Consider the following 56,347-nt stretch of genomic DNA (forward strand, 5'->3'; position numbering starts at 1 on the left):
TTTTTCTATAAATTGGTGCATTGCAAATGTCATGTTAAAAATAGAACTCAACCAACCCGTAGAACCCGCCTGTGTCGAAACGATGACTCCTGATGATGAATGCTCTTCGGTTTTGTCGGTATATGAGATTTTATAACGTGCCGAAACATGTGAGGATGCGCCAATAAATAAGTCATTAAATGCCAAGAGACGTTGTCCGTTATTCAACGCAGCTTCTGCAAGGGTAACTGTTTTGGCATTAAAATTATTGTCCATTACTTTTTCGACAGCGCCAATAAAATTAACAGGATTAAATGGCAACAAAAAACCGTCATAGCGTGCAATGTCGGGATTGACGGCTATTATGGGGATTTCATTGACATATTTTGCCGTGTTGGCAACAAGTCCATCCTGGCCAATCACAATAACGACCTGCTTATCGTTAAAGAGAAATGAGGGTAAGAAATTTCGTTCGACAATTTTATTTTTTATCACCGTAGAAAGTTGGCGTTGCATCATTGAAAGTGACTGATGGAAATTATCATGTTCGAGCTGATAATCGTCGAAACTTCCCCCTGAGCGGTCAATATAAAACTTTGCCTGCGCTTTGGTATTGAAGCGTTCAACCAAAAGTTCAAGACGGGTTTTGCTTTTAACGATAATGGCGTATTCAATGGTCATTTTCTATCATTTTTTGTTGCCTAGAATCGACTCCAACAATTCCGGACTGATATTTAAATTGCCAATTTTTTGGGCATTTTCAGCAAGCTCCCTAAACGCCAAGGCAATACTGAGCCTTGGGTCCGGATTGTTGTTAAGTGCGGTAATTAGCCGCCAATCCATCTCTTTGTAAGGTTTCAATGTGGTTTCCACAACATAGCCTTTAGCATCCGCTTCTTTCATTTCATTCGTGGTTTTTTGATCAATTAAAAGCTTACGCTGATGCTCAACGGCAATATCCGCCTGGACTTTCATTTCACGGAGCTTGCGGTCATTCTCGGCCTTTTGCATTTCGCTTTCCATTTTCTTCTCGTCGATTTGTTTTTTCTTTTCCTCGACGGCAATTTCCGTGTTCAATTCAGATTCTTTAATTTTGCGCTCTTGCTCAACGGCAAAATTTCTTCGCGCATAAATGGCCTGGTCGGCTTCTTGGGATAATTTTTCCCTGGTTTCCGTTTCAAGCGCCCTGGCCATTTCAGGCGTGGCTTTTACCGCAAGGATGTTGGCCGACAAAATTTCAATACCCAGGGCCAATATGGCTTGCGAGGATTGCAGGCCTGCCTTGATTTTTGTTTCAATGGCTTTGGCGGAACGGATTGAATCTTTAAGGCCTAATTCATGGATATAAGCGGAAGTCGTTGTTTGGGCTTCGTTGATGATGCGTTGGTTTAATTTTTCAAGCTCATTTTTTTTATAAATCCCACGACTATCCACGGTAAAGTCCAGCAATTCGGCCAAGGCCTCAGGGTTGCTAATTTTATAGGTGACCTGCCCCTGGATGGATATATTTTGGTAATCATTGGTTGATTCTTCAAATATAAATGGCAAATCATTACTGCCCATAGGAATGGCGACAATTGAACTATTGGGCGAGAAATAAAAAAATGCTAATCCCTGCCCCTTTTTTTCAACCTGTCCATTTTTAAAATGGATGACGTAAATCATTGAATCAAATTTAATATGGCGTATTCCAAACATATCGCGGCCCCCTAGAGTTAAAGTAATTAGAGATCAATATAGAAAACCTTTGTTGCAAAACAAGAGTTTACGCGCCGGTTTTTTTCAGGGGCCGATTCCCCGCTTCCCGTTGACGGTAGAATTCCCTAACAAACGCCTCCAACGTCTGCCGCTCAATCGCATCCCGCAAGCTCTGCATCAGGCTTAAGTAGTAATACAAATTGTGGATAGTGTTCAGCCGCGAGCCGAGCATTTCCTGGCATTTGTCCAAATGCCGCAAATAGGCGAGGGAATAGTTTTGGCAGGTGTAACAGCCGCATTCTTCATCCAGCGGGCGGTTGTCGAATTCATATTGGGCGTTGCGGATTTTCACCACGCCAAAACGGGTGAACAAATGTCCGTTGCGGGCGTTGCGGGTCGGCATGACGCAATCGAACATATCAATGCCACGGCACACGGCTTCCACTAAATCTTCGGGTGTGCCGACGCCCATCAAATAACGCGGTTTGGCTACGGGCATTTTGGTGTGCACCACGTCCAAGGTCGCCATCATTTCGTCTTTGGGTTCGCCGACCGATAGGCCGCCAATCGCATAGCCATCAAAGCCAATATCGACCAAACCTGCGATGGATTCCTGGCGCAGGTGTTCGTACATGCCGCCTTGGACGATGCCGAATAAAGCATTGGAATTGTCACTATGCGCGTCTTTGCTGCGTTGCGCCCAGCGCAGTGACAGGCGCATGGAGTCGGCGGCTTGATCGACGGTGGCTGGGTATGGCGTGCATTCGTCGAAAATCATGACGATGTCCGAGCCTAACCCGCGCTGCACCTGCATGGATTCTTCCGGCCCCATGAAAATTTTGCTGCCGTTGATCGGTGATTGGAAGGTCACGCCTTGTTCGGTGATTTTCCGCAATGCGCCTAGGCTGAACACTTGGAAGCCGCCGGAGTCGGTGAGGATGGGTTTTTGCCAGTGCATAAAATCGTGCAAATCGCCATGCGCCCGAATCACCGCCGTGGTCGGGCGCAACATCAGATGAAAGGTGTTGCCGAGGATGATTTGCGCGCCGATGCCGGTCAGGTCTTCCGGTGTTAAGGATTTCACCGCGCCGTAAGTGCCGACGGGCATGAAAATCGGCGTTTCCACTACGCCACGGGCAAAGGTCAGCCTGCCGCGCCGCGCGTAGCCGTCGGTGTTGAGTAAGTCAAATTCCATAGTGATGATAGGTTCCGAAGTTTTGCCGGGTAATGGCCTTAACCTTAAATTAAAAAGCGTGTATGCTCAAAGCCATCGCCTAGCGGCTAATGAAGGGATTTTGGTGATGAAGTATAACATTAAGCACTCAGGCTAGGATGGCGTAAGGGCTCGAAGCGTGCGACAGCGACTTGTAAAACACGAAGTGAATCCCGGCTTTTGTGGCTTCATTGCTGGGATTACGTTATCGCTTCATCTCTGCCCTGCGAGCTGCCATGATAAAATGACCCGGATTATCCTAACCGCATTTTATTGCCACAAAAAACCTCAACCTACTTGGAGCAAGGCCATGTCAGCCGTATTAAAACCTAGCGAATTCATCAGCGTGGAAGACTATTTAAGAGAAGAGCTAGCCAGGCAAATCAAACATGAGCTGATTGACGGCCATGTTTATGCTATGGCGGGCGTCAGTGCCAATCATGAACGGATTGCAGGGAATGTGTATAGAAAATTTGGCGACCATTTGGAAAACTCCCCGTGCGAACCGTTCGGTTCGGACATGAAACTGCGTGTCAAAGACAATTTCTTTTACCCGGATGTGATGGTCGATTGCCAGTTTGATGAGTCCGAGCCTTATTACACCGAAACGCCGGTGCTGATTGTCGAAGTCTTGTCCCGTTCAACCCGGAAAAAGGATGAGACGCTAAAATTCATGACCTACATCAACCTCCCTAGTGTGCAGGAATATGTCCTGATCGAACAAGACATTGCCGATGTCACGGTATTGAGAAGACGTGAGGGCTGGTTGCCAAACCATTATTTTTTAGGCGATGACATCACCTTTGAATCAATCAATTTGACCCTGCCAGTCGCAGACATTTATCGGCGTGTGCAAAATCAAGATGTGGCGGCATTTTTGAGCGGCGAGGCCGGACAGCCGTTATAAATGGCGGCTGCGCGTTCTGGGAGGACGGACAGCCGTGATGGACGATGCGGGCAACGGAGGCTTTGGCGCGGGGGATTACGCCATCGCTTCATTCCAGCCTACAAGCTACTGATTTTAAAATTCAAACTGAATACATTTTATGTTAAACATCGTCCAAATTCCGGTCTTAACCGACAACTACATTTATTTGCTCCACGATCCGGTTTCGCTAGCAACAGCGGTGGTGGACCCTGCCGTCGCCCAGCCTGTGCTGGATGAACTGGCAAAACGTGGCTGGCGGTTAAGCACCATTTTCAACACCCATCACCACCACGACCATGTCGGCGGCAATCTGGAATTAAAAGCCAAAACCGCTTGCCAAATCATCGGCCCGGCGGCGGACAAACACCGCATTCCGGGTATAGACCGTTGCGTTAGTGATCACGATGTTGTGACGCTAGGCAACTATACCGCGCAAGTGCTGGAGACCCACGGACACACCAGCGGTCATATCGTTTATTATTTCGCTAATGAAGACGCGTTATTTTGCGGTGACACCTTGTTTGTCATGGGTTGTGGGCGTTTGTTTGACGGGACGATAGCAGACCTTTGGCAATCTTTACAAAAACTGCAAACCTTGCCTCCAGCGACGCAGGTTTATTGCACCCATGAATACACGCAAAACAACGGACGCTTTGCCTTGACTTTAGAACCGAAAAATTCGGCCTTGCAGGAAAAAATGGCGCGGGTTAATCAGCTCAGGGCAAACGGACAGCCCACCGTGCCATCGACAATCGCCGAAGAACTGGCGACCAATCCGTTTTTACGCACCGACAGCGTGGAATTGCAAACATCGCTAGGCTTGGCAGGGAAAAGTTCGTTGGAGATATTTACCGCGATACGGGCGTTGAAAGATCGGTTTTGAGCAGATATAGATCTGGCAGGTTTTAAAAACCTGCCAGATCTTAGCATTTTTACTGTTTTGAATTATGGCAATTGAATAACCACTGTCGCAGGCAGGGTTGGTTTTTTCCGTTTAAGCTGATAATTGCCTTTGCTGTCGGTAGCAATCGTTTTATCGGCTTGACCTGCTTGTTTTAAGGTCACTGCCGCCCCTTTTACGCCTGCTTTTAGCAAACTGATTTGCCCGTAAACATCGGGTAAGGTGTTCCATTCGCATAGGGTGGAAACCGTGTGTGCAACATCGTCCCCCGCCCCTGCCGAGCTGTTGATTGATGAAAAATCTCCCCAAAATGAAATAGGCTCAGAAGATGGATAATTATTCGTGTACATAAACAGATAGTGTTGGCCATATTTGCCACCATTATCAGGTTGCCCACTGTACCAATTGGTGTAAATCGATTTTTCCCCAGTAACCCAAGCCCACAGGCCTTCTTGTTTCTCATCGGTCGCACCTAACCAAATGCCCTCGGTTTGGGTATTGGTGCTACCCAAGTTATCCCAAATAAAATTTTCTTCAATATACGAAGTGACGGTTGCCAAATAACCGCCGTTCGCGTTACAAAAAGCGTTGGCATCGGCCCAGCCGCGTGTTTTGTCAAAGCGTTGATAATAATGTTTGTTGTCTAGGTTTTGAACTCTGGCAGAATCGGCAAATGCCGTACCGCTGGCTAACACAGCGGCGATAATCGTCAGTTGGATGGGCTTCATTTTGATTTTTCCTGATTTAATAAGTCAATGGATGGGTTTTCTGGCTAAAGATGGAAATTCATTTTGCTTGATTAACAAGCACACTGATTATCAAGCCGCTAAGCCCATGCTACAATCAACCAATCGTTTAGATTTCCACACAGTTTGTTGGTAGCTTATGAAAATACAGGAAAAATTACGTTTTATGCGCGAAGCCCGCAACTGGTCGCAGGAAGAAATGGCGATGAAACTGAACATGTCCACTAACGGTTACGCGAAGATTGAACGCGGCGAAACCAAAGCCTCCATCCCCAAACTGGAACAAATTTCCGAAATTTTAGATATGGATTTGATGGAACTGCTGTCTTTTGGAGAGAAGCAAGTAGTGTGTTTGATCGGCGATAGCAATAACGGATTTAATGTCATGGGTTCATCGAAAGAACTGGCGGCTGAAATCCAAAACCTGCAATTGGTCATCAGCCATAAAGAGGAAGTGATCGGCTACCAAAAACGCGAGATTGCGTATTTGCAAGAGATGCTGGCAATGTTGAAAGCAGAAAAATAAGCCCGGCGCGGGATGGGATTTGAACCAACAGCGCGTAGGCTGGGATGGCGCAAGGAATCCCAGCACTTTGCAACACCTATTTGCTGGGATTACGCTATCGCTCCATCCCAGCCTACGTGCTAAAACGTTACGGAACGGGTTAGGATTTGGCTAAAAATAACTTCTCTGAACAGTTTCTGAAACCCTAGTACTCAGTCAATGTTGAATTGTCGGTATTATTTTCGTAGGGGCGAGCGGTTGCTCGCCTGATCGCGGCGGGTTTCGGTAGGCCCCTAAAAAAGGCGGATAACCATCCGCCCCTACGGGATTAGATTGCCCCATCAAAAAATCATTGACTGAGTACTAGACCTGACAGGTTTCAAAAACCTGTCAGGTCTTAATATCGGGGAATTATTAATGGCCAAATCCTGACAAACCCGTTCCAGCTTGAGTTTTTCAAATGTAATCACTATTTTTTAAGGTATCCAACATGCGTTTATTCATTTTGCCTCTATTTGTCCTTGCACTACTATCCGCCCGCCCCGCCTTTTCTGCACAGGCGTATTGCAATGGCGTGGACTCTTTTGAAACGGTGTTGTCGTTGCTGTCACAACGTTTAGATTTAGCGGCAGAGGTGGCGCGATATAAATGGAATCAAAAAGCGGCTATTGAAGATAGTGCGCGTGAGCAATTGATTATTAAAAAATTAATAGCCGATGCCACCGCTAAAGGCTTACCTGCCGAATGGTCGGAGCAATTTTTCCGGGCGCAAATCGAAGCGTCGAAAAATGTGCAGCGGCAATTGTTCGATGATTGGCAAAAAAATCATGCCGGGACATTCGCCGATGTGCCGGATTTAAACAGCCAAACCCGCCCCAAGTTGTACGCGCTGATGTCCGATTTGATTGATGCGTTGAGCAAAGCCTGGCAGCCCTTGCATCAAGCAGAATGCAAAAGTGTATTGGATAGGTTGGTCAGGGAAAAATTGCTTAAACCGGAATATAAGGCGGCTAGCAAGCCGTTGTTTGAGGTGCGTTGAACTGGTATTTTCGTTGCCCGTTCCCAAGCTGCTGCTTACCCTCTGGGGCATAAATGGGAACTCAGGATGGGAAGATAAGTAGGTCGGGTTAGCGACAGCGTAACCCGACGCAATTGGCATAAAAATGTCGGGTTACGCTGTCGCTAACCCGACCTACAGAATGTTATTGGTATTCAAAAACTCACCGAAGCCGTCACCCGCACCATACGCGGCTCGACCGGATGCTTGATTATCCCATCGGTACTACCGTCCGCATTCGGACCCGCCGCTTCGCCTTGTAAACGGTAGCCGTAAAAATAGGCGATATCGTTATGGGTCGATCCAAACAGATTGAACACATCTACTTCAATCTTGTAGGTTTTGTGCTGGTAACCCGTGCCGAAATTGACGATGCTAGTGTCGCCGCCCCAGGCACTGCCCGTCTCGTTCAATGGCACGTCGCCGAAATGGCGTAATCTGAGCGATCCGAAAAGCCCTGATGGCGTATTCACCACCGCGCCAACACTAATCACGCGGCCTACCGAATTGGGGATGCGATTTTCCGATGCGGGTACGCCAACAAACTGTGAGGCGGTGAAGGCAAAATCGGCATCCAAAGTCAGCCAATCGGTAGGCTTATAATAATTTGTCCATTCAACACCGTAACGTTCGGATTTGCCGGACGGCTCGGTCGTACCGCCATCGCCAACAAACACCAATTCCGATTGGCTTTCCAGCCACCAAACCGCCAACGTCGAATTCAAACCTTGCACCGCTTGGCTACGTACACCAACTTCCGCACCGCGTGAACGGACTAAGGGCGTGACCGAATTTGCCGTATCGCCCGTCGCCGGATCAATTTTTATCGTCGTGCCACGCGCATCGTTGGAATGGTAGCCGTAACCCAGATTGATGAAAAAATCGGTGTCCAACCACGGCCCGGCTATCAGGCTGAGTTTGGGGCTGGCAAGTGAGGCATCTTGGCTGCCGGAATTGGCCGCCAGCGTTTGGCTATGGACATCAAAGCTAAAAAAATCACCGCGCAAGCCCGCGATGGAGCGGAATTTTTCTAACCAATGGGTTTCGCTTTTGACATAGATACCGACGCTAGTTTCGGTAATGTCGTCTTGGCGCACAGTGTTTAACAACTGGCGTTTTTGGGTGTGGTTTAAGGCGACACCATTGATGCCGTCATGACGGATTTGGATGCCTAAGGTATTGTCCATTTCTAAACCAAACAACTTATCGTAACGGGTATGCTCACCCGTGCCGCCAACTTGGACACGGCGTTCTTTTTGCTGGATTTGGTCGCCGTGGACGGTGTCGATATAGCCTGTGAAATTGGAGTACAAGTCCAAATCACTGTACAGCGCGTAAATGCCCAGGTCATTTTTGGCGTGGGCGTTGCGGTTCCAAAAATTGCCGGATAGGCTGTAACGGCTGGTCACACCGCCGTCGCTGGCATCGCCCGTGCCGTATAAACCCATGATGCCCGCATTTATGGCTCGTTCCGGTATCTGGTTGGTGGCATTCCAGGTGTTGTGATACGCCTTACCGTTGATGGACATGCCCCAATTGTCTTGGTCTATGGTGTAACGCAACATGCCGTTGTATTTGTTGCTGGCTTCGGGTTGCTGCCAAACGCCATCATAGAAATTCACTTCCGAACCGAACAGTAAATCGCCATCACCCAGTTTGAGTGAATCCGCCAACACGCCACGGTAATAACCAAATTCACCGCCCGTAAATTTGAGCAAACCTTCGGATAGCTTGTGTATTGTGTGCATTTTGGCATAACCCGCCGCCGAAAAATCGCCCACTTCGGCGTAATACGGGCCTTTGCCGTATTCGATTTTATCCACCAGCTCAGGGATGACGCTGTTCAAATCCAAATAACCTTGCCCGTGGGTATGGCTGGGCATATTCATTGGGATACCATCAACATTGACAGAAAAATCCGTGCCGTGGTCGAGGTTAAAACCGCGTAAAAAATACTGGTTTGCCTTGCCGGAACCGCTGTGCTGGGTCGCCAAGGCACCCGGCACGACTTCCACCAATTCCCCGGTACGCGACAAAGGCCGGTGTTTGAATTCGGGCTGCCCGACCACGCCTTGCGATGCCGACGACGCAATGCCGATCAAATCGGTGGCGCGCCCTTCTATCTCGACCGTTTCCAATTGTACTGGCTCTTCTTTAGGTGCTGTATCCGGTTGCGGGTGTGCCTGAACGATGATGCAGTGCAGGCTAAGATAAACTCCGATACCAAAAACCAGTGAACAAGGTGTAATAGCCAAATCAAAGGTTATTTTTTGCATACGCGCATCTTTATAGAATTGAAATTAATAGATTATAGGAGTTGCAAAGGTTTTTTACCTTGTGGCTATCAACTCATTAACGATACGCACAAGAGGAATGTTTGGATGCAGTTTATAAGGGAATAAACATCAAAGATGCCAAAGAACCATAAAAATACCAAAAAAATCAGAATTTCTGAATTTTATCCCATACAAATAATATTCATTAATTGCCGCGTAATCAAAATACTACCAAGCCTAGTTACTAACATTTTTATTGATGTTATTTTTAATGATAACGCTATTACTTAGTCTTTTGTATATAAATCAACTTATTTTAGAAGTTGTCATAATTTTCTAACATACAAAACCATGCTAAAAAACTTGACCTAACATTATCGCTCATGATAAAAATCATCCCGTTGTTCTAGATTTATCGGACAACCGGCTCAGAAATTTTTATTTTTGAGTTGCACCCCTTAGAGGAAAGGGAAATACCAAATATTATTAACCTTAGAGAGGATTTAAAAATGACTGAAGTAAAAGAAGACAACAGCATGTGGTTTATCATTGGTGGCTGCATCATTGCGATGATAGTCGTCGTAATATTCCTGAAAGGGGAAAAATCTGAACACTTAAAAAGCGGTACTGTCGCTCAATTGCAATCAGAAACTTTTGCTAACTTAGAAAAAAGAAAAACCAGCAACAACGTTACTGAAGCCCAAAAAGCTGGAAAATAAATGACAAACCCACCGATGAGCTTAATCATCGGTGGGTTTTTTTGTGGTATTTTTGAACATTAGAACCAATCATTAAACGAACAAATTAAACAATCTTTAAATTTCATTAATGGCATATTATGGGATTGTCAAAAAATTTTAACTTTATTCCTTCATCGACTGAACATAAAAGCTATTTACTGATTAAAATATTATTAAGTTGATTATTAAAAGAAATAGCATGATATACAACTTAAATAATGCCGTACCAGGTTCTAATCGATACGACAAAAATATACTCCGAGCAATAAATTCGTCATACCCTCCATAATTTTTTTCTTCTACCTTCAGCCCGGTAGGGTGGACAAAGTTTTTTTGTCCACCATTTTTTTGCATTCAATCATTATCTTGAACTTCTGATGTAATCCTAGCAAGTTCGATTCTATACATTTACCCGTTGTTAATCAGCTTGATAAGTCAGTATCAATCTTTTGGCGGCACGTAACCAACCGGCATTTCATTATTGCCTTCAAACAAGAATTTTGTCCGCTCTTCAGCCAAAAATACCCTAGCTTTAGGATCGAAACTTGCCAATCTATTTTCATTAATCAGCATGGTTTGTTTGCTTAGCCATGCCTTCCAAGCTTCTTTAGAGATTCTTTCGTAAATTTCTTGACCCTTATCGCCGGGAAATGGCGGTGCGTCCAAACCTTCGGCTTCCATCCCCAATTTCACGCAATTTACTAATCTTGTCATGGTTATCCTCGGATATTTTGTGTGTTAAGTTGTTGCAGCAAGCTTTTTATGGGGGCTGCCAACCCTAGCCTGTCAATGTCCGCGCTGTTATACCAGAGTGATTGATTGGCTTCCATCACATTATTTGTAAGGTTTTCGATGTGGACGATGAGCGGCGTGTAATCCAGATGGTAATGCGAGAAAGTGTGGCGTTTGCTTGGCAAAATATATTGTTGGCTAATGGATAATTTACGGCTTAGGCACCAGTCTTCCGCTTCAGCAATGCTGGCAAATTCAGGCAAGCTCCATAAACCACCCCATATCCCTGTTGGAGGCCTTTTTTCCAACCAAATATGCCGGTTCGGATTGTGCAGAACTAACCAAATACTTTGTTTGACAGGTAAGGTTTTAGAGGGTTTTCGGCTGGGATAAGTCGAGGTTGTGCCGCTATTGTTAGCAATACAATAATCTGCAACCGGACAGGCCAGGCATAAAGGCTTGCTACGGGTACATAGGGTTGCCCCCAAATCCATAATCGCTTGAGTGTAGTCAGCGACGCGCTCTTTAGGTGTTAATTCCCTACTGAGAACCCATAAAGTTTTATTGAATTGTGCATATCCAGGCCAACCGGAAATGCCATAAAGACGCGTTAAAACCCGTTTGACGTTGCCATCAAGAATGGGATGGCTATCATTAAAGGCGATGCTCAAAATAGCCCCGGCTGTGGACTGGCCTATGCCCGGCAACGCCAGCAAGCCATCCAAGGTATCAGGAAAGTATCCCAATCCTGTTATTGCTTGTGCAGCTTTGTGCAAATTACGGGCACGGGCGTAATAACCCAGTCCCGCCCAGTGTTGTAGCACATCATCAATATCAGCCGCCGCCAGTTGTTCCAAATTTGGAAATTTTTTAGTGAACACTAAAAAATACGGTATTACCGTGGCTACTTGGGTTTGCTGCAACATGGTCTCCGATAACCAAACCCGATACGGATTAATGTCTTGTTGCCAAGGCAGGTTTTTACGCCCGTATTGGTCAAACCAAGTTAATAGGCGATGTTGGAATTGCGCTGGGGTCATTGGCTTTACAGGGTAATTCACATCGCTAAAAAAGGGTGCATTAATCGTTGGTTATCGAATATCATGGACTTTTGCATAACTTATTATAAACGAGGTGAAAAATGTTGTTTTTAGCTAAAGCGGGGGGGATTGCCATTCTTGTCTGGTTTTATATGACCGCCAAAAAGCATGGTCAATCACCTATAAAATGGGTGGTTATCGGTTTGATGGGTTATTGGATTGCTTGGTGGGCGGTCAAATTGACGGTACTTGCGCCTATTGTTGGAATGTTCAGTAAAAACTTTACTATGGTCTTTATCGTCACCCAGATCCCGGCTCTATGCGCTATCGCCGCCGCTTATTTTGTAAGAAAAAAACTGTTGGCAGATTTGCCGTCGAATGATGAACAAAATTGACCATAAGAGTTTAACTTATTCTAGCCCCATATAAAAAACGGCTAACATCTTTTCAAGGGATGTTAGCCGAATTTTAACAATGGCAGGTATCTTTTACGCTGGTTTTCTATAGGCAAAATACAACATTAACGCACCAATTATTATCATCGGTGTAGACAGCACCTGCCCCATCGTCAACCAATCAAACGCCAAATAGCCTAAATGGGCATCAGGCAAACGGTAGAACTCAACAAAAAAGCGGAAACAACCGTAGAAAAATATGGCCACTCCTGTTGGCGCCATAACGGGTCGCGGTTTACTGGTATAGACTTGTAAAATCAGGTACAACACCAAACCTTCCAGAAACGCTTCGTAAAGTTGCGAAGGATGACGGGCGAGGGGCCCGCCATTCGGGAAAACCATCGCCCACGGAACATCAGTCGTCCTTCCCCAGAGTTCTGAGTTGATGAAGTTGCCTATGCGCCCTGCCCCCAAACCGATGGGGGCCAAAGGAGCGATGATGTCGATGAGCTGCATCATAGTGCAGTTTTGTTTCTTCGCATAAAACCACATCGCTACAAACACGCCCAACATACCGCCATGAAAAGCCATGCCGCCTTCCCAGATTTTAAATAGCATAATCGGATCATGGATAAAATCGCTGAATTTATAAAATAAGACATAGCCTATCCTGCCACCCAAAATCACACCTAACGCGCCGTAAGTTACCAAGTCTTCAATGGCTTCAGGTTTGATCGGGGACCATGGGCGTCTGGCACTTCTTTGGCCTAAGAAATAAATGGCGACAAAGCCGAGGAGGTACATCAGACCATACCAATGGACTTTCAGCGGGCCAAGTTCAATCGCTACGGGATCAATTTGCGGGTAAGTGAGCATGATTACACATCCAGATTAGTGACATCCAAAGCATTTTTAACGATAAAGTCGCGGCGTGGTTCCACGACATCCCCCATTAGTGTAGTAAAGATTTCATCGGCGGCTATGGCGTCTTCTATCCTGACTTGCAACAAGCGGCGGTTATTGGCATCCAACGTGGTTTCCCAAAGCTGTTCGGGGTTCATCTCGCCCAGGCCTTTATAACGCTGGATATGCTGGCCTTTTTTGACTTCCCTCATCATCCAGTCAAACGCTTGCTTAAAGCTGCTGACGGCCTGTTGGCGTTCGCCCATTTTGATGTAGGAGCTATCGCCAAACATGTCCGCCGTGTCTTGTGCATACTGCGCCATTTGTTTGTAGTCTTTGCTGTTAAAGAAAGTCGAAGGCAAAACAAAGAGCTTGCTGATGCCATGCAAACGTTTGCTGATGACCGCCGAGAATTCAGTGGCATTTTTATAATCCAGTTCCACGGAAAATATCGCGGTGCCGAAACAATCATTCAATTGTTGGATTATTTTATTGAACCAATCAGCCAGTTGTTGCTGATCTTGTTTGAGTTCGTCATTGACTACGCCCATGAGGATCAGTTGTTCCAAAAACGCTTGATCGTAACGTCTGAACAAACGGTTAATGTTGCTGACAATGCTGACATAATCTTTCGCCAATTTTTCCAAACCTTGGCCTTGGATAGGCGGGACGGTTTCATCGGTGAACAGTTGCGCTTTGTCTAGCGCGAGTTGGATCAGGTATTCGTTCAACGCGGCATCGTCTTTGACATAATGTTCTTGCTTGCCTTTTTTGACTTTGTACAACGGCGGCTGGGCGATGTAGATATAGCCTTTTTCGATAATTTCCGGCAATTGACGGTAAAAAAAGGTCAGCAACAACGTACGGATGTGCGAGCCGTCAACATCGGCATCGGTCATGATGATGATGCGGTGATAGCGCAATTTGGCGAGGTTGTATTCGTCTTTGCCGATACCGCAGCCTAAGGCGGTGATTAAGGTTCCGACCTCTTCGGAAGAAATCATTTTGTCAAAACGGGCTTTTTCAACGTTAAGGATTTTACCTTTCAACGGTAAAATCGCTTGGGTGCGCCTATCCCTGCCCTGCTTTGCCGAACCGCCCGCCGAGTCCCCTTCGACTAAAAACAATTCAGATAAGGCCGGATCTTTTTCCTGACAATCGGCAAGTTTTCCAGGCAAGCCGGCTATATCCAACGTAGTTTTGCGGCGCGTCATTTCACGCGCTTTGCGGGCGGCTTCCCGGGCACGCGCCGCGTCGATAATTTTGCCGACTATCGCTTTGGCAATTTGCGGTTTTTCCAGCAAGAATTCCTGAAGCTTTTCGTTCATCGTCGATTCCACCAACGGTTTTACTTCAGATGAAACCAGTTTGTCTTTGGTTTGTGATGAGAATTTTGGATCGGGTACTTTGACTGACAAGACCGCGGTTAAGCCTTCGCGGGCATCATCACCCGTAGTGGTCACTTTTTCTTTTTTGGCCAAGCCGCTGGTTTCAATATATTGATTGACAGTACGCGTCAATGCGCCTCTAAATCCAGCCAAATGGCTACCGCCATCGCGCTGGGGAATATTATTGGTGTAACAGAATACATTTTCTTGGTAGGAATCATTCCATTGCATCGCGACTTCGACAGTCACGCCTTCCTTGTCGGCCTTAAAATAAAATACTTCAGGGAATAAAGGGATTTTATTCTTGTTCAGATGTTCGACAAACGCACTGATGCCGCCTTCAAATTCAAACACGTCTTGTTTGTCGGTGCGTTCATCTTCCAGACTTATACGGACACCAGAATTCAGGAAGGACAATTCGCGTAAGCGTTTGGCGAGAATATCGTAATGAAATTCAACATCGGTGAAAGTTTTGTTGCTGGGCTTAAAATTAATCAAAGTCCCCTTACCTGTCGTTTCCCCTACTGCCACCAGTGGCGCGACCGGCTCACCCATCAGATATTGCTGTTTATACAACTGTCCATTTTTGCGGATTTCCAGATTCAGTTCTTCTGACAAAGCATTGACAACCGAAACACCCACGCCATGCAAACCTCCAGAAACTTTGTAGGCATTATCATCAAACTTACCACCCGCATGTAAGACCGTCATAATAACTTCAGCGGCTGACCTGCCCTCTTCTTCATGTATATCGACTGGAATGCCACGCCCATCATCAGCCACTGTTACTGAACCGTTGGCATGGATTATCACCCGGACTTCCTTGCAATAACCCGCCAAAGCTTCATCTATCGAATTATCAACAACTTCAAAAACCATGTGATGCAAACCGGAACCATCATCCGTATCACCAATATACATACCTGGTCGTTTTCTTACCGCGTCCAATCCTTTTAAAACCTGAATATTGGTGCTGTCGTATTGATCGTTATTGTTACTCATGTGGTTTGTTATTTTCCTGTAGTTGCCTGAATGTTCCACATGGAACATTACATTGGTTTTATAGTGCCTTGTTCCACGTGGAACATTTTATAAATTGAAATCTTACTTAAATCGCCAAAGTCAGTTTGGGCATTTGCGGTAATAAAAACTTGGCAATTTAAGCTTGCTAAAAAACTTAGCAACTTACTGCGATTATTAGCATCTAATTCTGCGGAAAAATCGTCAATCAACACACAACCTAGATGATTTTGTTCATCAGCTAACAATTGCACTTGCCCAAGTTTTAAGCTCAATACCAATAATTTTAATTGACCACGTGAAACAAAATCTTTTGCCAGACGTTGGTTGACAAACACCTGAAAATCGCCCCGATGCGGGCCGCTGTGCGTGAAACCATAACGCAAGTCTTTGTCAAAATCTTGATCCAAAGCATCTGATAAGGTCTTAGACACATCCCAACCCGACAATAAATGAACCGCTATATTTTTAATAGCCAAAAAATCTTGGCTAATGTCAACAAAAACAGACCGTAATTTTTCAATATAACGTACCCGATAATCATGGACTATTGTACCGTAATACACGAGTTCTTTGTTCCAAACAGGTAGTTGTTCCAGTTGTTTAGTTTTTAATAAAGCGTTGCGCTGAGCCAAGGCTTTTTTAAACCGGCGCCAAACGGGCAGAAATTGTTTGTCATCATTAAAAATCCCCCAATCTAAAAACTCACGACGAGATTGCGCTCCAGAATCAAGTAGCTCATAACTTTTGGGATGGATAAGTTGTAAAGGTAACGCGTAAGCCAATTCAGACCGTTGCTGCTTAGATTCTTGATTAATGCGTATCGCCATTGTTTTACCGTCAAGTTGAATACCCAAATGGCTAATACCAGTGTCAACATGTTCTAATTGTGCTGATACAACTAGATGTTCCTGATTGAGGCTGATAACAGATTTGATAGTGGCTGAGCGAAAGGATTTCGCCCTGCCCAATATATAAATGGCTTCAAGAAGAGAACTTTTGCCACTAGCGTTATCCCCAACGATTAAGTTAATGGCGGGACACGGTTGAATAGATGCCTTTTGGATATTCCTAACATGATAAATATCCAATTTAACCAAACTCATAATAGTTAAAGTTATAAACGCATTGGCATAACGATGAATTGATAAGTACGGTCATTTTGTTCATTAATAAAACAACTGCTGGCATTGCTGGCGATTATCAATGCCGCAGTATCAGAATCTAAATTGGCGACTGCTTCCAACAAATATTGGGCATTGAAAGAAATAGACAAAGGCTCGCCGTCATAATCAATCGCCAGTCCTTCTTCCGCTTCGTCTTGCTCTGGATTATGGGTGCTGATGGTCAAGTATTCCGAAGCAATATCAAGCGTAATGCCTTTAAATTTTTCGTTTGACAAAATGGCGACCCGCGTCAAAGCATCTCGAAATAATTGTTTATCAATGCACAAAGGATTAAAAAATTCTTGTTGGAATACTTTGCTGAAATCAGGATATTTGGCATCGACCAATTTTGCAGAAAAAATCAAGTCCTTGATAAAGATTCGGATATTGTTGCTGGAAAATTCCACCTTTAATTCTGCTTCGGCATCATCTAATAACCGGTTTAATTCCAAAACACCTTTTCTTGGCAAGATGATCCGTGCTTCGAATCCTGTTGCCTGTTCAAGATAATCCTCGTACACGGCTAAACGATGTCCATCAGAAGCCACTAATTTAAGCTTACTATTTGAAATATTCATCAATAGGCCATTCAAGTAGTAACGCACGTCTTGATTAGCCATACAAAACATCGTCTTATCCAAAGCTTTTTTAAATTGTCCTGCATTGATAAAAAAATGATTTTCCAAAGCTGATTCAGAAAATTCTGGGTAATTATCGGCGGGTAAGGTGCTTAAGGAAAAACGGCTGCGCTGTGAAGATATTTTAATTTTATCGCCTTCTTGTTCGAATTTGATTTCCGCACCTTTGGGTAATAAGCGGCAAATATCTAAAAATTTTCTGGCCGGAATGGTAATAGATCCAGAATCGGATGGTTCGATAGCTATTTTGGCAATGATTTGAATTTCCAAATCAGTACCAGTCATAACTAATTGCCCATCATCAATCACCATTAAAACATTCGCAAGAATAGGCAAAGTCTGGCGTTTTTCTATAACGCTGACAATTTGCTGTAAAGGTGTTAGTAAAACTTCTCTATTAATAATGAATTTCATATTTTTACATTTATTAGTATTAGTGGAGGTAAAAACTGTTGATAACTTAATATTAACTTATTTATTCAATGAGTTAAATGTGTATAACAAAGTCGGTTAAAGCCTTTGGCGATTGTGGATAAGTTTTCGTCGCAAAAAATTGAATAGTTACGCACAAGTTTATCCCAAAGAAACCGGGATTCTATCCCCATACTTATCCACAGCTTGGCAGATCAATTTTTGAGCGGTTTAAAACATAAAATTAATCATCAAGGACTAATAAAAATTAAGAAAAGTATTAAAAGCTTCTTATTATTAGCTAGCCAATAATCTGGTATAAGACAATTTTTTACTTTTAAAACAATAAATTAAATAACAATTAAAGATGTTGGTAAATTGTGGGCAAATTGTGGATAAGTGCTTAGCTCTATTTTCCCCTAAAGTTATCCACAGAAATGACTACAAGAATAGTTGGGTTTACACACAATGTTATCCCCAGCTTAATGGGATAAGGTGCGTAATAAATTGGCATAATCTTCTGCCATTTTATGATCTGATTCTTTTAGTTCGGTAATACGTTTGCAGGCATTGATGACAGTTGTGTGGTCACGTCCTCCAAAAGCACTACCTATTTCGGGATAGCTATGTGAAGTCAATTCCCGCGCTAGACACATGGCAACTTGTCGGGGTCGTGTGATAGTTTGCTTGCGGTTTTTAGAGGCCAAATCAGAGATGCGGATTTTGTAATATTCCGCCACGGTCTTTTGGATATTATCAATATTGATTAATTTGTCCTGCAAAGAAATTAAGTCATGCAGGGCTTCTTTAGTGAATTCCGTGGTAATCTCACGTCCGGTAAATTGGGCGTTGGCTATCACACGTCGTAAGGCGCCTTCCAAATCCCGAACGTTAGACGGGATTCGTTTAGCGATGAAAAAAGCCACTTCCTGCGCGAGGTCAACACCGGCCAATTGTCCTTTTTTCATTAGGATTGCGGCCCGGGTTTCCATATCCGGGGGTTCTATTGAAACGGGCAACCCCCAGCCAAAACGTGATTTTAAACGGTCTTCAAGACCCACAATTTCTTTGGGATATTTGTCGCAAGTCAAAACAACTTGATGTTTCTTTTCCAGTAACGTATTGAAAGTATGGAAAAATTCTTCTTGAGAACGCTCTTTCCCGGCAAAAAACTGAATATCGTCGATAAGCAACACATCAATGGCGCGATAAAATTGCTTAAAGGCGTCTATCGAATTTTGTTGCAAAGCTTTTACCATGTCCTGGACAAATTTTTCTGAATGCAGGTAAATGATATTAGCAGAGGGATTTTTTTGTGCGGCAGCATTGCCGATAGCATGCATCAGATGTGTTTTACCTAAACCGGAACTGCCGTAAATCAACAATGGGTTATAGGCTTTGCCGCTATTTTCAGAAACTTGGATAGATGCAGCACGTGCCAGTTGGTTAGATTTACCTTCGACGAAGTTTTCAAAGGTAAACGTTTTGTTAAGAAAAGTCAGGTTGGCTTTTTTAGTTTCGGTCGGTTTGGCAAATTTGGTAAAGACAGATGTTGCCGATTTTTTTGAGCCAATTTCTAAATTTAGAACTAAAGCGCCATTTGAAAATTCATGGATGGTTTCTTCAATTTTGGTAAAGTGATGTTGTTTGACCCAGTCCAACACAAAACGGTTGGGAGCGAGCAAAGTGATATGCCCGTCAGTTTCGACAGCCTGTAGGGGACGTATCCAGGTGCTGAAATCGGCATTGGCGATTTCATTTTCAAGTTTAGCAAGGCAGTTGTCCCAAATTGAACTCATTGAAGTAGATAAGATATTGATTTGTGAGAGAAGAGAAAAAGGGCTTTTGCCACTTAATAGTAATAAAACAAGTCGTTACAGAATTGACAGACTAAGCGGTTTATTCTATCATCCAACGTCTTTTTTATCCGTTTTTGATAACACCATCCGAGTAGGCTTGAGCAACAATGAAAAGAACATACCAACCCAGCAAAATCAAACGCGTCAGAACCCACGGTTTCCGTACCAGAATGGCGACAGTCGGTGGCCGCAAAGTGTTGAATGCACGCAGAGCCAAAGGTCGTCACAAATTGACAGTTTAGACTTTGGTTTGACGGACAATGATTTTGGTTTCCCTCCGCAGTGCCGCTTAAAAAAGCCTGCTGAATATAAAAAAGTTTTTGCTAAACCTGTAAAGTCCAGCGACCAGTATTTTACCTTATTGGCGATAAAAAATGATTTGGATCATCCACGGCTAGGTTTGGCGATTGCTAAAAAAAATATCAAAAAAGCTGTACACAGAAATATCATTAAACGCACTGTTCGGGAAAATTTTCGGCTTCAGCAACATTTAGGAAATATCGATATTGTTGTTTTAGCCCGCAAGGAAGCCGTCGATGCCCCGCTGGAACTATTAAGAAAGTCATTGGAAAAACACTGGCTGAAGTTGGTAACCCGATGCGCTTCATATTCATAGCAATAATAAAGTTTTACCGATACTTTATCAGCCCTTTGCTTGGCTCTAATTGCCGTTTTTATCCAAGCTGTTCCCAATATTCCTTAGAAGCGTTTCAGCGCCATGGCGCCGCCATTGGTTGCTATCTCACCCTCAAAAGATTATTAAAATGCCACCCCTTCCATGAAGGGGGCATTGATCCCGTTCCAGATAAATTGAGAAACAAGAATGGATAATTTAAGATTTATATTAGTTGTCACGTTTGCGATGCTAGTGGTATTGCTGATGCAAGCTTGGCAAATTGATTATGGCCCCAAACCAGAAGTTTCCGCAATCACCACGGCTAAGCAAGAAACCATAAAAGAAGATTTACCTTCCTCGTCAACTACATCAACCACCAGTGCCGCCCCAATTAGCCCCGTTGCCATCTACACGCAATCCTCCAAAAAAATAATAAGAATTAAAACGGATGTCATCGATCTTGGAATTGATTTACAGGGAGGCACTATCGTCAATTTGGATTTGCTCCAATACCCTGTGGAACGCGACAACACCATAGTCAACCAAGCACGTAGCCTGATTGGTTTGTCAGTTTCCGAAAAAAACCATGCCCCCGTTAGATTGTTCAATAACCTCCCAGAAAAATTGTTTGTGGCCCAAAGCGGCTTGATTGCCGACAATGGCTCTGGAGCCATTGCCAACCATTACACGATCTTCAATAGTTTACAAGACAGTTACACTTTATCTGCTGGGCAAGATAGCCTGACCGTTCCCTTGACTTGGACGGATAATGAAGGAATTACGGTCACCAAATCATACACCTTTAAGCGAGGCAGTTACGAAATCGCCTTAAACCAGCATATTGAAAACGCCTCTGGCAATGCACTGGTTATCGGTCAATACAGCCAATTGTTACGCGTGCCTGACCATAGTGACAAAGGCAATATGCTGATGGGCGGAATGCGTGCTTACAATGGTGGCGTGGTTTACACAGAAAAAGATAAATATCAAAAAATCAGCTTTGATGACATGGTTGATACCAACTTGAATGTTGTCACTAAAGGTGGCTGGTCAGCGATGATCCAACACTATTTTGCCTCCGCATGGATTCCACCGGCAGACCAAGAAAACCATTTTTATACCAAAAAGCTTCAAAATGAAACCTATGTGATTGGTTCGTACTCGCCTATGGTGACAGTGGAAGGCAACACCTCCGCTGATTTCAATTCCCAACTTTTTGCTGGCCCGAAAGTACAGCCTGTCATGGAAAAAGTCGCCAAGGGATTGGAATTGACGGTTGATTACAGCGTTTTGACATTCATTGGTAAACCTATTTACTGGTTATTGAACCAAATCCACAACCTAACGGGCAATTGGGGATTGGCGATTATCGGCGTGACTTTGTGCATCAAATTGTTGTTCTTTCCGCTATCGCAAGCCAGTTTTAAATCGATGGCAAAAATGCGCAAAATCCAACCGCGCCTGAAAGAATTGCAAGAACGATTTAAAGATGACCGCCAACGCTTCAATACTGAAATGATGGCCTTGTACAAAAAGGAAAAAGCCAACCCTCTGGGCGGCTGTTTTCCCGTTTTGGTGCAAATACCGGTTTTTATGTGTTTATATTGGGTGTTGAGTGAAACGGTTGAATTCCGTCAAACCCCGTTCATGTTATGGATACAGGATTTGTCAGTTGAAGACCCGTTCTATATCTTGCCGATTATCATGGGCGTCACGATGAAAATCCAGCAAAGCCTGAATCCAGTGCCGATAGATCCTATCCAAGCCAAGGTCATGAAGATGTTCCCGTTGGTTTTCACGGTTTTCTTCCTGTTTTTCCCGGCCGGATTAGTTTTGTACTGGGTGGTCAATAATACCTTGTCGATTATTCAGCAATGGTATATCACCAAACAAATCAATGCGGAAGGCACTGTTCATATTGGGCATTGATAACTCCGACACCATAGCCGCCATTGCGACACCGCCAGGCAATGGCGGTGTCGGCATTATCCGCATCTCAGGCAAAACCGCTCCCGACATCGCCAAACAGTTGTTTGGCAAAATCCCCGTTCCGCGCTACGCCACTTACTGCGCCTTCCAGGATGCCGGTGGTGAGATTATCGATTCCGGCATCAGTCTATATTTTCCCGCCCCTGCCTCTTATACCGGCGAAGACATCCTCGAATTACAAGGCCACGGCGGTGCAGTCGTGTTGGACATGCTGTTGCGGCGCGTCCTCGCACTAGGTGCACGATTGGCAAGGCCCGGTGAATTCACTGAACGCGCGTTTTTAAACAACAAACTCGATCTGGCGCAAGCCGAAGCCGTTGCCGATTTGATTGCCAGCAGCACCGAACAATCGGTGCGTTCGGCGCAAAAATCCATGCAAGGCGTATTTTCTGCACAGATTAAGGAACTGGTTGAAGAACTTACGGAATTGCGGATTTATGTCGAAGCGGCGATAGACTTTGTCGATGAAGAAATCGACTTTTTGAGTGATGGGGTCGTTGAAAAACGCCTGGTCGAATTACTGGAGCGTATTGCCCGGATCCAAAAAACCGCCCGCCAAGGCCGTTTGCTACGCGATGGCATGACCATCGTCTTGGCAGGCAAACCCAATGCCGGAAAATCCAGTTTGCTCAATGCCCTAGCCGGACATGAGGCCGCCATCGTCACCGACATAGCCGGCACCACCCGTGACGTGTTGCGCGAACGTATCCAACTGGACGGAATGCCCTTGCATATCATCGACACTGCCGGACTGCGTGACAGTGACAATCCCGTCGAACAAGAAGGCATCCGCCGCGCCCGTGAAGAAATCCACAAAGCGGATAAAATCCTGCTGTTGATAGATGCAAACGACCCTGATGAAAGCCTGTTGGCCACCCTGCCCCAACAGTCTGACGTCACCCGCGTCTACAACAAAATTGACTTGTTAAATCTTCCTCCTGCCCTGCGCCAAACTGATCAAGGCTGCACGATCCACTTGTCCATCAAAACGTGGGCGGGCATGGATTTGTTGTTACACCATCTTAAAGACAGCGTGGGCTTCAACGAAGCCACCGACAATGTTTTCATCGCCCGCCGCCGCCACCTAGAAGCTTTGGCCCACGCCCACGAAGCCGTCGAAACCGCCTTAAACCAATTGCAAATCAACCAAGCCGGTGAACTGGCCGCTGAGGATTTACGGATAGCCCAACAAAGTTTGGCGGAAATAACAGGGGAATTTACTTCCGATGATTTATTAGGAAGGATTTTTTCCAGTTTTTGTATTGGAAAGTAAAACCAATTCAAATACTTGACAACAGAAAGTAAGATGCCACCCTGACCATGCCCGAACTTCCCGAAGTTGAAACCACCTGCCGTGGCATTGCGCCGCATATCCAAGGCCAAACCATCACCCAGGTGCAAGTGCGTGACGCAAGATTGCGTTGGCCTGTGCCGGATAATCTTTCTGTAATATTGACCGGATTGACGGTTGAGTCGGTGACTAGGCGCGGCAAATATTTGCTGTTAAATACAAGGGCAGGGACGTTGTTGGTGCATTTGGGCATGTCGGGCAGCTTGCGTATCGTGACATCGGCGCAGAATTCTGGCAAACACGACCATATTGATCTGGTGTTTGGCGATGCTTGCGTATTGCGCTTTAACGATCCACGCCGCTTTGGGGCGATGCTGTGGACGGATAAACCAACAGAAGAGCATCCGTTGTTGAAAAGTTTGGGACCTGAACCCTTGTTGGCGGATTTCACCGGCGAGTTGCTCCATCACAAATCCAGACAGCGTAAAGTGCCGGTGAAATCATTCATCATGGACAGCCATATCGTTGTCGGTGTCGGTAACATTTATGCCAATGAAGCCTTGTTTATGGCGGGCATTTTGCCAACGCGCAGGGCAGGAGCCATTGCTTTGTCGCGGTATGAAAAATTGGCCGGGTGTATCAGGCGGGTGTTGCAAGACGCGATAGGGCAGGGCGGTACAACTTTGCGCAATTTTGTTAATGAAGATGGTAAACCTGGCTATTTTAAACAACAACTTAGGGTGTATGGACGCGTCGGTTTGCCCTGTGTGGCGTGTGGGCAGACGCTGGTTGAAGTAAGGCTGGGGAACCGTACTACGGTGTTCTGCCGGAATTGTCAGCGGTGAGTGTAGTTTTTTCAGACAAAAGCGTTACAAATCTATATGATATGCCGCTTTTTAATGACCAAAGTAGGTTTTATCATGCAAGTTGCTGACAATATGGCTGTTTCCATCCACTATACCTTGACCAATGATGAGGGCGAAGTCATTGACAGTTCGGCGGGCGGTGAACCGTTAGTTTATTTACACGGTGGTGGCAATATTATTTCCGGCCTTGAGCAAGCTTTGCATGGCAAAGCGGTGGGCGAAAAATTCAATGTCCGTATTGATGCCGAGAATGCTTACGGTGAATTTATGGAGGATCGCGTCCAAGTCATTTCACGGGCGATGTTTGAAGGGATTGACGAGATTGAAGTCGGTATGCAGTTTCACGCCGATGTCAGCGACGGCCCTAGTGTAGTCACGGTGGTGAGTGTTGAGGGCGATGAGATTACCATAGACGGCAACCATCCGTTGGCGGGCTTGGCGTTGACGTTTGATGTCGAGGTGATGGAAATGCGTCCTGCCTCGCATGAAGAAATGGCGCATGGTCATATTCATGGTGCGGGTTGCGACCATTGATCCGGTAGGCCGGGATGAATCCGTTCGGGCGTTAGCAAGAACGGATGTTTCTGGTGTAACAGTAAACCCAATCTTAGAACGTGTTTTAAAAGCCCAGCGGATTATCAGGATCAACCCCTTCCATGAACGGCAAGCGGCGGTCCTGGTCGGTCAGTTGGTAGATTTTCCCCAGCCAGTTATTGAACACGGCTTTTGCCGTATCCCGCCAGGTATTGTCTAAATGCTCAAGCACCAGATGTTCAGGAAACTTTTGTAGGGTTTGGTCGGTTTGCCGGACGGTACGGACATGTTGTTCGTATTCGCCAAGAATGGCGCGTACCACTTTGTTGAAATAATTTTCCGGAAACGGTGGATAGTCGTCAAGTTCACCACGGTAAAAGCGCATCACTTCACGTTTGTATTCTTTTAACAGGCTGATGTCGTCGTATTCGGGATGCCCCTGAAAAAACACGGTGCGGAAACCGTCTTCGCTGACCGCCAAATGCACCCCGGCTTTCGCGCTTGCCGCCAATACCTTAAGCCCTTTGGCTTCCATATCGGATTGAAAAATCTCATTGAAACGCGAATGCGGCACGTCAAAGCGGGTGTTGATTTCGGCAACCAAAGGATGGTTGCGGTCAATCACTTTGTGTGCAAATACGCCCCAACGTTTGGCAGGCAGGCGGGTCCGGGCTATGCCGTAGCGGTATTCGATGACGGCATGGGTAGCCAGGCACGAACACAGCACCGAGGCGACATTTTCCCGCGCCCATGAAAACACTTCAGTCAAAGGGAGCCAAAAATCCTCTTCCGGCAAACTCGCCCGCGTGACATTGGCACCGCTGATAATCAGTGCGTCCAAGCCATCTTGCTTGATTTTCTCAAAAGACTCGTAGTATTTGTCGATATGGGCCTGGGCTTCCGGGCTACGTTTCAAACCTTCAATCGTGAACGGGTGGATATGGAATTGCACGATCTGGTTACAAGCGCCTACTAAACGGAAGAATTGCCGCTCCGTTGCTTCCAGGGCAGAATCCGGCATCATATTGAGCAAGCCGATGTGCATCTCGCGTATGTCTTGATGTTTGGCGCGTTCGGCATCAACGATTTCTTCGCCTTCTTCGCGTAGCCGTTGAAAAGTGGGTAGATCAGTGTGGGCAACTAGGGGCATATCAGCGGTACTCGTTTTTTCTTACTGTTGTCCGGCAATCGCGTCGGCAACCAGCCGGATAAAATCGTCTTCGGTTTTGACCGTGTTGACATCGTTGGCATCGACGGTATAGCCATAGTTTTCCGCGATGGCTTCATAACGCGGCAACCTGGATTTAAACAATTCGGGGAACACCCAAGAAACAAATTCGTCAGGCGGCATTTCATTCGTGCTTGGATAATGTCTCAACGCCAAGAACTCAGCCAGTTTTTCGTCCAAAAAAGCCTCACGGTAGTAAAGTGGTTTCGGGTCGGTTTTAGCGCGTTCAATGATGGTTTGCTCCAGGCTGGGCGGGATTTTGATATAGATTATCAAGGTATGTTTCGCCAGCGTTTCCAATACTTCGGGGCTGTCCAATTCACAAACGCTGCCGCCGGCATCATTGATGAAATGCTTGTAGCCGTAAATATCTTCGGCTTTGTGGATAAACTCCGGCACATCGTTCATGGCAGAGATTTCTGCTTTATGATGCAGTTTTTGGCGGCGTTTGAATTCCGCCAAAGACAAGCCGCCCAATTCCGGGTCGCCCAGTTTGCCGAGGAAACTCGACACCGCCGCCAGATTGTCGACAGTGATTTTGCTGTTCATATAAATGGAATCGGACAGCAGCAATTCGCGCAAAAACGGTACGCTCATGGCATGGCGTTTGATATTGTCGAGTATCGGTTCTTCCAGATATTTGGTGCCGATCCGGTAATCGCCGGAATAATGGAACCATTTGGCTTTCGGCAGTTTGTTGGCTAGCGTGGTTTTACCTGCACCGGACATCGCCAACAAGGTGATGCTTTTCGATTGCCAGTCCAGGAATTCCTGTGGAAGCATTTTCATCTGAGCGTTTCCCCATTAATCCAGATAGTCGTCAATGTCCATGTCTTCGGGGTTGGGCCTGTGTTCATCCGTGTCCGAATAGCCCAGGTCGTCGGTTTCGATATCGTCGAACGGTGCGCTCCAGTCTTCCGGGTCTTCGATGTAATCAAAGGTTGAGTTATACCAGCTTTCGTGATCATATTCGCCTATGTCGCCGTTAAGATATTGCACTTCAATGGAGTCGTCAGTGTCTTCGATAGTGACGACCTTAAATTTAAGATTGTTTTCCAGGTCTTTGTACCAACTACCAATAATGGGGTCTGCTACGGTGGTCATGTCTATTGCCTCAAGGTATTGTTAGGTTGCTGCCATTTCGGATTCAAAACGGCGATAACAATATTATGAGTATGGCTAAAGAAATTACCAACAGATTTTCGTTTGGCTTTGTATGTGTGTCCCATTCAATAAGTTATTAATCGTTTCATCAGTGCTTGCCGAAATGATTTGAGTGAGGATTTGCACAGCTTTTGTGCAAGCGCTGATGAAACGATTACTATGCTTGCCGTATGGGGCCTATAAAAAAACCCGGTTGGTTTTAAAACCTGCCGGGTCTTTTATGTGTTAAGTTAAAAGGCCAGTTTAGCACCGCTCTTGTATTAAACATTTTTGAACCTATATTGTCTATCAGGCTTGTTTAATTATCCGACACACTTGGGACGTTAACTGTATGAAATCACGATTGTTATTATTAGCCATGCTACCCCTTTACCTGGGTTTGTCTTCAGCGGGCCATTCGGCCTTGCCGTTGTATGCCGAAGGCCAGGCCCTGCCATCACTGGCGCCCATGCTGGAACGCAGTATGCCGGCGGTGGTGAACATTTCCACATCAACGAATATCGAAATCAGCGACAACCCCCTATTGCAAGATCCGTTCTTCCGGCATTTTTACAATCTGCCCAACCAACCGCGCCGCCAGCAGCAGAAAAACAGCCTAGGCTCGGGTGTGATTATCGACAGTAGCCAAGGATTGGTGCTGACCAATAACCATGTGATCGATAAGGCCGACAAAATCACTGTCACGCTCAACGATGGACGGCAATTGAACGCCGAATTGGTCGGCACTGATCCCGAAGCCGATGTGGCGATTATCCGCATTTCTGCCGATCATTTGACGCAATTGGCGATTGCCGATTCCAGCCAGCTCAAGGTCGGTGATTTTGTGGTCGCCATCGGCAATCCGTTTGGTTTGGGGCAGACCGTCACCTCCGGCATTATCAGCGCGTTAGGGCGTTCCGGTTTGGGTATTGAAGGTTATGAAGATTTTATCCAGACTGACGCCTCGATTAACCCAGGCAATTCTGGAGGCGCACTGGTCAACTTGCGTGGCGAATTCGTCGGCATGAACACCGCTATCCTTGCCCCTACGGGCGGCAATGTCGGTATCGGTTTTGCGATTCCTGCCAATATGGTGATGTCGATCAAAGAATCTTTGGTCAAGCACGGCGAAGTGCGGCGTGGTTTGTTGGGTGTGACAACACAGGATTTGACACCGGAACTGGTCAATGCGTTTAGCCTGAAAAACAAACATGGAGCGGTAATCAGCCGTATTGAAAGCAACTCGCCTGCCGAAAAAGCCGGTTTGGAGCCAGGTGATATTATCGTCACTGCCAATGGACATTCTGTTAAAGACAGCCACGACATCCGTAATATCATCGGCTTGATGCAAATCGGCGATAATGTCGATATTGAGTATTTTCACGGCAATGATAAAAAACGTACCACGGCGACGATAGGCAAACCGGAGCATCCGCAATTGGCGGGTGAAAAACTGCACCGTAAATTGCGTGGTACGATATTAAGCTCCACCGATAGGAACCAAATAGAAGGCGTGTTGATTGAAAAAATCGACACGGCTTCCGAAGTCTGGCGGATAGGTTTGCGTCCTGGAGACGTGATAGTTTCAGCTAACCGCTACCGCATCCGTAATCTGGATGAGCTGAAACAAGTGGTCAATCCGGGTGGGGCGTTGCTGATAAATATCCAACGTGGGCAGGAAGGGTTTTTTGTTGTGTTACAGTAAGCGTATTATTGGCAAGTAGATGTAGCCCGTCTGTAGCGATAGCGGAACGGGCTACCTGTTAGCCACACAGAAACCAGACTCCCTTTTATTTACTCACATGCCCCCAGAAAAAAGTTTCATCCCCCTCAATCTCGCCATTCTGGTCATTTCCGATACCCGTACCGAAGCCGATGACGTGTCCGGCAAAACCTTGGTCGAGCTGGCGGCACAAGCAGGCCACAGCATCATCGAAAAAAAGATCGTGCCGGACAATATCTACCAAATCCGCGCCGCCATTTCCAATTGGTTTATTGATGATGCGGTCAACGTCATCATCAGCACCGGCGGTACGGGGGTGACGGGCCGCGATGGCACACCCGAAGCGGTGTTGCCCTTGTTGGATAAAGTCTTGGACGGTTTCGGCGAAACCTTCAGGATGCTCTCGTATCAGGAGATTAAAACCTCCACCATCCAATCCCGTGCAATTGCGGGCGTTGCCAACGGTACTTATATCTTTTGCTTGCCCGGTTCCTCAAGCGCCTGCAAAACGGCATGGGAAAACCTGATTAAAGAGCAGCTCGACCACCGCACCCGCCCGTGCAATCTCGTTCAGCTCATGCCCCGTTTAAAGGAAAAATAATGCCTTCAGTTTTCTTGTTTCTTGGCGCAACTTGCGCGTTCCTCGGTGTCGCTTGCGGTGCCTTCGGCGCACACGGCTTAAAAACCCTCATCAGCCCCGAACTGCTGGCCGTTTATCAAACCGGCGTAAATTACCAAATGTGGCATGCCTTGGGTTTACTCGCCATCGGCCTTTTGCGTCAACAAAATCCGGTATCAACATTATTAGTTTGGTCTGGTTGGCTGATGTTTGTTGGCATTTTGATTTTTTCGGGTAGCTTGTATCTATTGGCGGTGCTGGATGAAAAAGCCTTGGGCATGATGACGCCGTTTGGCGGGGTTTGTTTCCTAGTCGCTTGGCTGTTGCTCGCCCTGTCCGCCCTGAAAAAAACCCAACAACCTTCTTCCGCTGGCCCCAAGAAACATAGCAGGTATCATTAATGCGCGACGCAAGCCCCCAAACCACCTATTTAAAAGATTACACGGTCCCTGAATATCTTATTCACAGCGTCGCGTTAAATTTTGTCCTGAATGAAGAACTGACCCACGTCACTTCGCGCCTTAGCTTAAGCCGTAATCCGGCGAGCGCCTCTATTGAAACGGCTTTGGTGCTGGCGGGTGAAAACCTCGGCTTGCAGCGTGTGGTCTTGAATGACGACGCGGAATTGGGGGAGGGCGATTATCTGCAAACGCAAGATACTTTGACGATTTTCAACGTGCCGCAGCAACAGCCGTTCACGTTGACCATAGACAACACCATCAACCCGAAAACCAACACCGCCTTGGAAGGCTTGTACCTGTCCAACGGCATGTTATGCACACAATGTGAAGCCGAAGGTTTCCGCAAAATCACCTATTTTCTTGACCGTCCCGATGTGATGGCGAAATTCACCACCACATTGGTGGCGGACAAAATTCGTTATCCGGTACTGCTGTCCAACGGCAACAAAATCGCCCACAGCGATTTGCCCAACAACCAACATTCGGTGACGTGGGAAGACCCGTTCAGCAAACCTTGCTACTTGTTCGCGTTGGTGGCGGGGCAATTGGAATGTTTGGAAGACCACTTCATTACCCAATCGGGCCGCGGCATTAGCTTGCAGATTTTTGTCGAGCCGCATGATCTGGACAAATGCGCCCATGCCATGCAGTCGCTGAAAAACGCCATGCGTTGGGACGAACAAGTTTACGGCTGTGAATACGATTTAGATTTGTACATGATCGTCGCCGTCAGCCATTTCAATATGGGCGCGATGGAAAACAAAGGCTTGAACGTGTTCAACACCAAGTTTGTGTTGGCCCGCCCCGACACCGCCACCGATTCCGATTATGAACATATCGAAGGCGTGATTGCCCACGAATATTTCCACAACTGGACCGGCAACCGCATCACCTGCCGTGACTGGTTCCAGCTCAGTTTGAAAGAAGGCTTCACGGTGTTCCGCGACCAAGAGTTCACCGGCGACCGCACCTCCAAAGCCGTCAAACGCATTGAAGATGTCAATATGCTCCGCACCCGCCAGTTTGCCGAAGACGCCGGCCCTTTGGCGCATCCTATCCGTCCCGATGCCTACATCGAAATCAATAATTTCTACACCTTGACCGTGTACGAAAAAGGCGCGGAAGTCGTGCGCATGATCCACACTTTGCTGGGTGCGGAAGGTTTCCGCAAAGGCAGTGACTTGTATTTTGCCCGCCATGACGGACAAGCCGTGACTTGCGAAGATTTTGTCAAGGCGATGGAAGCCGCGAACACTGTCGATTTAAGCCAGTTCCGCCGCTGGTACAGCCAAGCCGGAACGCCCGTGTTGACGGTCAGCCATGCTTACAACGCCGCCGCGCAAACTTTGACGCTGAGCATCAAACAACATTGCCCGCCCACGCCAGGCCAAACCGTGAAAGAACCGCTGCATATCCCGGTTAAAGTGGGGCTGATTTATCCCGATGGCTCCATCGCGCCTTGCCAATTAGACGGCGGTGCGTCTGCCGATGAAGTGATTTTAGAATTGACCGAAGCCGAGCAAGATTTTGTCTTCACGGGCCTAACCGCTAATCCTGCCATTTCGGTGTTACGCGGTTTTTCTGCCCCCGTGAAATTGGTCATGGAGCGAAGTCTGGAAGAGCTGGCATTTTTGTTAAGCCATGACAGCGACACCTTCAACCGTTGGGAAGCAGGCCAGCAATTGGTCGGGCAAGTCATCAGCGGCCTGATTGCCGATGTCCAAAACAACCGCGAATTACGCCTGGCCCCGATCATCATCGAAGCCTTTAGGCAAGTCCTAGCCCGGCCGTGGGAAGATTTATCCTACTTCTCGCTGTTACTGAGCTTGCCGTCGGAAACCTATCTGGCGGAACAAATGGAAGTCATCGACGTGGTCGCCATCCACAAAGCGCGTGAGTTCGTCAAACTCACACTGGCCGAAAATTTGCAAAATGCCTTGCAAACGGTGTACTTGAATAATCATTGTGATGAATCCGGCAAGTTTGATGCCGGTGCGATAGGCCGCCGCCGCATCAAAAACACTTGCTTGAATTACCTGTGCAGCTTGGATGATCCGGCAATTAAAAACTGGGCGCACCAACAATTTAAGACCGCCAAAAACATGACCGACCAAATGGCGGCCTTAAGCGTCATGGTCAACAACCCGCACTATGCCAGACGGCAATGCCTCGCCGATTTTTACCAACAATGGCAACACGAAGCTTTGGTCATCGACAAATGGTTCGCCCTGCAAGCCTCCAGCCCCACGCCGGACACTTTCGCCACCGTGCAAGCCCTGATGAATCATCCGGCGTTTGACCTGGGCACACCCAACCGGGTGCGGGCCTTGATCGGCGCGTTCAGCCAAACCAACCCCTTGCATTTCCACGCCGCCAACGGCCAAGGCTACCAATTCCTCGCCGACCAGATCATCGCCCTTAATACGCTGAATCCGCAAGTCGCCTCCCGCATGATCAGCGCGTTGACCTCATGGCGACACTACGACACGGGCCGCCAAGCCCTGATGACCGCGCAACTGGAGCGCATCATGTCCACCGAAGCAATTTCTAAAGATGTTTATGAGATTGCCAGCAAGAGTTTGGCCTAAAAATCATGGTAGACCGGAAACACCTATTCCCGCTTACCGCTCGAATAGGCTTATTCCGGCTTACAGGGTTACTGTTAATTTCGTTCGATTATAGGATGTTTGCCATCAAACTTGTGGGGTTCACAACAAAACCAAAATCCTTAGCTGTAACTTTTGTAACAAAGCACTCTGTCACGAAAAATTATTTTCAATTAAATCAATAAGATAATTTTAAAATATCCCTTGGCACGGCCTGTGCATTATCTCTTGAAAATGTCACTAACGAGGCCATCACCATGCAATTACCCGTATTAAATGAAGCCCCTGCGGCAAAAGGCGGCTGCTCTGCCAGCTCTTGCGGTACCACCGACAACCAAATGGACACGCTGCCCGATTCGATCCGGGAAAAAGTCCAGAACCATCCGTGTTACTCCGAAGACGCACATCATTATTTTGCGCGTATGCACGTTGCGGTGGCGCCGGCTTGTAACATCCAATGCCATTACTGCAACCGGAAATACGATTGCGCTAACGAATCACGCCCTGGCGTGGTCTCGGAATTGTTGACCCCGGATCAAGCCGTCAAGAAAACGATGGCCGTGGCGGCGACGATTCCGCAAATGACGGTGTTGGGTATTGCAGGGCCTGGCGATCCATTAGCCAATCCCGAACGCACGTTTGAAACTTTCCGCCGTTTGAGCGAAGAAGCACCGGACATTAAATTGTGCGTATCGACTAATGGCCTGGCTTTGCCGGATGCCGTGGAAGAGTTGTCGAAACACAATATCGACCATGTCACCATCACCATCAACTGCGTGGACCCTGAAATCGGCGCGAAGATTTATCCGTGGATTTTCTGGAACAATAAGCGCATCAAGGGCAAAAAAGCCGCGAAGATTCTGATCGACCAGCAACAAAAAGGTTTGGAGATGCTGATTGCCAAAGGCATACTGGTCAAGGTCAATTCGGTGATGATTCCGGGTGTCAACGACCAGCATTTGGCGGAAGTCAGCCGTGTCGTCAAATCCAAAGGCGCGTTTTTGCATAATGTTATGCCGCTGATTGCCGAAGCTGAACACGGTACGTTCTACGGTGTGATGGGCCAACGCGGGCCGACTCCCGATGAATTGCAAGACCTGCAAGATAGCTGTTCCGGCGACATGAACATGATGCGCCATTGCCGCCAGTGCCGTGCCGATGCGGTGGGCTTGCTCGGTGAAGATCGCGGCGATGAATTTACGATTGATAAAATCGAAGAAATGGACATCGACTATTCGGCGGCGATGGAAAAACGCAAAGTCATCCATCAGGCGATCCAGGAAGAAATGGACAGCAAACGCTTGGAAAAGGCCGCCAAAGTTGAGCAGTTTAAAGCTGAGCCTAAATTATCAACACGTCCCGTGCTGATGGCGGTGGCTACCGCCGGACAGGGATTGATCAACGTCCATTTCGGTCACGCCAAAGAGTTCTTGATTTACGAAGCTTCGCCGGATGGTGTGCGCTTTATCAGCCACCGCAAAGCCGACCAATATTGTGGCGGCGACAGCACTTGCGGCGATGGCGAAAGTGTCCTGCAACAAACCGTCCGTGCTTTGGCGGGTTGTGAAGCGGTGTTGTGTTCCAAAGTCGGCTACGAGCCGTGGGACATGCTGGAAGCGGCGGGCATTATGCCGAACGGTGAACATGCGATGGAGCCGATTGAAGACGCGGTCTTGGCGGTTTACAAGGAAATGGCGGCGGCCGGCAAGTTGGACGACAAAGTAGAAGCGATTAGGGCGAGTGCATAAATAAGTTGTTGTTTTGTGTAGTGTGGTTGGGTGTAGGGGGTAAGTTGGGCCGCCATGATGTGACGGCCCAACATGCCGCTACAGTTAATCGGTGAACCACATCCTAGCTTCCAGGAGTTTGTCATGGCAGTAAAAATTATTGAGACTTGCGTGAATTGTTTTGCTTGCGAGCCGGTTTGTCCAAGTAAGGCGATTTACGAAGCCAAACCGCATTTTAAGGTCAACCCGAATAAATGCACCGAATGCGAAGGTGATTATCCGGTGTTCCAATGCGCGAGCATCTGCCCGATTGAGGGCGCGATTTTGAATTCTTTGGGCGAAGCGGTCAACCCGCCTGGCTCGCTGACAGGCATTCCGCCGGAACGCATGGCGGAAGCGATGGCTGAGTTACAGTCCCATTAATTGAGGACATCCTGATGGCTACGGTTTATTTTTACGAAAAACCCGGCTGCATAAACAACACCCGGCAAAAACAATTGTTAGTGGCGGCGGGCCATCAGGTTGAAGCCAGGAATTTATTGACCGAAAGCTGGGATGCCGGGCGTTTACGGGCATTTTTTGGCGGTCTGCCGGTACGCGATTGGTTTAATTACAGCGCACCGGCGATTAAATACGGTGAAGTTGGGCCAGATAAGCTTGGTGAACAAGAAGCCTTGGTGTTGATGCTGGCGGAGCCATTGTTAATCCGTCGTCCGTTAATGCAGGTTGGCGATAGTTTGATGGCTGGTTTTGACCAACAAAAAGTGGATGCTTGGATAGGTTTGGCTAAAACCGAAGCGGCTACAGATTTGGAAACGTGTCCCAGAACACTTGCCCAAGCAAGTTGCAGCCATGAGTAAGCCGCCGGTATTAAATCTTAATGGCATACCGCAAGCTGTTGCCTTATCGGAGCGGGTGCATTGGGTCGGTGCTTTAGACCCGAATTTACGCACCTTTGACATCATTTTAAAAACGGCTAACGGTACGACGTACAACGCTTATGTCGTCAGGGGCAGTGAAGGCGTGGCTGTGGTTGACACGGTCAAGGAAGCCTATGCCAATGATTTTTTTACCCGTTTGGAGTCGGTCGCCCGTTATGACGAGATTAAAGTCATCGTCTTGAACCATCTGGAACCTGACCATACCGGCGCGTTACCGGAGCTGATGCGCCGTGCGCCGCAAGCCTGCGTCTATATTTCCCAGAAAGCGCAATCCATGCTCAAGGCTTTGTTAAAACAGGATGAATTTGCTTATACGCCGGTCATGACAGGCGACCAAGTCTCCTTGGGCGACCGCAGTCTGGAGTTTCTGCATACCCCGTATTTACATTGGCCGGATACCCAATGCACTTATTTGCCGGAAGAAAAGATACTCTTTTCCGGCGATGTGTTTGGCTGCCATTTTTGCGACAGCCGTTTGTTCAACGACGAAGTCGGCGATTTCCGTTTCTCGTTTGAATATTACTACGCCCACATCATGCGGCCGTTTAAAGAATATGTGAACCGGGCCTTGGATTTGGTCGAGCCGTTGCTGCCGGTGCAAAAAATCTTGCCGGCGCATGGCCCGTTATTGCGTGACCAACCGCAACGCTATGTACAGCGTTATCGGGAATTATCAAGTTCCGCCTTACAAAGCGAAATCAGTGCCGGCGAAAAAACCCTGCTGATTTTTTATATCAGTTCCTACGGCAACACGCGGCGGATGGCGGAAGCCATCTATGAAGGCGCGATGGCGGTGGAACATGTGCGCGTTTCCCTGTATGACCTGGAAGGCAGCGAAATCGCCCCGTTTGTCGATCTAATTGAAGGCGCGGACGGCATTATGTTCGGCACCCCCACCATCAACGGCGATGCGGTCAAACCCGTGTGGGATTTGCTGTCGTCATTGGCCGTCGTCAATCTTAAATCCAAACTGGGTGGCGTGTTCGGTTCTTATGGCTGGACGGGGGAGGGCGTGAAAATGGTTGAAGACCGCTTGCGTGGTCTCAAGTTGCGTGTGCCGATTCCTGGCATACGCATCAAGCTAATACCGACAGAAGAAGAAATCCAGCTCTGTTGGCAATTCGGTCATGATATTGCATTGGACTTAATGGGTATAAGACCATCCAAAGTGATAGATATGGCAGATTTGGCGTAATTGGATATAAGCACATAAAATCTAGGGTAGGAAGCGCGTAGCATTTCAAACTTGAATATCGAAGAGTTTGAAAAGGATGCGCATTTATGCCCCAGAGGGTACAGCGTATCCTACATCTGCTTTGCCAGCTTTCAAACCGGCATACCAGAAATAATTTTAATAACCCCCCCCCAATAGGAGTTTAACTCATGGCGAAAGCAACGATCACCTTTGAAGACATCAACGTCACCGTAACCGCACCCGCCGGAACGCGGATCATCGAAATTTCCGAAAAAGTCGGCTCAGGCATCACCTATGGTTGCCGTGAAGGCGATTGCGGCACGTGCATCATGAAGGTGACTGAAGGTTGGAGCAACTTGACCGAGCCATCCGTGCTGGAAGACAAAGTCCTGCGTGAAAACATGGCGGGCAAACATAACCGTCTGGCGTGCCAAGCGCAGGTGCTGGGCGGTATCATTAAAGTCAGGCCGGTTTAATAAAACACACACTTAGGAGCAAATCATGGCATTAGTCACCTTTTCAAACCCTGAATACCGCGACAAAACTGTCTATGCGGTCGCGGGCAGCCACACCCAAACGCTGTTAAAACTGGCCCGTGAGAACAAAATCCCCATCAATTTTGAATGCGAAGATGGCGAATGCGGCACTTGCTTGGTTAAAGTGAGCAGTGTCGATAAAAAACTCGAACGCATGGGCGGTACATTGACGGAAAAAGAAAAAGCCGTGTTAAGGCAATGCGGCAAAATGGGCAAGGAAGAACTGGAGCAAGTGATCGTCGATGACTTGCCGCCACCTTGGCGTTTGGCTTGCCAAATGATCGTCAGGGACGAAGACATACTGGTCGAATATTAACCATGTCCGCCGTCCTCCGACTCCAGGATAACCGGGAACAGCTCTATGCCTGGTTAAAACCCGAAACTAGGGTTACTCCCAATCATGAATGGCTGGCTTGCATACTAGCCAGTTGGTGTGACGGGCAGGGCATGTTGCCCGATTACCTGGGGTTGGAGAGCGGGCAGTTTAAAGTTTTAAGCTACCATTTTTTCCCCGGCGTCCAGCTTCCAGAACAAGCCCCATCGGGCAGCGTATTGGATTTTAGCCGGATGCTGGAAAAAGACGATTTGGTGAACCTGCTCAAACGCTACAGCAAACTGGAAACGCCAGAAACCGATTGGATGATAGCCATCATCGTCGCCGGCTGTTTGGGCAACGACCATCTCTGGCAAGACCTGGGGCTGTGGTCGCGCTCGCAGCTCAGTGCGATGTTGCACTACAATTTCCCCGAACTCGCCGCCAAAAATGACAAAAACATGAAGTGGAAAAAGTTCTTGTACAAACAACTTTGCGAGGAGGAAGGCATTTACATCTGCCGTGCGCCTTCGTGTGAGGTTTGTATTGATTATCCTAAATGTTTTGGTGCTGAAGGGTAGCATCGCAACAAGCCATTATTACTTTTTCTTCGAGCTGTTGGTTGTAATAACCGTTCAGCGTCCGAACAATCGCCCTACCCATCGCCTCAGCAAGATTCACGGGGACGGCATTGCCTATTTGTGCATACTGGGAAGTCAGGGAGCCTGCGAACTCCCAATCGTCGGTAAAGGTTTGGATTCTGGCGTATTCCCTTACGGTAAAAGGCCGGGTTTCTTCGGGATGGCATCTTTCTGTCTGTTTTTGGGCAGGGGCGCAGGTCAGTGTCAAACACGGTTCATCCCAAGAAATACGCCTCGCCATCCCCGTTTTCCCGCCGCTCAAATGGAAAGAGCCTTTCATATAAGATTTTTGCAGTTCCATCGGTAAATCACGCCAATACCCGCCAGGTGGGATCAGGGCCATGATTTCCCGCTTGTCTTTTGGATAGGCTTGCCCAGGCGACAATGGCACGTCCGTTGCAAAAAGCCGGCCTTTTTTTAAGGCATCCCTCAGGGTAAAAATGTCTTTGCTCTCCACAGGCCATTCAAAATTAAGCCCCGCGCCTTTTTTCAAGCCAACAATAAACACCCGTTCCCGTTTTTGTGGTACCCGATAAAAAATCGCCTTTAATAGACGTGGCGGAACAATGTTGTAACCGAGTTCATCCAGCACGGAAATCATCCCTTCAATGGTTTTGCCATCTTGATGTTGCAACAGTCCCCTGACATTTTCGGCGATACAAATGAGCGGCTGGATTTCTTTTACGGCTCTGGCGAATTCAAAAAACAACGTGCCTCTGGCGTCTTCAAACCCCAAGCGTTTGCCGGCAAAGGAAAAGGCTTGGCAAGGAAAGCCCCCCGTCAGCACATCCACTTTACCCGCATAAGGCGTAAAATCAATTGCCGCGACATCGCCTTCAAGCACTTGCCATTCGGGGCGGTTTAACCTCAACGTCGCACAGGCGTTTTTATCAATTTCCGAAAGGAGCAGGTTCGATAACCCTGCTTTTTCTAAGCCAAGCGCGAGTCCTCCCGCGCCTGCAAACAATTCGATGGCGTTGTATTTTCTTAAAGGAGGTTCTATTGTCTGTTCATCCGATGCGTTGAACAGGAAACCAATTTTTTCAAATTGTTCCAAGTCACGGGATTTATAGACACGGTAATTGTTGATGGGGTGTCTTACCGGAGTCAGCTTGCCCGATTTGTCCCAACGTCTTAACGTTTCTTTAGTGGTTCCGAGCATATCGGCAACTTCAGATAAGGAATAAAAGGCTTTCATAAATAACCATGTGTAATGTTGTTGTATAGGTTATTTTATTGGAGTCTGTGAATTTGTGTTCGGCTATTTTCATGCCAAAATCACCTTAACTTAAACAACCGCAAGATTAATTATGACCGAGCAAGAAAAACAAGCCATATTAGACAAAGTGAAGATGTGGTTTAGGGAAGTAATTATTCCCAACCATATAAAAACACGTTGAAATTAGCAAATCCCAGCGAATTTGATATTAATCCATTCCTAGTCCCCTACATTGCGGCGTTTTTAACAGGGGAACTCTCGCCGAAATCCGTAGCTAAAGCACTTCTTTACCCTAGGGGGTATTAGGTTCTTCAATTACGACTTCTTTTGGGCAAAATATGCAGATGTTTATTTCTGGGGTTTTGAATTCGTATGGTTCGTTAGTCCAAGGAATTGATATTGAATTTATTGACGCGTTGGATGGTAGAAAAAAATACTGCCAAGCTAAGCTTGGCCCTAACACAATTAACAAAGACGATGTTGAAACTATCCATAATCATTTCAGGCAAGCTAAGAATTTAGGAAAAACCAATAACTTACCCGTACAACAATATGATCTTGTGGTGGGTATTTTGTATGGGGAGCCAGGGCAGGAGAGCAACCACTATAAAAGCCTAAGAGATAAATACGATTATTCCCTGTTTATCGGTCAGGATTTTTGGCATCGGTTGACAGGTGATGAAGGGTTCTATTCTGCATTAAAGAAAGCCATCGCAGATGTTGCTGTCGAAGCAAAAGGCTCAGACATGCTAAATGAAGTGGCCGAAACCCTTTCCCAAACGGATACCATTAAGCAATTGGCACGGTAGTTTTTTAGTGCGGGCAATGCTATTAGCCCATCACTTTATTGGTAGCAATTTGATCCCCCTATTTTGCTTGTCCTAATTGCGTGTTTTAAAAGTCTCGATGCTGTAAAAATCGGTCACAATTAACTGGGTTGTCCGAACGTAACAAGGGAAAGTTGGATAAAATCACCTTGTTTCAAGATGATTTTGATCTAAAAAACATCGGTTTTCACCATCGCCGGACTTTTAAAACACGCTCTAAGCAGCCATTATCCATGGCAAATTTTCCTCATTGTCCGTTTTCCTACAAGATAAAGTTGAATAAAAATACATGATTTCAATAAGATAAGTTATGGCATACCGTTTGCTGTTAATTTGTTAAATAAATAAAGCTATTGGGTTAAAGCCATGAAATCGACTAAAGACATTGCGGCGTTGCTGGACGAACCCGCCTGCGAGCATAACAAAAAGGAAAAATCCGGTTGCGCCAAACCCAAACCCGGTTCGGCGGCGGGTGGTTGCGCGTTTGACGGGGCGCAGATCGCCTTGTTGCCGATTGCCGATGTCGCCCATATCGTCCACGGGCCTATCGCCTGTGCGGGCAGCTCCTGGGACAACCGGGGGACACGTTCATCCGGCGCGGATTTGTACCGCATCGGCATGACCACGGATTTGACCGAGCAGGACATCGTCATGGGCCGCGCCGAAAAGCGGTTGTTCCATGCCATCAAACAGGCGGTGGAGACTTACACGCCGCCAGCGGTGTTTGTCTACAACACTTGCGTTCCGGCCTTGATCGGCGACGACATCAACGCCGTCTGCAAATCCGCGCAGGAACTGTGGGGCGTCCCGGTGGTGCCGATAGATTGCGCCGGTTTTTATGGCACGAAAAACCTGGGTAACCGGATTGCGGGCGATGCGATGGTCAACCATGTGATCGGCACCCGCGACCCCGACCCCTTGCCCGTGGTGGAATCCGCGCCATCGGGTATGCGTGTCCATGATGTGAACTTGGTCGGCGAATACAATATCGCGGGCGAATTCTGGCATGTCTTGCCGCTGTTGGACGAACTGGGCTTGCGTATCTTATGCACCTTGTCCGGCGATGCCCGGTTCCGCGAAGTGCAGACCATGCACAAGGCGGAAGTGAACATGATGGTCTGCTCGAAAGCGATGATCAATGTCGCCCGTAAATTGCAGGACAAATATGGCACACCGTGGTTTGAAGGCAGTTTTTACGGCATCACCGACACCAGCCAGGCCCTGCGTGATTTTGCCAAGACTTTGCATGATGATGACCTGACCGCCCGCACCGAACAATTGATAGCCCGCGAAGAAAGCCGCATCCGCGCCGAATTGGAACCGTGGAAAGCCCGTTTGCAAGGCAAGCGCGTGTTGCTGTTCACGGGCGGCGTAAAAAGCTGGTCGGTGATTTCCGCCTTGCAGGATTTGGGCATGGTCGTGGTCGCCACCGGCACCAACAAATCCACCGAGGAAGACAAGGCAAGGATACGCGAGCTGATGGGCGAAGACACGCTGATGATTAACGACGGCAGCCCGAAAGAGCTGATCCGTATCGTGCATGATTATAAGGCCGACATCCTGATTGCCGGAGGCCGCAATATGTACACGGCTTTGAAAGCGAAAATCCCGTTTTTGGATATTAACCAGGAGCGGGAATTTGGCTATGAAGGCTATCAGGGGATGCTGGAATTAGTCAGGCAATTGGCCTTGACGATTGAAAGCCCGGTTTGGGAAGCGGTGCGTGCGCCTGCGCCTTGGAAGCTTAAAAAGGCGGCGTGATCTGTTTCCCCCAGATTTCGGGGTAGAAAAGCCGCCATTTTCCTAGATTGACAAAATCCCGGTGCATCCATACTATGCCAGCATATTGCTTTCATTTTATAAGGTGTACCCATGAGCAATCTGTCTATACGCGGCATCGACCCCGAACTCGCCACAACACTTAAACAGCAAGCCCAAGCCAGCGGCAAAAGCGTCAACCAATTGGTGCTTGACGTGTTAAAAGAACACTTAGGTCTGCATAAAAAAAAGCAATTCACCCAAGAACACCACGATTTGGATTTCCTGTTCGGGCAGTGGACAGAGGCTGAATTTAAGCAAATCCAAAACCACATCGACCAAGCCTCGCAAATTGATGATGAGATTTGGCAATGAATGCGTTTTTGATCGACACCAATCTTTATTCTTAGGATTTGGCAATTAATAATTTCCCGATATGAAGACCTGACAGGTTTTTGAAACCTGTCAGGTCTCTAGGGCTCCAGGAATGGTTCAGGGACGTTATTTTTAGCCAAATTCTTATGGCTGTGCGTCCTCAAAAGTCTGGCAGTCCGTGGCACTGGTGAAACGTCAATGCCCAATGGCAGTTACAGATTCACCACTACCCAACTTATTAAGAATTCTGGAAAATTAATATTAGGACTTCTCTCTCAATTCATCAAACAATGCTATGTGGCTAGATTCGTTTAAATCTGGAAAAAACTCTTGGCTAGATATTGCCGTTATAAATACTTCGCCATCGTCGTTTAGTTTGATATCAATAATTTTTGTTTTTTTCAAAAAAAACTCTAGACCTTTATCAAACGTTAAAAACTCTACAACTACCCTTCCGTTTCCATATTTGTTAAAAACGGCTTGTATGTGTCCCAGCCTCGATATTAACAATATGTCGTTCAAGGCATTATATGCCGCTTTATTTTTTGAATCTTCGGCAATGTTTTTTTTTGGTTTTAGAATTGATCTTACATCATTATTGCCATATAAAACTGCCAAACAGCAGATAACAATGGGATGAGCGAGAGGAATATTATTTTTCTTAGCCAGTTGTAGAATATCTGATTTATATTTCGGTCGATTTGCCTTGCTAATTGATTGATATAACATTTCCTGAATAACTTTTAAAAAATCTATATATCCAACCCAGTTGCCTTCGATGTTTTCGCTAAAAATATTTGCTATTTCATTGGCAGCGACTTCAATAAAACCAGAATCTGTTCTGGCATGAAGAAAAAAATCAGAAACTGCCGCAGATTCCACCTTGATTGTATTTAGCTTTTGTTCTTCGTCCTCTCTTTTGCCTATTTGCCCCTCTATTATTGATAGCATTGGGCTTACGATAAAAGACTCCTTATCAAACTGCCTTAATTTACGAAGCCTCTTAAGCATCTCTGGATCAGGTTTTTTCCCAGCTAAATTTTCCTTGATACAAGAAATAGCATTTCTATCTAAGAAAATGAATTTCAACATCTTGCCCTCGCATGTAATTTTGTAAATATACGATGAATCTACCAACAAGCATTATTGCTGTAATATGTAGGTTGTTGAATATTCAGTTTGTTATTGGGGATAGGTACATCTCCCCAACCTACAGTCCTAATCGCTAGCGTAATAATCCCCCAACAAACAAAAAAGATGGGCAGAACCGCCTTGCCCACCTCGTTATTGCCCCCGATTAATAAGCCCCCACAAAATCCAGTTTGCCCAGTTCCACGCCGTTGTGGCGCAAGATGGCGTAGGCGGTGGTGAGGTGGAAATAAAAATTGGGGTAGACGAAATGCAGCAAATAGGCTTGGCCTAAAAAGCCCAGCTCCCGGCTGTGGCTGCTCAAGGTGATCGGTTTTTCTTCGCTGCCATCAATTTGCTCGGCACTGATGCTACGCAAAAATGTGGTGGTTTTGGCGATACGCGCTTGCAATTGCGCGAAGCTGGTTTCGTTGTCTTCATAACTGGGCACGGCTATGCCCGCGAGCCGTGCGGCGCAGCCTTTCACCATATCCGTCGCAATTTGGATTTGGCGGCTGAGCGGGTACATGTCGGGGGCTAAACGGGCATTTATAAAAATACTTTGATCGATTTTTTTGGCTTCGGCATGGGTGGCGGCTTTGTCGAGTATTGCCGACATATTCTCCAGCATCCGCACAAACAAAGGGATGGAAGCTTGGTACATGGACAGTTGCATAGGATTTTCTCGTGTGAAGTTGAGGAATGGTGTTAGTCGTGTAGGCTGGTCAACGTTATGCCCCGAGGTACGCCGTTTATAGCGCAAAAGGAGTCCCCACGGCATAAAGGCAAGAATAGCATTGCCCCCTACATCATAGTGGTAATTGATGATTTTGCACATCCGCCATTTGTAACAGCAGCCAATCATTCGCTTATTGCCATTATCCTTAAATCAAGCAACTTAGGATTTGGCTAAAAACAATTTCCCTGAAGCATTCTTGAAACCCTAGACCTGAAAGGTTTCAAAAACCTGTCAGGTTTTAATATCGGGAAGTTATTAATGGCCAAATCCTTAACATCTATCCATACAGACATCTGCTTAGGAATGGGCATGGAATAAATTCGCGGATCAAGACCTGTCAGGTTTCTTGTGCCCCAGAGGGTATCAAAACCTGACAGGTCTGACGAGCCGATGCGGAAATTATTTCATGCACATTCCTTATCAATAACCGCTACATACCTGCTACTTTCTTATCGATTTCAATCCCCTCTTGCAATTTCCCAAAAATAAGGTATGAAGTAATTATTATTTGTGATATTTTTCACTAGAATTTTGGTAATTTTTCACATTTTATTTCTGATTGAGAGGTGACGTAGATTTTATGGAATGCCGAAGGATAAAAATTTTTAATGGAATGGAATTTGATGCGCCTCGCCACATTGTCAGGATAGACATTATTGGTGTTAAAACCACGCACGGCTGGCAAGTCCGTTATGGTAAGCCGTGGAAGTTTTTTTCTGACCATTCAGCGAATGGCACGGGCGCACAACAGGCTTTGGTAAACGCAATTGACGAGCTGAACAAACGCATTGCCACCTTACCCGCGCCGACTGGAATTAGGCAGAAAATATCCACCAACAAATCGTCCAGTTTGCCGTCGGGCATCTCCGGGCCGTTCCAACGTTTGCGTAAAGGCCGGAATACACCCAGCCATTATCTTCAAGTGACTCTGCCCATACACGGTGGAAAATCCAAAAATACCCAAGTGTACATTGGCTCGGAGAACACGCTGACGGAAGAGCGCATCCAGTTGGCGGTCTTAAAGTCGGTGGCTTTGCGGCAAAAATACATCGCAAAATATCAAGATTCCGCAACCCAATCGAAACGCGCGAAAATGCTGGCGAGCATGGCTGGGTAAAACGGCTTTTGGAGTAAAAAACTTGTTTTTACCCCGTACTCAAATTAAACCCCCTGTCCAAATCTGCGGATAGGGGTGTCCTTGTTCTTTTCGAGGGCCAACCAATCCCATTGGGTTTCCGGTAAAGCCGTTAAAGCAACAATCCCACACGTCACTTAAGCTTTTGTCGGGTTTGCTACAATATTAATTCCTACAAAATGCTTTTAATTCAATAGCATAAATTCTGGCATCATGTTTGCATTGGTCATAACAAACCCTGTTCCGCAGGAATTGTTGACTTAATCCCACGCCGCAACGCAAGTTGGCAACATGACCGAAATCCTAAAACGCAACAAAGCTTTGTCCGTCAATCCGTTGAAAGCAAGCCAACCCACAGGCGGCACGTTGGCGACCTTGGGCTTCAACCGCGCCATGCCCATGTTGCACGGCTCGCAAGGCTGCACGGCGTTTGCCAAGGTGTTTTTCGTGCGCCATTTCCGCGAACCAATCCCGCTGCAAAGTACCGCGATGGACCAGGCCAGCTCGGTGTTGGGAGCGGATGAAAATGTCCGCGAAGGCATCCGCGTCATCGCCGAAAAATCCCGCCCTGCCTTGATCACTATTTTGACGACGGGCCTCGCCGAAACCCAAGGCGCAGACGTACACCGCAATGTGCGTGAATTCCGTGAAGCGAATCCTGAATACGCCGATGTTGCCGTAGTTGCCGTCAACACGCCGGATTTCACCGGCAGTGTCGAGACCGGTTATACCCTGACCTTGACCGAAATCATCCGTGCGTTGGTGCCCGATGCCAAAGACGCGGGGACTTATCCTGGCAAACGCAAGCGGCAAGTGAACGTCTTGGTCAGCTACATGCTCACACCCGGCGATTTGGAAGCCTTGCGCGATTTGTTTGAACAATTCCAACTGCGTCCCGTGTTTGTCCCCGATTTGTCCGATTCCTTGGATGGTTGCCTGACCGATGATGATTTCAGCCCCGTGACCATCGGTGGTACGCCCATTTCGGAAATGGCGACGCTGGGCGATGCTTTGGCCACCGTGGTCATCGGTGCCTCGTTGCAAAAACCAGCGGAATTGTTGGAGCAGAAAACCGGCGTAAAAACCTATTTTCTCGACCATCTCTACGGCCTAAAAGCCAATGACGCGCTGATTAGCGCCTTGGCGGAAATCAGCGGCAATGACGTGCCGGAGCGCATCGAGCGGCAACGGCAACAATTGCAAGATGCCATGCTCGACACCCATTTCATGCTCGGACAACTGCGCGTCGCCATCGCCGCCGATGCCGATTTGCTTGCCGCGTTTGTCACCTTATTGCAGGAAATGGGCGCGGACGTGGTCGCGGCGGTCACGTCCTGCAACACGTCATCGCTTGCCAACATCCCTGTCGCCAGCATCAAAATCGGTGATTTGGAAGACATGGAAATCATCGGGCGGGCGAACAAGGCGCAATTAGTGATCGGCAATTCCCACGCTGTCGATACTGCCGAACGCTTGGGTACGCCGATTTTGCGGGCGGGTTTCCCTCTGTACGACATCATCGGCGGCTACCAAAAAACCTGGATCGGTTATCGCGGCACCCGCCAGACGCTGTTTGATTTGGCGAATCTGGTGATCAACTTTTCACACGAAGAAATCCCTGCTTATCACTCAGTGTACGGACAAAAACCCGCCAGCGAGCAGGCCGCGTCATGTCACTGACCCGCCGCCTGAATATCGTGCCAGACTCCGATGAGGAAAAATTTATGCAAACCGCGTTAAAAATCGCCTTCGCCACCACCGATATGGAAACCGTCAACCAGCATTTTGGTTCGGCGAAATCCTTCGCCGTCTATGCCGTGGACATGGAAGAGGCCCACCTGTTGGAAGCCGCCGAGTTTGGCGCACTGAACCAAGACGGCAATGAGGATAAATTGTCGGTGAAACTGGATTTGCTGGACGGTTGTGCGGCGGTGTATTGCCAAGCCGTGGGCGGGTCGGCGATTAACCAATTGATTGCCCGCAACATCCAGCCTGTGAAAGTGCATGAAGGCAGCAAGATCAAGGATTTGATCGTCGATTTGCAGAACGAGATGAAAGCCGGGCCATCCAGTTGGCTGGCGAAAGCGATCAGCCAAAACAAAGGCCCGGATCCTGAACGCTTTAATAAAATGGCGGATGAGGGTTGGGATGAGTAGCCGCTATCGTTTCCGGCATAACGCCCACGTCGGATACCGGAATAACCAGAATATAAACCAAAACGGAGAAACCCATGAGTACAGCCACCCTAGTCGTATCTGAAGACGATGCCAATTTAAGTTCTGACATCGTTAAAGATTACATCAAACAATTACGCGCCATCGACACTTACGACACATACGCGGGTTGGTCGGAAGCAAAAATCATCGACCCGGTGGTGTTGACCAAAGAGCGCAAACAAGGCATACCGGTGATCGGCGACCCTGATGAAATCACCATCGCCCGTCTGAAAGCCTATTACAACTCGATAGCCACCTTGATCGAGAAAAAAACCGGCCTGATGGCGGCGCCCATTGTGCATCTAAGCCACGAAGGTTTCGGTCGTGCCTTGGTCATGGTCGGCAAATTGATCGTGGTCGATAAAATCTTGCGCGACACCCATCGCTTTGGTTTTGCCAGCCTGGAAGATTTGGTCGAGAAAACCGATAAAGTCATCGAAAAAGCCTTGGGGTTGATTGAAAAATACAACGCCGCTGCGACTGACTAACAAGAGGCCCGCCATGTCTGACGATTTAAAAAACTTGGAAAAAGAAGTCAAAAAAAACAAACGCTTGGCGAGTGAGCAGGCGATGGAATTGCACGACCTGATTGAAGACCGTTTGCCGGATGCTTACGGGGAACTGATGGGCATTGCCCAAGCGACTTACGATGCTTGCAAAGCCTGGGATGAAGCCAACAAAAAACTGCTTGCCGCGCAAGCGGCAACGGCCTGAGAGGAGATAAGCCATGTCTGATTTTGTAACTGGCATTACTTTCGGCGGCACGGTATGGACACCGGCTTATGTCACCGACATCAACGCTAAAACCTGCATAGGCTGCGGACGTTGTTTTAAAGTCTGTCCGCGTGATGTGTTTGATTTGGTTGAAAAATCTTCAATTATGGAAGACGATGATTTTGATGATGATTATGGCGATTTTGAGGACGATGACGAGAACATGGTCATGACCATCAAAAATGCCTTGGATTGTATCGGCTGCGAAGCTTGCTCAAAGGTTTGCCCGAAAGATTGCTTCACCCACGAACATAAGATTGCCGCGTAATAATTTTTTTCCACGAAATACACGAAAAACACGAAAATTTGTCTCGTTCCCACGCAGAGCGTCACTGCCCACAGTTAAGAGTTTAATTTAATTAAAACAATGTATTACGAATTTGTAGGTCGGGTCGCCTAATGCGCCTACTGTTGGTAGCGATAGCGTAACCCGACCTACAATTGATATTAACCACAAAAACATAATCGTAACCGCATGAATATTAATATTTATTCCTTAACTGTGGGCAGTGACGCTCTGCGTGGGAACGATACAAGAGGTGTGGAAACGTACACGATACAAACTTTCGTGCCTTTCGTGTATTTCGTGGACAAACCCTTAGAGGATAAAGATCATGCCTAGACCCGAAAAACACGTTTTTGTCTGTACCCAAAACCGTCCGCAAGGCCATCCTCGCGGCTCTTGCGCCAGTTCCGGCTGCGCCGAAGTCATGAACGAGTTCATGAACGAAATCCAAGCCCGCAACCTGTTTGAAAAAATTGGCCTGACCAACACCGGCTGCATGGGCCCATGCAATTTGGGGCCTAGTGTGTTGGTTTATCCTGAAGGCGTGATGTACGGCGGTTTGAAAAAAGATGATGTCAAAACCATCATTGAGCAACATCTGATTGGTGGCGAGCCTGTCGCCGCGCTGATGGTGCCCGCCGAGGTTTGGTAGTGGCTACCGTCAGTTTACTGGACGAAAGGGTGTTGTTTAGCCCGGACATCCCGGTCGAAGTCAACCAGCTTTTGCAAGCGGCGGTAGCGGCGAGCCAGAGGGATCAAAAACGTGCGGAAAGCCTGTTTTTACAGGCACAGACATTGGATCAGCGGTGTTTGCAAACTTATTTCGCGCTGTATAAATTTTATTTTTTCCAAAAGCGTCTCGCCGATGCTGAACGGATAGTTTTGGCAGGTCTTGAGGAATCAGCAAGTCAAGGTGGCTTTCCTAATGATTATCGTCGGCTCGCCCAAAACGGGCAAAAATGGGATTTATATGCCAATGAAACCACGTTGTTTTATTTGTACACCCTAAAGGCGTTGGCGTTTATCAAGTTAAGGCAAGGTTATGATATAGATGCGAAATTGGTTTTGTCGCATCTTAAACAATTGGACCCCAAAGACTTGTCGGGCGCGTCGGTCATTATGGATTTGGCGTCGGGAGCGGCCGACTAATGGATTTGGCTGAACATATCATCGTAAACCGCCCGCTGGCAGAATGTGTTTGCCAGCGTTTGTGCGAAGAAATCAATAAATTGGGTTTTGCGGCAAGCGACATCCGCCATTTTCCCCGATATGACGAGGCGCGTTTCGAACTGGTCAAAGACCCTTACACAGGTGTCCTCAACATGAGTTGCTATTGGTTTGATACCGACAAAAATCAACGCCTGGGACGCTTGCAGTTCAACAGCGACGGCAGTTTTTACGCCGAATACGACATCGTCAAACCACATCCGGGCAAAGCAAAATGGTTTGTTGAAGGCGTCACCGCCTGGGGCCAGGCGGACAATATTAAGGCCGAAGCCAAATTGTTGCCCATATCACAATAACCCATCACTTTTACCAAAATATAAGGAGAAATCCATGCTATTAGAAGATTACCAAGCCCAAGGCTTGCTCACTGTCACCCTTGTCAACGGCGAAACCAGCACCAAAGGCGTGTATGCGTATCGCGGCGATTTGGTGCTGAAAGAAGGCGAGAAGTGCGAAAGTTCATCCAACCCGAATGACCGTAAACCGCCGGAAGCCTTGCTGATCCATTCCGCGTTCATCGTCGAAAACGACAAAATCGTCTTCCTCAACGGCTTGCTGACCAAACTGGATTTATTGCCCATGTTTGTCGAAAAGTACAAGGCCGACATTGCGCCAAATTGTATCGCCTTGATTTATGTGGAAAACATCGCCAAAGCCACACAAGTCGAATTGGCAGGTGTGACCTACAAATTGCTGCCATTCAAAGAAGGTTTGGTGTGGAATGAAATATTGGAAGAACTGTATATTGAAAAGCACGAACTGAAAAACCAATCCGCTGAAGACAAGGTCGCCGTTGCTTATGCCGCCGCCAAATCGTACAAAGCTAAAGGTGCGGTGGTGTCTTATGAAGAAGCCGAAGCCAATACGATTGTCGTCGTGAAAGATATGTCGGGCGGCGCGATTTAGTTATTGAATTATGCTGGTTCCCAAGCTCCTGTTTCACTGCCCACAGTTAAGAGATAAATTATAAAAATCAAATAATTACAATAATGTAGGTTGGGTTAGCGATAGCGTAACCCAACAGCGTAGCGGTGTGCCGCTCCTATGTTGTTGGGTTACGGCTACCGCCTAACCCAACCTACAAAAAAATGTTTCTCAAAAGACAACATACATACATACATACATACAAGTAATTGATTATTGACGGATATACCTTAACTGTGGGCAGTGAAGCTCCTGCTTGGGAACGAGCAAAAACAGACATTTCCCCCTTCTCCACCCATAACCCACGGGTCTCTATGAAACTGCAAATCGAACGTAAGCATGTAGAAGCCCTGGTCAACGAATTCCCTCGGCTGGCAAGCTTGCAAGATCAACTGCGTTTCGGCAACAAGGCCGAAGTGCCGTTCCAAAACCTGTCCAACACCGAAGTCAATTTCCTGCAAGTGCTTTACCAAAATGACGGTATGGCAATGCAAGGCCAGGCCGCGCAATTATCGACCTTGCAACAGGCGATGAACGATGACTCCGTAAGGTTCGGTGAAGACGATTTGGAAATGTTGCTGCCCGCCATCGCCCGTTATCTGATCAACAGTGCCATACGCGGTTGGCTGTTCCAGGCCAATGTCGCCGGAAAACCGATGGCCTATTTGGTCACGCGCTTGGATTTTACGCCGTCGGGAGAGGAGGAAACCGGGCGTGTCACCTTGGAGTTGAAAGCCAATGCCAAAGGCAAGGTCGCCATTTCAACCGTCACGATCCGCGCCCGCGACATCGTCAATAAAACCGTGACTGAAATTTTCATGGCAAAAGGCTTTCTTAAAGAAACGCCTGAGTTGATCTGCACTTATGACGATGCGGCAGGGCGTTATTTTGACTGGTGCGGGCAGTCCGGCACCCAGTTTTTGGGCAAGGGCACGGGCTTTTATGCCGAAGACCCCACCGCCACGCACCGCAACACCGATTGGGCGCGTAAAGACGTGGTGGTGTTGTCCACCGAAGGCGGCAACGCGCGTTTAGTCTGCGATGAAAGCATCCTCAGCGAGCGGGCGTTGACCGCCGATGCCAAAGGCGACATCCTCGCCAAATATCTGCGCAAAGCGGCAAAAAGTGCCCGCTACAACGGCAAAGTCGAAAATGAAGTGGAAGCCACGCAAACGGAAATCCCCAAAGGCCTGTTCACCGAATTGCCGGTACATTGTTATTTGCTGATGTTCCATCTGGAACTGCACCATCATTTATGGGTGCATGTGAACGACATCACGCCTTACCGCTATCAACCGGAGTTGAAACAAAAACTGATACTGCGTGAAGAGCAGATTGATTTGATTGACATCCTGACGGCGGAAATGGACGTTCTGATGGATGATATTGTCGAAGGCAAATCCGGCGGCACCACGGTGTTGTGTGCAGGCCCTGCCGGGGTCGGCAAGACCCTGACCGCCGAAGTCTATTCCGAAATCATCAAGCGGCCTTTATACCGTGTCCATTCCGGTCAATTGGGCCTGAATGTCGGGGAAATGGAAAAAGCCCTGAAAGACGTATTGACCCGCGCCCAACGCTGGGGCGCGGTGATGCTGATCGACGAGGCCGATGTCTACATCAAACGCCGCGACAACAATATCACTATGAACGCCGTGGTCGGCGTGTTTTTGCGGGTGCTGGAATATTTCAACGGCTTGCTGTTTTTGACCACCAACCGCGTCGATGATATTGATGAAGCCATTGTTTCCCGCTGTATCGCCCTGATCAAATACTATCCGCCGGACAGCGAAGCGCGGGGCAAAATTTGGGAAGTCATGGCGGGGCAATTCAACCTTGGTATTGACGCGCAGTTGATCGGGCAATTGGTGCAGGTGTTTCCAGAAGCGACCGGACGCGACATCAAGGGCTTGTCGAAACTGGTCGCCAAATATTGCCAGTATAAAAATGTATTGCCGACGTTGGACGTGTTCAAGCGTTGTTCCATATTCCGAGGCATGGATTTGGAAAAGCCGCTGGCTATTGCACCTGATTAAAAACACTCAAACGCGGCGTATGTATTCCGTGCATATTACGAAAGCCCCATTTAGGATTTGGCTAAAAATAACTTCCCTGAACCATTCTTGAAACTCTAGACCTGACGGGTTTCAAAAACCCGTCAGGTCTTAATATCAGGAAGTTATTAATGGCCAAATCCTTAGTAACGTTGCGTCGATACTTATCCTGCGGTAGCCCCGGCTTGCCCCCACTGCCATTAAGTTAAGGAATATATTTTTATAATCAATTGATTACGATTGTCATGTATGAAACATTTTTCGGTAGGTCGGATTAGCGGTAGCGTAACCCGACAGCATCCGAATGGTAATTGTTGGGTTACGCTACCGCTAACCTAACCTACACTATTGTAATTATTTGATTTTTATTAATTATCTCTTAACTTAATGGCTGTGAGGCTTGGCCTGGGTACAAGTAAATAAATTTATAATTATTGGCATCATTCATGCTTAATAATTTCTGTACATCAATTTCATGTTATTTTCTCGTAGGTTTATTGCCGTTGGCATCCTATTTTTTTCGAATAGGATGCTTTTTTTTGCCCAAAATTTACGCTAAAACATAAAAACCAAGGTGTTTTTTGGTGTTGGCAAATAACTTGCTTCATATTCTATGTGCGTTAAGTCACGCACATAGTGGCATTAATTGACAGAAATTTACAATTAATGGCAACAATTGCCTTTTTATTGTTAGCTTTGCGACAATTTTCCCGTTAATTCTTCACCTTTTCTCGAGGCATGACCTTTTAAAGCCATTGATATGAGCATAAAATTTAAAACCCTCTCCATCGCCGATTCAAAGACCCTGATTAAGGACGCAAAACCGATGATTTTGGATTGCCGGGATCTAAAAGATTATAAGGCCGGACATTTAGAAGATGCGCTACACGTCCATGAAGGCTTAAAAGAATCATTGGTCAAACGTGGTGATAAGCAGCGTAGTTTATTGATTTATTGTTATTACGGACACGCCAGCGAGCATCTTGCCGAATTTTTTAGCGATTTCGGTTTTAAGGATGTTTATAGCTTGGAAGGCGGTTATTCCCGTTGGAAAGAGCAACATCAAGCATGATGAAATCTGAAATATGGGATTGGTTACAAAATAACTATTTCTCTGTGACCCAACCGACCTTGCAGAACAACTCAGGTATTTGGCCTTTAATTCTGGCAAGCCAGCAAGGGTGTTGCGATGTGGTTAATTTTCTGCTCGAACAGCAGGCGGCTATGGACGTTCTCGATCGCTATGGCAACAACGCCTTATGGGCGGCTTGTTATGCTGAAAACAGCGGCTGTATTGATGCGCTGATCCACGCAGGCATTGACATCAATTACCAAAACTCCGCCTCTGGGGCGACGGCCTTAATTTATGCCGCTTCCAGCGGCAGGGAAAAAGTTGTCGAACAACTCTTGGCGGCGGGTGCAGATCCAAAACGTCAAACCCACGATGATTTTACGGCCTTGGATTTAGCCCCCACCCGCAAAATACTTAAACTTTTATCCCAGCTTTAAACCAGCTTTAACAAGGAGATTGAAATGGACGCATTACCCCGTGAGCTCGCCCTCCGCATTGCCTTGGCATCGCGTATTTTGCCAGGCGTTGACGTACCCAGATTGCTGGAGATACTCCATGAGCGCGTCGGCTCGCCTTTGGATGATGAAAAACTCAAGTCCATCACCGTCACCAATTTAAAGACCGGTTTGGGCAGCTTGGACGGTGAAGAAGACGGTGAAGACATTGGCATCGGTCTTGCCAACATCAAACTGGCGGTGCGTTTTCTGTGGGGTGACGAAGCGGAAGATGAAGATTTGCCGGAAATCCAACTTTATAAGGATGGTGACATGCCCGAATCCATCCGCGTCGCCATCGGCTCCAACAGCGGCGCGTTGGTCAACGGACATTTTGGTTCCTGCATACGTTTTTTGGTTTATCAGTTATCCGAACACGATTGCCGGTTGGTGGACATACGCTCGACCATCGAAGCCGATAGCGCGGAAGACCGCAACCTGTTCCGTGCCAATTTGATTAAAGACTGCCATGTCATGTTCGTGCAATCCATAGGCGGCCCGGCGGCGGCCAAAGTCATACGCGCGGACATTTATCCGATCAAAGTGCCGGATGTCATCGAAGCGGTGGAGCAATTGAAGGAGTTCCAGAAAGTGTTTGCCGCGCCACCACCGTGGTTTGCCAAGGCTTTGGGGCGTTCAGCCGAAGAAAGTGTACGCTTTGCCCATGACGTGGGTTGCTAGGCCGCTATTGTTCATTCCTTTTTGGAGTGCGGTCATCTTGACCGCAACTGGCGGGCAGGATACCTTTATGCCCCGGAGGATTCGCGCTCCCTCCCGCTAAAAACCGAAAACGTGAGCGTTTGAAGTATCTGCCTGAAAACGCGCGGGACAGGGGTTTCATACGCATCAAGCCAAGGTATTTTTCCACGAAAAATACGAAAATTTATCTCATTTTTTTTCGTGTTTTTCGTGGACAACTATTATGTAAACTATGAGATTTCTCCTTGGCTTGATGCGTATGAAACCCCTGTCCCGCCGTGGGCCTTCAAATTCTGTTCCATCATCTTTTTTTAGTATTTGCGCAACCGGCACCATTATTTCTTAAACAAGGTGATCAACTGCGATTTGTCATCAATGTTGACTTGGTAACGCCCTAACACGCTCATCCCCAACAGGCGGTTTTCGCCTAACAGCTTGTCCGCAATAAAAGCCACTTCGACGTTTCCAACCGTTTCCCCGGCAATTTTCAGCTCCTGCAACACACCGATTTTCGCGTCGGTCGCGCCGTTGGCGGTTTGCATTTTTTGGTTTGAAAATGGGAAATCGGCAAGCCCTAATGGCGTAATCATGGATTCTGGCAATACCACTAAATCCGCCCCGGTGTCGATGACCATATCCAGAGTTTGCCAAAGCCGCCCGTCACCTGACAGCGACACGGACACCATTAAGTGATTGCCTTCCAAACGGGTGGGCAACACAATCCGCTCGACTTCCCGCTTTTGTTTTTTATTGAGTATGACTATGCGTTCAAGCTGGCCTTTGGCGTTACGGTTGGCGATGTGGTTGTAAGCGGATAAAAGCTGTTCCAGTTGCTGTTCCAAGCCGCCACGGGCAAAGGCTTTAGGCTCGTTTTGGATGTTTTCCAAGCCGTTGATTTGGATGTGCATTTGCTCTTGTAACGTCTGGAGTTGCCCAAACAAACCGCCGCCGCCATCATCAGCATCTTGCGCACCGGCGTTTACTGCGCCCAATACGGCAAAAAAAATGAGCCATAAACGCAATGGCTTGCTGGCTGAAATGGGGTTTGCCATGAGTCAATTACCTAAAGCAATCTGTTCAACCACCGCCATGTCGGACGGATTGAGTTCCAGCCCGTAACTGGCGAGATCGGCGCCCATGTGCTTTTCGCTGCTAGTCCCGGTCAGCGGCATCATGCCCAATTGCAAGGCAAACCGGAACACCAGTTGCGGCATAGTACAACCTAGCCGTTTGGCGATGCCGGCAATCCCGGGTTTTTGTAATTCCGTTGCATTCGCGGTCAGCAGGGAAAAGCCTTGGTAGAGGGCGTCATTTTCCCGGCATAGCTGTCGGATTTGGGCGTCCCATTGGCTACGCGCGTAACAACGGTTTTGCACGAACGCGGGCTTAATTTCCGCCT

General features: G+C 47.2%; 61 protein-coding genes (1 of these 61 running past the window's edge). 41 read left to right on the forward strand and 20 right to left on the reverse strand.

The window, feature by feature from the left end; all coding sequences use genetic code 11:
* The 3 genes from PHH59_RS04410 to tgt form a co-directional block, all read right to left on the reverse strand.
* Positions 1-660: the 5' portion of a sugar kinase gene (locus tag PHH59_RS04410; protein WP_300011825.1), read on the reverse strand. The gene continues 267 nt to the left of window position 1, outside the view; only the first 660 of its 927 coding nucleotides appear in the window; its start codon is at positions 658-660; the stop codon falls past the left edge of the window.
* A 6-nt stretch (positions 661-666) separates the two neighbouring features.
* Positions 667-1,644 (reverse strand): SPFH domain-containing protein, encoded by a 978-nt coding sequence (locus tag PHH59_RS04415; RefSeq protein ID WP_300011828.1) that lies wholly within the window; start codon positions 1,642-1,644, stop codon positions 667-669.
* A 100-nt stretch (positions 1,645-1,744) separates the two neighbouring features.
* On the reverse strand, positions 1,745-2,872 hold the full coding sequence (gene tgt, locus PHH59_RS04420) for a tRNA guanosine(34) transglycosylase Tgt (protein ID WP_300011831.1): 1,128 nt from the start codon (positions 2,870-2,872) through the stop codon (positions 1,745-1,747).
* Between the two features lie 328 nt (positions 2,873-3,200).
* Here tgt and PHH59_RS04425 point away from each other — a divergent pair, with 328 nt between their 5' ends.
* Both PHH59_RS04425 and gloB read left to right on the forward strand, forming a co-directional pair.
* Positions 3,201-3,797 carry a Uma2 family endonuclease gene (locus PHH59_RS04425; protein WP_300011834.1) on the forward strand — a complete coding sequence of 199 codons (597 nt, stop codon included), beginning with the start codon at positions 3,201-3,203 and terminating at the stop codon, positions 3,795-3,797.
* 139 nt (positions 3,798-3,936) lie between these two features.
* Positions 3,937-4,701, forward strand: a complete 765-nt coding sequence (gene gloB, locus PHH59_RS04430) for a hydroxyacylglutathione hydrolase (protein ID WP_300011837.1) — start codon at positions 3,937-3,939, stop codon at positions 4,699-4,701.
* Between the two features lie 62 nt (positions 4,702-4,763).
* Here the strand turns inward: gloB and PHH59_RS04435 are convergent, their stop codons facing one another.
* On the reverse strand, positions 4,764-5,447 hold the full coding sequence (locus PHH59_RS04435; protein ID WP_300011840.1) for a C-type lectin domain-containing protein: 684 nt from the start codon (positions 5,445-5,447) through the stop codon (positions 4,764-4,766).
* A gap of 157 nt (positions 5,448-5,604) precedes the next feature.
* On the opposite strand from PHH59_RS04435, the gene PHH59_RS04440 reads away from it, so the two are divergent.
* Entirely contained in the window at positions 5,605-5,991 is a 387-nt protein-coding gene (locus tag PHH59_RS04440; protein WP_300011843.1) for a helix-turn-helix transcriptional regulator, read from the forward strand.
* A 469-nt stretch (positions 5,992-6,460) separates the two neighbouring features.
* Positions 6,461-7,009: a gamma subclass chorismate mutase AroQ gene (gene aroQ / locus PHH59_RS04445; RefSeq protein WP_300011846.1), complete on the forward strand. Its 549-nt coding sequence runs from the start codon at positions 6,461-6,463 to the stop codon at positions 7,007-7,009.
* A gap of 173 nt (positions 7,010-7,182) precedes the next feature.
* Here aroQ and PHH59_RS04450 read toward each other — a convergent pair whose 3' ends face one another.
* Positions 7,183-9,303: a TonB-dependent receptor gene (locus tag PHH59_RS04450; RefSeq protein ID WP_300011849.1), complete on the reverse strand. Its 2,121-nt coding sequence runs from the start codon at positions 9,301-9,303 to the stop codon at positions 7,183-7,185.
* Positions 9,304-9,812: 509 nt separating this feature from the next.
* Between PHH59_RS04450 and PHH59_RS04455 the strand changes: the two genes are divergently transcribed.
* Positions 9,813-10,022 carry a hypothetical protein gene (locus PHH59_RS04455; protein WP_300011852.1) on the forward strand — a complete coding sequence of 70 codons (210 nt, stop codon included), beginning with the start codon at positions 9,813-9,815 and terminating at the stop codon, positions 10,020-10,022.
* 462 nt (positions 10,023-10,484) lie between these two features.
* Here the strand turns inward: PHH59_RS04455 and PHH59_RS04460 are convergent, their stop codons facing one another.
* The gene (locus PHH59_RS04460; RefSeq protein WP_300011855.1) at positions 10,485-10,757 is read right to left on the reverse strand and encodes an oxidative damage protection protein; all 273 of its coding nucleotides are present in this window, start codon (positions 10,755-10,757) and stop codon (positions 10,485-10,487) included.
* Between the two features lie 2 nt (positions 10,758-10,759).
* Positions 10,760-11,815: an A/G-specific adenine glycosylase gene (gene mutY / locus PHH59_RS04465; protein WP_300011857.1), complete on the reverse strand. Its 1,056-nt coding sequence runs from the start codon at positions 11,813-11,815 to the stop codon at positions 10,760-10,762.
* 101 nt (positions 11,816-11,916) lie between these two features.
* Between mutY and PHH59_RS04470 the strand changes: the two genes are divergently transcribed.
* Entirely contained in the window at positions 11,917-12,210 is a 294-nt protein-coding gene (locus tag PHH59_RS04470) for a hypothetical protein (RefSeq protein WP_300011860.1), read from the forward strand.
* A gap of 93 nt (positions 12,211-12,303) precedes the next feature.
* Here the strand turns inward: PHH59_RS04470 and lgt are convergent, their stop codons facing one another.
* From lgt to dnaA, 5 genes are all read right to left on the reverse strand, one after another.
* Entirely contained in the window at positions 12,304-13,086 is a 783-nt protein-coding gene (gene lgt / locus PHH59_RS04475) for a prolipoprotein diacylglyceryl transferase (protein WP_300011863.1), read from the reverse strand.
* A 2-nt stretch (positions 13,087-13,088) separates the two neighbouring features.
* Positions 13,089-15,503: a DNA topoisomerase (ATP-hydrolyzing) subunit B gene (gyrB, locus tag PHH59_RS04480; protein ID WP_300011865.1), complete on the reverse strand. Its 2,415-nt coding sequence runs from the start codon at positions 15,501-15,503 to the stop codon at positions 13,089-13,091.
* 47 nt (positions 15,504-15,550) lie between these two features.
* Complete coding sequence (recF, locus tag PHH59_RS04485; RefSeq protein WP_300011869.1) at positions 15,551-16,627, reverse strand: DNA replication/repair protein RecF; 1,077 nt, start codon at positions 16,625-16,627, stop codon at positions 15,551-15,553.
* Positions 16,628-16,638: 11 nt separating this feature from the next.
* Positions 16,639-17,739, reverse strand: a complete 1,101-nt coding sequence (dnaN, locus tag PHH59_RS04490) for a DNA polymerase III subunit beta (RefSeq protein ID WP_300011872.1) — start codon at positions 17,737-17,739, stop codon at positions 16,639-16,641.
* Positions 17,740-18,218: 479 nt separating this feature from the next.
* Positions 18,219-19,535, reverse strand: coding sequence for a chromosomal replication initiator protein DnaA (gene dnaA / locus PHH59_RS04495; RefSeq protein ID WP_300011875.1), 1,317 nt, complete (start codon positions 19,533-19,535; stop codon positions 18,219-18,221).
* 167 nt (positions 19,536-19,702) lie between these two features.
* On the opposite strand from dnaA, the gene rpmH reads away from it, so the two are divergent.
* From rpmH to PHH59_RS04530, 7 genes are all read left to right on the forward strand, one after another.
* Positions 19,703-19,837, forward strand: coding sequence for a 50S ribosomal protein L34 (gene rpmH, locus PHH59_RS04500; RefSeq protein WP_300011878.1), 135 nt, complete (start codon positions 19,703-19,705; stop codon positions 19,835-19,837).
* 8 nt (positions 19,838-19,845) lie between these two features.
* Positions 19,846-20,211 (forward strand): ribonuclease P protein component, encoded by a 366-nt coding sequence (rnpA, locus tag PHH59_RS04505; RefSeq protein ID WP_300011881.1) that lies wholly within the window; start codon positions 19,846-19,848, stop codon positions 20,209-20,211.
* Positions 20,193-20,426 carry a membrane protein insertion efficiency factor YidD gene (gene yidD, locus PHH59_RS04510; protein ID WP_300011884.1) on the forward strand — a complete coding sequence of 78 codons (234 nt, stop codon included), beginning with the start codon at positions 20,193-20,195 and terminating at the stop codon, positions 20,424-20,426. The genes rnpA and yidD overlap by 19 nt, the downstream gene beginning before the upstream one ends.
* Entirely contained in the window at positions 20,419-22,140 is a 1,722-nt protein-coding gene (yidC, locus tag PHH59_RS04515) for a membrane protein insertase YidC (protein WP_300011887.1), read from the forward strand. Before yidD ends, yidC begins: the two co-directional genes overlap by 8 nt.
* Positions 22,109-23,473, forward strand: coding sequence for a tRNA uridine-5-carboxymethylaminomethyl(34) synthesis GTPase MnmE (mnmE, locus tag PHH59_RS04520; protein WP_300011890.1), 1,365 nt, complete (start codon positions 22,109-22,111; stop codon positions 23,471-23,473). The genes yidC and mnmE overlap by 32 nt, the downstream gene beginning before the upstream one ends.
* A gap of 47 nt (positions 23,474-23,520) precedes the next feature.
* Entirely contained in the window at positions 23,521-24,336 is an 816-nt protein-coding gene (gene mutM / locus PHH59_RS04525; RefSeq protein ID WP_300011894.1) for a bifunctional DNA-formamidopyrimidine glycosylase/DNA-(apurinic or apyrimidinic site) lyase, read from the forward strand.
* 75 nt (positions 24,337-24,411) lie between these two features.
* A complete protein-coding gene (locus tag PHH59_RS04530; RefSeq protein WP_300011897.1) occupies positions 24,412-24,891 on the forward strand; it encodes a peptidylprolyl isomerase in 480 nt (159 codons plus the stop codon).
* A gap of 85 nt (positions 24,892-24,976) precedes the next feature.
* Here PHH59_RS04530 and PHH59_RS04535 read toward each other — a convergent pair whose 3' ends face one another.
* The 3 genes from PHH59_RS04535 to PHH59_RS04545 are packed head-to-tail and all read right to left on the reverse strand — an operon-like array spanning position 24,977 to position 27,223.
* Positions 24,977-26,041, reverse strand: a complete 1,065-nt coding sequence (locus tag PHH59_RS04535; RefSeq protein WP_300011900.1) for a homoserine O-succinyltransferase — start codon at positions 26,039-26,041, stop codon at positions 24,977-24,979.
* Between the two features lie 21 nt (positions 26,042-26,062).
* A complete protein-coding gene (locus PHH59_RS04540) occupies positions 26,063-26,908 on the reverse strand; it encodes an ATPase (protein ID WP_300011903.1) in 846 nt (281 codons plus the stop codon).
* A gap of 15 nt (positions 26,909-26,923) precedes the next feature.
* Entirely contained in the window at positions 26,924-27,223 is a 300-nt protein-coding gene (locus PHH59_RS04545; protein ID WP_300011906.1) for a DUF6763 family protein, read from the reverse strand.
* Between the two features lie 418 nt (positions 27,224-27,641).
* Between PHH59_RS04545 and PHH59_RS04550 the strand changes: the two genes are divergently transcribed.
* The 11 genes from PHH59_RS04550 (at position 27,642) to PHH59_RS04600 (ending at position 37,964) form a co-directional block, all read left to right on the forward strand.
* Positions 27,642-28,967 carry a DegQ family serine endoprotease gene (locus PHH59_RS04550; RefSeq protein ID WP_300011909.1) on the forward strand — a complete coding sequence of 442 codons (1,326 nt, stop codon included), beginning with the start codon at positions 27,642-27,644 and terminating at the stop codon, positions 28,965-28,967.
* A 97-nt stretch (positions 28,968-29,064) separates the two neighbouring features.
* Positions 29,065-29,586, forward strand: a complete 522-nt coding sequence (gene moaB / locus PHH59_RS04555; RefSeq protein ID WP_300011912.1) for a molybdenum cofactor biosynthesis protein B — start codon at positions 29,065-29,067, stop codon at positions 29,584-29,586.
* Entirely contained in the window at positions 29,586-30,005 is a 420-nt protein-coding gene (locus tag PHH59_RS04560) for a DUF423 domain-containing protein (protein ID WP_300011915.1), read from the forward strand. Before moaB ends, PHH59_RS04560 begins: the two co-directional genes overlap by 1 nt.
* A complete protein-coding gene (gene pepN, locus PHH59_RS04565) occupies positions 30,005-32,653 on the forward strand; it encodes an aminopeptidase N (protein WP_300011918.1) in 2,649 nt (882 codons plus the stop codon). The genes PHH59_RS04560 and pepN overlap by 1 nt, the downstream gene beginning before the upstream one ends.
* Positions 32,654-32,928: 275 nt before the next feature.
* Entirely contained in the window at positions 32,929-34,419 is a 1,491-nt protein-coding gene (gene nifB, locus PHH59_RS04570) for a nitrogenase cofactor biosynthesis protein NifB (protein ID WP_300011921.1), read from the forward strand.
* Between the two features lie 123 nt (positions 34,420-34,542).
* Positions 34,543-34,821, forward strand: a complete 279-nt coding sequence (locus tag PHH59_RS04575; protein ID WP_300011923.1) for a ferredoxin — start codon at positions 34,543-34,545, stop codon at positions 34,819-34,821.
* 14 nt (positions 34,822-34,835) lie between these two features.
* Positions 34,836-35,258: an ArsC/Spx/MgsR family protein gene (locus PHH59_RS04580; RefSeq protein WP_300011926.1), complete on the forward strand. Its 423-nt coding sequence runs from the start codon at positions 34,836-34,838 to the stop codon at positions 35,256-35,258.
* Positions 35,251-36,534, forward strand: coding sequence for an FprA family A-type flavoprotein (locus PHH59_RS04585; RefSeq protein ID WP_300011929.1), 1,284 nt, complete (start codon positions 35,251-35,253; stop codon positions 36,532-36,534). Before PHH59_RS04580 ends, PHH59_RS04585 begins: the two co-directional genes overlap by 8 nt.
* Positions 36,535-36,722: 188 nt before the next feature.
* Entirely contained in the window at positions 36,723-37,010 is a 288-nt protein-coding gene (locus tag PHH59_RS04590; RefSeq protein WP_300011932.1) for a 2Fe-2S iron-sulfur cluster-binding protein, read from the forward strand.
* Between the two features lie 25 nt (positions 37,011-37,035).
* Positions 37,036-37,386, forward strand: a complete 351-nt coding sequence (locus PHH59_RS04595; RefSeq protein ID WP_300011935.1) for a 2Fe-2S iron-sulfur cluster binding domain-containing protein — start codon at positions 37,036-37,038, stop codon at positions 37,384-37,386.
* A 2-nt stretch (positions 37,387-37,388) separates the two neighbouring features.
* Positions 37,389-37,964, forward strand: a complete 576-nt coding sequence (locus PHH59_RS04600) for a nitrogen fixation protein NifQ (protein ID WP_300011938.1) — start codon at positions 37,389-37,391, stop codon at positions 37,962-37,964.
* Here PHH59_RS04600 and dcm read toward each other — a convergent pair.
* Positions 37,939-39,222, reverse strand: coding sequence for a DNA (cytosine-5-)-methyltransferase (gene dcm, locus PHH59_RS04605; protein WP_300011941.1), 1,284 nt, complete (start codon positions 39,220-39,222; stop codon positions 37,939-37,941). The genes PHH59_RS04600 and dcm overlap by 26 nt on opposite strands.
* Positions 39,223-39,557: 335 nt before the next feature.
* On the opposite strand from dcm, the gene PHH59_RS04610 reads away from it, so the two are divergent.
* From PHH59_RS04610 to PHH59_RS04620, 3 genes are all read left to right on the forward strand, one after another.
* Positions 39,558-40,052: a PmeII family type II restriction endonuclease gene (locus tag PHH59_RS04610; protein WP_300012001.1), complete on the forward strand. Its 495-nt coding sequence runs from the start codon at positions 39,558-39,560 to the stop codon at positions 40,050-40,052.
* 384 nt (positions 40,053-40,436) lie between these two features.
* Positions 40,437-41,831 (forward strand): nitrogenase iron-molybdenum cofactor biosynthesis protein NifE, encoded by a 1,395-nt coding sequence (gene nifE / locus PHH59_RS04615; protein ID WP_300011944.1) that lies wholly within the window; start codon positions 40,437-40,439, stop codon positions 41,829-41,831.
* A gap of 111 nt (positions 41,832-41,942) precedes the next feature.
* Positions 41,943-42,203, forward strand: a complete 261-nt coding sequence (locus PHH59_RS04620; protein ID WP_300011947.1) for a hypothetical protein — start codon at positions 41,943-41,945, stop codon at positions 42,201-42,203.
* 261 nt (positions 42,204-42,464) lie between these two features.
* On the opposite strand, the gene PHH59_RS04625 is transcribed toward PHH59_RS04620, so the two are convergent.
* Positions 42,465-43,292 carry a hypothetical protein gene (locus tag PHH59_RS04625; protein ID WP_300011950.1) on the reverse strand — a complete coding sequence of 276 codons (828 nt, stop codon included), beginning with the start codon at positions 43,290-43,292 and terminating at the stop codon, positions 42,465-42,467.
* Positions 43,293-43,500: 208 nt separating this feature from the next.
* Positions 43,501-44,007 carry a DUF1993 family protein gene (locus PHH59_RS04630; RefSeq protein ID WP_300011953.1) on the reverse strand — a complete coding sequence of 169 codons (507 nt, stop codon included), beginning with the start codon at positions 44,005-44,007 and terminating at the stop codon, positions 43,501-43,503.
* Between the two features lie 643 nt (positions 44,008-44,650).
* Between PHH59_RS04630 and PHH59_RS04635 the strand changes: the two genes are divergently transcribed.
* The 14 genes from PHH59_RS04635 to PHH59_RS04700 all read left to right on the forward strand — a co-directional run bounded on the left by PHH59_RS04635 (position 44,651) and on the right by PHH59_RS04700 (position 54,930).
* Positions 44,651-45,187, forward strand: coding sequence for a hypothetical protein (locus PHH59_RS04635; RefSeq protein WP_300011956.1), 537 nt, complete (start codon positions 44,651-44,653; stop codon positions 45,185-45,187).
* A 309-nt stretch (positions 45,188-45,496) separates the two neighbouring features.
* Positions 45,497-46,885 carry a nitrogenase iron-molybdenum cofactor biosynthesis protein NifN gene (nifN, locus tag PHH59_RS04640; protein WP_300011959.1) on the forward strand — a complete coding sequence of 463 codons (1,389 nt, stop codon included), beginning with the start codon at positions 45,497-45,499 and terminating at the stop codon, positions 46,883-46,885.
* Positions 46,876-47,361 (forward strand): nitrogen fixation protein NifX, encoded by a 486-nt coding sequence (gene nifX / locus PHH59_RS04645; RefSeq protein WP_300011962.1) that lies wholly within the window; start codon positions 46,876-46,878, stop codon positions 47,359-47,361. The genes nifN and nifX overlap by 10 nt, the downstream gene beginning before the upstream one ends.
* A 74-nt stretch (positions 47,362-47,435) precedes the next feature.
* A complete protein-coding gene (locus PHH59_RS04650) occupies positions 47,436-47,909 on the forward strand; it encodes a NifX-associated nitrogen fixation protein (protein WP_300011965.1) in 474 nt (157 codons plus the stop codon).
* Between the two features lie 13 nt (positions 47,910-47,922).
* Entirely contained in the window at positions 47,923-48,135 is a 213-nt protein-coding gene (locus PHH59_RS04655; RefSeq protein ID WP_300011968.1) for a CCE_0567 family metalloprotein, read from the forward strand.
* 13 nt (positions 48,136-48,148) lie between these two features.
* Positions 48,149-48,463 (forward strand): ferredoxin III, nif-specific, encoded by a 315-nt coding sequence (fdxB, locus tag PHH59_RS04660; protein ID WP_300011971.1) that lies wholly within the window; start codon positions 48,149-48,151, stop codon positions 48,461-48,463.
* A gap of 346 nt (positions 48,464-48,809) precedes the next feature.
* A complete protein-coding gene (locus PHH59_RS04665; RefSeq protein WP_300011974.1) occupies positions 48,810-49,133 on the forward strand; it encodes a (2Fe-2S) ferredoxin domain-containing protein in 324 nt (107 codons plus the stop codon).
* Positions 49,133-49,630, forward strand: coding sequence for a hypothetical protein (locus tag PHH59_RS04670; RefSeq protein ID WP_300011977.1), 498 nt, complete (start codon positions 49,133-49,135; stop codon positions 49,628-49,630). Before PHH59_RS04665 ends, PHH59_RS04670 begins: the two co-directional genes overlap by 1 nt.
* Complete coding sequence (locus PHH59_RS04675; RefSeq protein WP_300011980.1) at positions 49,630-50,004, forward strand: hypothetical protein; 375 nt, start codon at positions 49,630-49,632, stop codon at positions 50,002-50,004. The genes PHH59_RS04670 and PHH59_RS04675 overlap by 1 nt, the downstream gene beginning before the upstream one ends.
* A 34-nt stretch (positions 50,005-50,038) precedes the next feature.
* Positions 50,039-50,614 carry a hypothetical protein gene (locus tag PHH59_RS04680; RefSeq protein ID WP_300011983.1) on the forward strand — a complete coding sequence of 192 codons (576 nt, stop codon included), beginning with the start codon at positions 50,039-50,041 and terminating at the stop codon, positions 50,612-50,614.
* Between the two features lie 332 nt (positions 50,615-50,946).
* Positions 50,947-52,665 (forward strand): ATP-binding protein, encoded by a 1,719-nt coding sequence (locus tag PHH59_RS04685; protein WP_300011986.1) that lies wholly within the window; start codon positions 50,947-50,949, stop codon positions 52,663-52,665.
* A 784-nt stretch (positions 52,666-53,449) separates the two neighbouring features.
* Positions 53,450-53,755, forward strand: a complete 306-nt coding sequence (locus PHH59_RS04690; protein WP_300012004.1) for a rhodanese-like domain-containing protein — start codon at positions 53,450-53,452, stop codon at positions 53,753-53,755.
* Positions 53,755-54,192, forward strand: a complete 438-nt coding sequence (locus PHH59_RS04695) for an ankyrin repeat domain-containing protein (protein ID WP_300011989.1) — start codon at positions 53,755-53,757, stop codon at positions 54,190-54,192. The genes PHH59_RS04690 and PHH59_RS04695 overlap by 1 nt, the downstream gene beginning before the upstream one ends.
* Before the next feature lie 24 nt (positions 54,193-54,216).
* Positions 54,217-54,930 carry a dinitrogenase iron-molybdenum cofactor biosynthesis protein gene (locus PHH59_RS04700; RefSeq protein WP_300011992.1) on the forward strand — a complete coding sequence of 238 codons (714 nt, stop codon included), beginning with the start codon at positions 54,217-54,219 and terminating at the stop codon, positions 54,928-54,930.
* 353 nt (positions 54,931-55,283) lie between these two features.
* Here the strand turns inward: PHH59_RS04700 and PHH59_RS04705 are convergent, their stop codons facing one another.
* Together PHH59_RS04705 and PHH59_RS04710 are read right to left on the reverse strand one after the other, a co-directional pair.
* Positions 55,284-56,000, reverse strand: a complete 717-nt coding sequence (locus PHH59_RS04705; RefSeq protein ID WP_300011995.1) for a retropepsin-like aspartic protease — start codon at positions 55,998-56,000, stop codon at positions 55,284-55,286.
* Positions 56,001-56,003: 3 nt separating this feature from the next.
* On the reverse strand, positions 56,004-56,347 hold a 344-nt coding region (locus PHH59_RS04710; RefSeq protein WP_366904574.1), incomplete at its 5' end, for an aldo/keto reductase.

The sequence above is a fragment of the Methylovulum sp. genome (assembly GCF_028687615.1).
Classification (GTDB): Bacteria; Pseudomonadota; Gammaproteobacteria; order Methylococcales; family Methylomonadaceae; genus Methylovulum.

Coding starts and splice junctions, on each gene's coding strand:
- PHH59_RS04415 (WP_300011828.1), bottom strand. CDS start 1,644: ATGATTTACGTCATCCATTTTAAAAATGGACAGGTTGAAAAAAAGGGG.
- tgt (WP_300011831.1), bottom strand. CDS start 2,872: ATGGAATTTGACTTACTCAACACCGACGGCTACGCGCGGCGCGGCAGG.
- PHH59_RS04425 (WP_300011834.1), top strand. CDS start 3,201: ATGTCAGCCGTATTAAAACCTAGCGAATTCATCAGCGTGGAAGACTAT.
- gloB (WP_300011837.1), top strand. CDS start 3,937: ATGTTAAACATCGTCCAAATTCCGGTCTTAACCGACAACTACATTTAT.
- PHH59_RS04435 (WP_300011840.1), bottom strand. CDS start 5,447: ATGAAGCCCATCCAACTGACGATTATCGCCGCTGTGTTAGCCAGCGGT.
- PHH59_RS04440 (WP_300011843.1), top strand. CDS start 5,605: ATGAAAATACAGGAAAAATTACGTTTTATGCGCGAAGCCCGCAACTGG.
- aroQ (WP_300011846.1), top strand. CDS start 6,461: ATGCGTTTATTCATTTTGCCTCTATTTGTCCTTGCACTACTATCCGCC.
- PHH59_RS04450 (WP_300011849.1), bottom strand. CDS start 9,303: ATGCAAAAAATAACCTTTGATTTGGCTATTACACCTTGTTCACTGGTT.
- PHH59_RS04455 (WP_300011852.1), top strand. CDS start 9,813: ATGACTGAAGTAAAAGAAGACAACAGCATGTGGTTTATCATTGGTGGC.
- PHH59_RS04460 (WP_300011855.1), bottom strand. CDS start 10,757: ATGACAAGATTAGTAAATTGCGTGAAATTGGGGATGGAAGCCGAAGGT.
- mutY (WP_300011857.1), bottom strand. CDS start 11,815: ATGACCCCAGCGCAATTCCAACATCGCCTATTAACTTGGTTTGACCAA.
- PHH59_RS04470 (WP_300011860.1), top strand. CDS start 11,917: ATGTTGTTTTTAGCTAAAGCGGGGGGGATTGCCATTCTTGTCTGGTTT.
- lgt (WP_300011863.1), bottom strand. CDS start 13,086: ATGCTCACTTACCCGCAAATTGATCCCGTAGCGATTGAACTTGGCCCG.
- gyrB (WP_300011865.1), bottom strand. CDS start 15,503: ATGAGTAACAATAACGATCAATACGACAGCACCAATATTCAGGTTTTA.
- recF (WP_300011869.1), bottom strand. CDS start 16,627: ATGAGTTTGGTTAAATTGGATATTTATCATGTTAGGAATATCCAAAAG.
- dnaN (WP_300011872.1), bottom strand. CDS start 17,739: ATGAAATTCATTATTAATAGAGAAGTTTTACTAACACCTTTACAGCAA.
- dnaA (WP_300011875.1), bottom strand. CDS start 19,535: ATGAGTTCAATTTGGGACAACTGCCTTGCTAAACTTGAAAATGAAATC.
- rpmH (WP_300011878.1), top strand. CDS start 19,703: ATGAAAAGAACATACCAACCCAGCAAAATCAAACGCGTCAGAACCCAC.
- yidD (WP_300011884.1), top strand. CDS start 20,193: ATGCGCTTCATATTCATAGCAATAATAAAGTTTTACCGATACTTTATC.
- yidC (WP_300011887.1), top strand. CDS start 20,419: ATGGATAATTTAAGATTTATATTAGTTGTCACGTTTGCGATGCTAGTG.
- mnmE (WP_300011890.1), top strand. CDS start 22,109: ATGCGGAAGGCACTGTTCATATTGGGCATTGATAACTCCGACACCATA.
- mutM (WP_300011894.1), top strand. CDS start 23,521: ATGCCCGAACTTCCCGAAGTTGAAACCACCTGCCGTGGCATTGCGCCG.
- PHH59_RS04530 (WP_300011897.1), top strand. CDS start 24,412: ATGCAAGTTGCTGACAATATGGCTGTTTCCATCCACTATACCTTGACC.
- PHH59_RS04535 (WP_300011900.1), bottom strand. CDS start 26,041: ATGCCCCTAGTTGCCCACACTGATCTACCCACTTTTCAACGGCTACGC.
- PHH59_RS04540 (WP_300011903.1), bottom strand. CDS start 26,908: ATGAAAATGCTTCCACAGGAATTCCTGGACTGGCAATCGAAAAGCATC.
- PHH59_RS04545 (WP_300011906.1), bottom strand. CDS start 27,223: ATGACCACCGTAGCAGACCCCATTATTGGTAGTTGGTACAAAGACCTG.
- PHH59_RS04550 (WP_300011909.1), top strand. CDS start 27,642: ATGCTACCCCTTTACCTGGGTTTGTCTTCAGCGGGCCATTCGGCCTTG.
- moaB (WP_300011912.1), top strand. CDS start 29,065: ATGCCCCCAGAAAAAAGTTTCATCCCCCTCAATCTCGCCATTCTGGTC.
- PHH59_RS04560 (WP_300011915.1), top strand. CDS start 29,586: ATGCCTTCAGTTTTCTTGTTTCTTGGCGCAACTTGCGCGTTCCTCGGT.
- pepN (WP_300011918.1), top strand. CDS start 30,005: ATGCGCGACGCAAGCCCCCAAACCACCTATTTAAAAGATTACACGGTC.
- nifB (WP_300011921.1), top strand. CDS start 32,929: ATGCAATTACCCGTATTAAATGAAGCCCCTGCGGCAAAAGGCGGCTGC.
- PHH59_RS04575 (WP_300011923.1), top strand. CDS start 34,543: ATGGCAGTAAAAATTATTGAGACTTGCGTGAATTGTTTTGCTTGCGAG.
- PHH59_RS04580 (WP_300011926.1), top strand. CDS start 34,836: ATGGCTACGGTTTATTTTTACGAAAAACCCGGCTGCATAAACAACACC.
- PHH59_RS04585 (WP_300011929.1), top strand. CDS start 35,251: ATGAGTAAGCCGCCGGTATTAAATCTTAATGGCATACCGCAAGCTGTT.
- PHH59_RS04590 (WP_300011932.1), top strand. CDS start 36,723: ATGGCGAAAGCAACGATCACCTTTGAAGACATCAACGTCACCGTAACC.
- PHH59_RS04595 (WP_300011935.1), top strand. CDS start 37,036: ATGGCATTAGTCACCTTTTCAAACCCTGAATACCGCGACAAAACTGTC.
- PHH59_RS04600 (WP_300011938.1), top strand. CDS start 37,389: ATGTCCGCCGTCCTCCGACTCCAGGATAACCGGGAACAGCTCTATGCC.
- dcm (WP_300011941.1), bottom strand. CDS start 39,222: ATGAAAGCCTTTTATTCCTTATCTGAAGTTGCCGATATGCTCGGAACC.
- nifE (WP_300011944.1), top strand. CDS start 40,437: ATGAAATCGACTAAAGACATTGCGGCGTTGCTGGACGAACCCGCCTGC.
- PHH59_RS04620 (WP_300011947.1), top strand. CDS start 41,943: ATGAGCAATCTGTCTATACGCGGCATCGACCCCGAACTCGCCACAACA.
- PHH59_RS04630 (WP_300011953.1), bottom strand. CDS start 44,007: ATGCAACTGTCCATGTACCAAGCTTCCATCCCTTTGTTTGTGCGGATG.
- PHH59_RS04635 (WP_300011956.1), top strand. CDS start 44,651: ATGGAATGCCGAAGGATAAAAATTTTTAATGGAATGGAATTTGATGCG.
- nifN (WP_300011959.1), top strand. CDS start 45,497: ATGACCGAAATCCTAAAACGCAACAAAGCTTTGTCCGTCAATCCGTTG.
- nifX (WP_300011962.1), top strand. CDS start 46,876: ATGTCACTGACCCGCCGCCTGAATATCGTGCCAGACTCCGATGAGGAA.
- PHH59_RS04650 (WP_300011965.1), top strand. CDS start 47,436: ATGAGTACAGCCACCCTAGTCGTATCTGAAGACGATGCCAATTTAAGT.
- PHH59_RS04655 (WP_300011968.1), top strand. CDS start 47,923: ATGTCTGACGATTTAAAAAACTTGGAAAAAGAAGTCAAAAAAAACAAA.
- fdxB (WP_300011971.1), top strand. CDS start 48,149: ATGTCTGATTTTGTAACTGGCATTACTTTCGGCGGCACGGTATGGACA.
- PHH59_RS04665 (WP_300011974.1), top strand. CDS start 48,810: ATGCCTAGACCCGAAAAACACGTTTTTGTCTGTACCCAAAACCGTCCG.
- PHH59_RS04675 (WP_300011980.1), top strand. CDS start 49,630: ATGGATTTGGCTGAACATATCATCGTAAACCGCCCGCTGGCAGAATGT.
- PHH59_RS04680 (WP_300011983.1), top strand. CDS start 50,039: ATGCTATTAGAAGATTACCAAGCCCAAGGCTTGCTCACTGTCACCCTT.
- PHH59_RS04685 (WP_300011986.1), top strand. CDS start 50,947: ATGAAACTGCAAATCGAACGTAAGCATGTAGAAGCCCTGGTCAACGAA.
- PHH59_RS04695 (WP_300011989.1), top strand. CDS start 53,755: ATGAAATCTGAAATATGGGATTGGTTACAAAATAACTATTTCTCTGTG.
- PHH59_RS04700 (WP_300011992.1), top strand. CDS start 54,217: ATGGACGCATTACCCCGTGAGCTCGCCCTCCGCATTGCCTTGGCATCG.
- PHH59_RS04705 (WP_300011995.1), bottom strand. CDS start 56,000: ATGGCAAACCCCATTTCAGCCAGCAAGCCATTGCGTTTATGGCTCATT.